Origin of the sequence: Roseateles sp. (genome assembly GCF_044373315.1) — a bacterium.
GTDB lineage: Bacteria > Pseudomonadota > Gammaproteobacteria > Burkholderiales > Burkholderiaceae_C > JACDQM01.
Genome location: NZ_JBILQK010000028.1, coordinates 1 through 43,853 on the forward strand (window position 1 = coordinate 1; position 43,853 = coordinate 43,853).

Annotated in this window: 40 protein-coding genes and 1 pseudogene; 29 read left to right on the forward strand and 12 right to left on the reverse strand. The window is 66.3% G+C overall.

Annotation, left to right across the window (positions count from 1 at the left end; genetic code table 11):
• Nucleotides 1-197: 197 nt before the first annotated feature.
• From ACIQ67_RS08720 to ACIQ67_RS08740, 5 genes are all read left to right on the forward strand, one after another.
• Entirely contained in the window at nucleotides 198-341 is a 144-nt protein-coding gene (locus tag ACIQ67_RS08720; RefSeq protein WP_397533977.1) for a hypothetical protein, read from the forward strand.
• A 506-nt stretch (nucleotides 342-847) separates the two neighbouring features.
• On the forward strand, nucleotides 848-1,138 hold the full coding sequence (gene groES, locus ACIQ67_RS08725; RefSeq protein WP_102768033.1) for a co-chaperone GroES: 291 nt from the start codon (nucleotides 848-850) through the stop codon (nucleotides 1,136-1,138).
• A 55-nt stretch (nucleotides 1,139-1,193) separates the two neighbouring features.
• Nucleotides 1,194-2,840, forward strand: a complete 1,647-nt coding sequence (gene groL, locus ACIQ67_RS08730; protein ID WP_397533978.1) for a chaperonin GroEL — start codon at nucleotides 1,194-1,196, stop codon at nucleotides 2,838-2,840.
• Nucleotides 2,841-2,960: 120 nt separating this feature from the next.
• Nucleotides 2,961-4,970: a DUF1631 family protein gene (locus tag ACIQ67_RS08735; protein ID WP_397533979.1), complete on the forward strand. Its 2,010-nt coding sequence runs from the start codon at nucleotides 2,961-2,963 to the stop codon at nucleotides 4,968-4,970.
• Nucleotides 4,957-7,227, forward strand: a complete 2,271-nt coding sequence (locus ACIQ67_RS08740; RefSeq protein WP_397533980.1) for a patatin-like phospholipase family protein — start codon at nucleotides 4,957-4,959, stop codon at nucleotides 7,225-7,227. The genes ACIQ67_RS08735 and ACIQ67_RS08740 overlap by 14 nt, the downstream gene beginning before the upstream one ends.
• Here ACIQ67_RS08740 and ACIQ67_RS08745 read toward each other — a convergent pair.
• Both ACIQ67_RS08745 and yihA read right to left on the reverse strand, forming a co-directional pair.
• Complete coding sequence (locus ACIQ67_RS08745; RefSeq protein ID WP_397533981.1) at nucleotides 7,211-8,101, reverse strand: alpha/beta fold hydrolase; 891 nt, start codon at nucleotides 8,099-8,101, stop codon at nucleotides 7,211-7,213. The genes ACIQ67_RS08740 and ACIQ67_RS08745 overlap by 17 nt on opposite strands.
• 57 nt (nucleotides 8,102-8,158) lie before the next feature.
• The gene (gene yihA / locus ACIQ67_RS08750) at nucleotides 8,159-8,866 is read right to left on the reverse strand and encodes a ribosome biogenesis GTP-binding protein YihA/YsxC (RefSeq protein WP_397533982.1); all 708 of its coding nucleotides are present in this window, start codon (nucleotides 8,864-8,866) and stop codon (nucleotides 8,159-8,161) included.
• A 126-nt stretch (nucleotides 8,867-8,992) separates the two neighbouring features.
• On the opposite strand from yihA, the gene ACIQ67_RS08755 reads away from it, so the two are divergent.
• The 13 genes and pseudogenes from ACIQ67_RS08755 to ACIQ67_RS08815 all read left to right on the forward strand — a co-directional run bounded on the left by ACIQ67_RS08755 (nucleotide 8,993) and on the right by ACIQ67_RS08815 (nucleotide 21,654).
• Entirely contained in the window at nucleotides 8,993-9,610 is a 618-nt protein-coding gene (locus ACIQ67_RS08755; protein WP_397533983.1) for a c-type cytochrome, read from the forward strand.
• 131 nt (nucleotides 9,611-9,741) lie between these two features.
• The gene (locus tag ACIQ67_RS08760) at nucleotides 9,742-11,883 is read left to right on the forward strand and encodes a cytochrome c biogenesis protein ResB (protein ID WP_397533984.1); all 2,142 of its coding nucleotides are present in this window, start codon (nucleotides 9,742-9,744) and stop codon (nucleotides 11,881-11,883) included.
• Entirely contained in the window at nucleotides 11,880-13,253 is a 1,374-nt protein-coding gene (gene ccsB / locus ACIQ67_RS08765; RefSeq protein WP_397533985.1) for a c-type cytochrome biogenesis protein CcsB, read from the forward strand. The genes ACIQ67_RS08760 and ccsB overlap by 4 nt, the downstream gene beginning before the upstream one ends.
• A gap of 11 nt (nucleotides 13,254-13,264) precedes the next feature.
• Nucleotides 13,265-14,050 carry a substrate-binding periplasmic protein gene (locus ACIQ67_RS08770; protein WP_397533986.1) on the forward strand — a complete coding sequence of 262 codons (786 nt, stop codon included), beginning with the start codon at nucleotides 13,265-13,267 and terminating at the stop codon, nucleotides 14,048-14,050.
• A 98-nt stretch (nucleotides 14,051-14,148) separates the two neighbouring features.
• Nucleotides 14,149-15,129: a protein-methionine-sulfoxide reductase catalytic subunit MsrP gene (msrP, locus tag ACIQ67_RS08775; protein ID WP_397533987.1), complete on the forward strand. Its 981-nt coding sequence runs from the start codon at nucleotides 14,149-14,151 to the stop codon at nucleotides 15,127-15,129.
• Nucleotides 15,130-15,131: 2 nt separating this feature from the next.
• Complete coding sequence (locus ACIQ67_RS08780) at nucleotides 15,132-15,752, forward strand: sulfite oxidase heme-binding subunit YedZ (RefSeq protein ID WP_397533988.1); 621 nt, start codon at nucleotides 15,132-15,134, stop codon at nucleotides 15,750-15,752.
• A 26-nt stretch (nucleotides 15,753-15,778) separates the two neighbouring features.
• The gene (locus tag ACIQ67_RS08785) at nucleotides 15,779-16,603 is read left to right on the forward strand and encodes a hypothetical protein (RefSeq protein ID WP_397533989.1); all 825 of its coding nucleotides are present in this window, start codon (nucleotides 15,779-15,781) and stop codon (nucleotides 16,601-16,603) included.
• Nucleotides 16,603-17,340, forward strand: a pseudogene (locus tag ACIQ67_RS08790) (NAD(P)/FAD-dependent oxidoreductase); the annotation flags it as partial. The gene ACIQ67_RS08785 and the pseudogene ACIQ67_RS08790, both read left to right, overlap by 1 nt.
• A 231-nt stretch (nucleotides 17,341-17,571) precedes the next feature.
• A complete protein-coding gene (locus ACIQ67_RS08795; protein WP_397534014.1) occupies nucleotides 17,572-17,940 on the forward strand; it encodes a dihydroneopterin aldolase in 369 nt (122 codons plus the stop codon).
• Nucleotides 17,941-17,958: 18 nt separating this feature from the next.
• Complete coding sequence (ttcA, locus tag ACIQ67_RS08800) at nucleotides 17,959-18,924, forward strand: tRNA 2-thiocytidine(32) synthetase TtcA (RefSeq protein WP_397533990.1); 966 nt, start codon at nucleotides 17,959-17,961, stop codon at nucleotides 18,922-18,924.
• Nucleotides 18,925-18,987: 63 nt separating this feature from the next.
• The gene (locus ACIQ67_RS08805; protein ID WP_397533991.1) at nucleotides 18,988-19,590 is read left to right on the forward strand and encodes a DUF4136 domain-containing protein; all 603 of its coding nucleotides are present in this window, start codon (nucleotides 18,988-18,990) and stop codon (nucleotides 19,588-19,590) included.
• Nucleotides 19,591-19,666: 76 nt separating this feature from the next.
• Nucleotides 19,667-21,055 carry a bifunctional UDP-N-acetylglucosamine diphosphorylase/glucosamine-1-phosphate N-acetyltransferase GlmU gene (glmU, locus tag ACIQ67_RS08810; protein ID WP_397533992.1) on the forward strand — a complete coding sequence of 463 codons (1,389 nt, stop codon included), beginning with the start codon at nucleotides 19,667-19,669 and terminating at the stop codon, nucleotides 21,053-21,055.
• A gap of 143 nt (nucleotides 21,056-21,198) precedes the next feature.
• Nucleotides 21,199-21,654: a hypothetical protein gene (locus ACIQ67_RS08815; protein ID WP_397533993.1), complete on the forward strand. Its 456-nt coding sequence runs from the start codon at nucleotides 21,199-21,201 to the stop codon at nucleotides 21,652-21,654.
• A 2-nt stretch (nucleotides 21,655-21,656) separates the two neighbouring features.
• Here ACIQ67_RS08815 and ACIQ67_RS08820 read toward each other — a convergent pair whose 3' ends face one another.
• Nucleotides 21,657-22,505 carry a phytanoyl-CoA dioxygenase family protein gene (locus ACIQ67_RS08820; protein ID WP_397533994.1) on the reverse strand — a complete coding sequence of 283 codons (849 nt, stop codon included), beginning with the start codon at nucleotides 22,503-22,505 and terminating at the stop codon, nucleotides 21,657-21,659.
• Between the two features lie 87 nt (nucleotides 22,506-22,592).
• Here ACIQ67_RS08820 and ACIQ67_RS08825 point away from each other — a divergent pair, with 87 nt between their 5' ends.
• The gene (locus ACIQ67_RS08825) at nucleotides 22,593-23,123 is read left to right on the forward strand and encodes an SRPBCC family protein (protein WP_397533995.1); all 531 of its coding nucleotides are present in this window, start codon (nucleotides 22,593-22,595) and stop codon (nucleotides 23,121-23,123) included.
• Nucleotides 23,124-23,243: 120 nt separating this feature from the next.
• On the opposite strand, the gene ACIQ67_RS08830 is transcribed toward ACIQ67_RS08825, so the two are convergent.
• Both ACIQ67_RS08830 and ACIQ67_RS08835 read right to left on the reverse strand, forming a co-directional pair.
• Nucleotides 23,244-24,152, reverse strand: coding sequence for an amidohydrolase family protein (locus tag ACIQ67_RS08830; protein ID WP_397533996.1), 909 nt, complete (start codon nucleotides 24,150-24,152; stop codon nucleotides 23,244-23,246).
• Nucleotides 24,130-24,933: a transposase gene (locus ACIQ67_RS08835; RefSeq protein WP_397533997.1), complete on the reverse strand. Its 804-nt coding sequence runs from the start codon at nucleotides 24,931-24,933 to the stop codon at nucleotides 24,130-24,132. Before ACIQ67_RS08835 ends, ACIQ67_RS08830 begins: the two co-directional genes overlap by 23 nt.
• A 153-nt stretch (nucleotides 24,934-25,086) precedes the next feature.
• On the opposite strand from ACIQ67_RS08835, the gene ACIQ67_RS08840 reads away from it, so the two are divergent.
• The 4 genes from ACIQ67_RS08840 (at nucleotide 25,087) to ACIQ67_RS08855 (ending at nucleotide 27,455) form a co-directional block, all read left to right on the forward strand.
• Nucleotides 25,087-26,010 (forward strand): DUF808 domain-containing protein, encoded by a 924-nt coding sequence (locus tag ACIQ67_RS08840; protein WP_397533998.1) that lies wholly within the window; start codon nucleotides 25,087-25,089, stop codon nucleotides 26,008-26,010.
• A 137-nt stretch (nucleotides 26,011-26,147) separates the two neighbouring features.
• Nucleotides 26,148-26,390, forward strand: coding sequence for a hypothetical protein (locus tag ACIQ67_RS08845; RefSeq protein WP_397533999.1), 243 nt, complete (start codon nucleotides 26,148-26,150; stop codon nucleotides 26,388-26,390).
• A 25-nt stretch (nucleotides 26,391-26,415) separates the two neighbouring features.
• Complete coding sequence (locus tag ACIQ67_RS08850; RefSeq protein ID WP_397534000.1) at nucleotides 26,416-27,033, forward strand: UPF0149 family protein; 618 nt, start codon at nucleotides 26,416-26,418, stop codon at nucleotides 27,031-27,033.
• Between the two features lie 110 nt (nucleotides 27,034-27,143).
• The gene (locus ACIQ67_RS08855; protein ID WP_397534001.1) at nucleotides 27,144-27,455 is read left to right on the forward strand and encodes a hypothetical protein; all 312 of its coding nucleotides are present in this window, start codon (nucleotides 27,144-27,146) and stop codon (nucleotides 27,453-27,455) included.
• A gap of 55 nt (nucleotides 27,456-27,510) precedes the next feature.
• Here ACIQ67_RS08855 and ACIQ67_RS08860 read toward each other — a convergent pair whose 3' ends face one another.
• The gene (locus ACIQ67_RS08860; protein ID WP_397534002.1) at nucleotides 27,511-27,732 is read right to left on the reverse strand and encodes a hypothetical protein; all 222 of its coding nucleotides are present in this window, start codon (nucleotides 27,730-27,732) and stop codon (nucleotides 27,511-27,513) included.
• 4 nt (nucleotides 27,733-27,736) lie between these two features.
• Nucleotides 27,737-33,385 (reverse strand): excinuclease ABC subunit UvrA, encoded by a 5,649-nt coding sequence (uvrA, locus tag ACIQ67_RS08865; protein WP_397534003.1) that lies wholly within the window; start codon nucleotides 33,383-33,385, stop codon nucleotides 27,737-27,739.
• Between the two features lie 365 nt (nucleotides 33,386-33,750).
• Here uvrA and ACIQ67_RS08870 point away from each other — a divergent pair, with 365 nt between their 5' ends.
• From ACIQ67_RS08870 to ACIQ67_RS08890, 5 genes are all read left to right on the forward strand, one after another.
• A complete protein-coding gene (locus ACIQ67_RS08870; protein ID WP_397534004.1) occupies nucleotides 33,751-34,257 on the forward strand; it encodes a response regulator in 507 nt (168 codons plus the stop codon).
• A 94-nt stretch (nucleotides 34,258-34,351) separates the two neighbouring features.
• Nucleotides 34,352-35,659, forward strand: a complete 1,308-nt coding sequence (locus ACIQ67_RS08875; protein ID WP_397534005.1) for a malonyl-CoA decarboxylase — start codon at nucleotides 34,352-34,354, stop codon at nucleotides 35,657-35,659.
• A gap of 52 nt (nucleotides 35,660-35,711) precedes the next feature.
• Entirely contained in the window at nucleotides 35,712-36,698 is a 987-nt protein-coding gene (locus ACIQ67_RS08880; protein ID WP_397534006.1) for a Bug family tripartite tricarboxylate transporter substrate binding protein, read from the forward strand.
• Nucleotides 36,699-36,712: 14 nt separating this feature from the next.
• Complete coding sequence (locus ACIQ67_RS08885; RefSeq protein WP_397534007.1) at nucleotides 36,713-38,251, forward strand: malonyl-CoA synthase; 1,539 nt, start codon at nucleotides 36,713-36,715, stop codon at nucleotides 38,249-38,251.
• On the forward strand, nucleotides 38,248-38,472 hold the full coding sequence (locus ACIQ67_RS08890; RefSeq protein WP_397534008.1) for a cysteine-rich CWC family protein: 225 nt from the start codon (nucleotides 38,248-38,250) through the stop codon (nucleotides 38,470-38,472). Before ACIQ67_RS08885 ends, ACIQ67_RS08890 begins: the two co-directional genes overlap by 4 nt.
• On the opposite strand, the gene ACIQ67_RS08895 is transcribed toward ACIQ67_RS08890, so the two are convergent.
• The 5 genes from ACIQ67_RS08895 to ACIQ67_RS08915 all read right to left on the reverse strand — a co-directional run bounded on the left by ACIQ67_RS08895 (nucleotide 38,408) and on the right by ACIQ67_RS08915 (nucleotide 43,007).
• On the reverse strand, nucleotides 38,408-39,163 hold the full coding sequence (locus ACIQ67_RS08895; RefSeq protein ID WP_397534009.1) for an ABC transporter ATP-binding protein: 756 nt from the start codon (nucleotides 39,161-39,163) through the stop codon (nucleotides 38,408-38,410). The genes ACIQ67_RS08890 and ACIQ67_RS08895 overlap by 65 nt on opposite strands.
• Entirely contained in the window at nucleotides 39,160-40,401 is a 1,242-nt protein-coding gene (locus ACIQ67_RS08900; RefSeq protein ID WP_397534010.1) for an ABC transporter permease, read from the reverse strand. The genes ACIQ67_RS08895 and ACIQ67_RS08900 overlap by 4 nt, the downstream gene beginning before the upstream one ends.
• Before the next feature lie 15 nt (nucleotides 40,402-40,416).
• Nucleotides 40,417-41,730, reverse strand: coding sequence for an efflux RND transporter periplasmic adaptor subunit (locus ACIQ67_RS08905; RefSeq protein ID WP_397534011.1), 1,314 nt, complete (start codon nucleotides 41,728-41,730; stop codon nucleotides 40,417-40,419).
• 27 nt (nucleotides 41,731-41,757) lie between these two features.
• Nucleotides 41,758-42,456 carry a TetR/AcrR family transcriptional regulator gene (locus ACIQ67_RS08910; RefSeq protein ID WP_397534012.1) on the reverse strand — a complete coding sequence of 233 codons (699 nt, stop codon included), beginning with the start codon at nucleotides 42,454-42,456 and terminating at the stop codon, nucleotides 41,758-41,760.
• Nucleotides 42,457-42,521: 65 nt separating this feature from the next.
• Nucleotides 42,522-43,007, reverse strand: a complete 486-nt coding sequence (locus ACIQ67_RS08915) for a hypothetical protein (RefSeq protein WP_397534013.1) — start codon at nucleotides 43,005-43,007, stop codon at nucleotides 42,522-42,524.
• Nucleotides 43,008-43,270: 263 nt separating this feature from the next.
• Between ACIQ67_RS08915 and ACIQ67_RS08920 the strand changes: the two genes are divergently transcribed.
• Nucleotides 43,271-43,756, forward strand: coding sequence for a GNAT family N-acetyltransferase (locus ACIQ67_RS08920; RefSeq protein ID WP_397534015.1), 486 nt, complete (start codon nucleotides 43,271-43,273; stop codon nucleotides 43,754-43,756).
• The last annotated feature ends 97 nt before the right edge of the window (nucleotides 43,757-43,853 follow it).

Here is a 43,853-nt window from a genome sequence, read left to right on the forward strand (position 1 = left end):
CGCGTCGCCGCGTGCGCTTGCTCGATTGCCCCAGTCCAAGACTCGTCTGCTTCATGGTCTCAATCATCTCAGCCGCTCAGGTCGTCCGGTAGCTGATTTCCCCGGGGTTTATGCAGACCATCCCTAAGTCCGCTTTCAGCCTGGTACTGAGGTTCGGTGAACTTCGGCTCTGGGCACGAACCTGCCTTACACAACGATTGAGCGAGCCTGATCCGATGGCTCGTGATGCGGCTTTAGCAACGCGTGAAAGCAGTCGTTTGTGCCGGCACGGCGCAAGTGCCGCAATTGAACGACCGGTGCTGGAGGTGAAGCTGCCGATCAAGGTCAGCGGTGCTCAATGACCGGTATTCGTGTCTGCAGCCGCTCAGGCGCTGACCAGCGAGTGACTCCCATCAGCCTAAAGTGGCGGGGGCCTCCTCGCCGCTTCGTCTCACAACCGATCGCAGCCATACGTAGTCACGCAGTAGAAGTAGCGCAGCCCCCCCCCTTCGGCCGCATCGTCACACAAGGTGACGAGAAGCTCGTGCTCTAGAGGGGGCATCCGGGGACTCCCCGCACATCCAAGTGCCCGTGTCTTCGTTCTGCAATGCGTCTCAATCATCCCCGCTAGGCCTGGGGAGTTCAAAACTAAATGAAAAAAATTCAAAACTGAGTGAGAACCGACAACGAGCAAGGCCTGCCCCTTGAAAGCCAGACAGACACCCATATAATCGTTCTACTAGCACTCACCGGAATAGAGTGCTAATGACTCTCCGGGCTCCCAGCCCGTTGGGTATTCGCATCTGAACGGAGGTCCGGTTCACCGGGCATCCTGGCTTCAAGCACCGAGAAATCTCAAGGAGAAGTGATGAAACTGCGTCCTCTGCACGATCGCGTGATCGTTAAGCGCCTGGAACAAGAAACCAAGACCGCTTCGGGCATCGTCATCCCTGACGCCGCCGCCGAGAAGCCGGATCAGGGCGAAGTGCTGGCCGTCGGCGCTGGCAAGCGCAACGACAAGGGCGACCTGATCGCACTGAACGTCAAGGTCGGTGACCGCGTGCTGTTCGGCAAGTATTCGGGCCAGACCGTCAAGGTTGATGGCGACGAGCTGCTCGTCATGCGCGAAGAAGATCTGTTTGCCGTTGTCGAGAAGTAAATCTTCCGCAACCCGCAACACATCTGACCTCACTTAAGAATTCGGAGAAATACACATGGCAGCAAAAGACGTGATCTTTGGCGGCGAGGCACGTGCCCGCATGGTTGAAGGCGTGAACATCCTGGCCAACGCGGTCAAGGTGACCCTGGGCCCCAAGGGCCGCAATGTGGTGCTCGAGCGCTCTTTCGGCGCCCCCACCGTGACCAAGGACGGCGTGTCCGTGGCCAAGGAAATCGAGCTGAAGGACAAGCTGCAGAACATGGGCGCTCAGATGGTCAAGGAAGTTGCTTCCAAGACTTCTGACAACGCCGGCGACGGCACCACCACCGCCACCGTGCTGGCCCAGGCCATCGTGCGCGAAGGCATGAAGTACGTGGCCGCCGGCATGAACCCGATGGACCTGAAGCGCGGCATCGACAAGGCGGTCACCGCACTGGTCGCCGAGTTGAAGAAGGCATCCAAGGCCACGACCACCTCGAAGGAAATCGCTCAAGTCGGCACGATCTCGGCCAACAGCGACTCCGACGTCGGCGGCATCATCGCCGAGGCGATGGACAAGGTCGGCAAGGAAGGCGTGATCACCGTCGAAGACGGCAAGAGCCTGAACAACGAGCTGGATGTCGTCGAAGGCATGCAGTTCGACCGCGGCTACCTGTCGCCCTACTTCATCAACAACCCCGAGAAGCAGTCGGCCATCCTGGACAACCCCTTTGTCCTGCTGTTCGACAAGAAGATCTCGAACATCCGCGACCTGTTGCCCACGCTGGAACAAGTGGCCAAGGCCGGCCGGCCGCTGCTGATCATCGCTGAGGAAGTCGAAGGCGAAGCCCTGGCAACCCTGGTGGTCAACACCATCCGCGGCATCCTGAAGGTCGTGGCCGTCAAGGCTCCGGGCTTCGGCGACCGTCGCAAGGCCATGCTGGAAGACATCGCCATCCTGACCGGCGGCAAGGTCATCGCCGAGGAAGTCGGCCTGACGCTGGAGAAGGTCACGCTGGCTGACCTGGGCCAGGCCAAGCGCGTCGAAGTGGGCAAGGAAAACACCACCATCATCGATGGCAACGGTGCCGCTGCCGACATCGAAGCCCGCGTCAAGCAAGTGCGCATCCAGATCGAGGAAGCCACCAGCGACTACGACCGCGAGAAGCTGCAAGAGCGCGTGGCCAAGCTGGCCGGCGGTGTTGCCGTGATCAAGGTTGGCGCCGCCACCGAAGTCGAAATGAAGGAAAAGAAGGCCCGCGTCGAAGACGCGCTGCACGCCACGCGCGCAGCCGTTGAAGAAGGCATCGTGGCCGGTGGTGGCGTGGCCCTGCTGCGCGCCAAGCAAGCTGCTGGCGTCATCAAGGGTGACAACGCTGACCAGGACGCCGGCATCAAGCTGGTGCTGAAGGCCATCGAAGCCCCGCTGCGCGAGATCGTCTACAACGCTGGTGGCGAAGCCTCCGTCGTCGTGAACGCCGTGCTGGCCGGCAAGGGCAACTACGGCTTCAATGCCGCCAACGACACCTATGGCGACATGATCGAAATGGGTATCCTGGACCCGACCAAGGTGACCCGCACCGCGCTGCAGAACGCTGCTTCGGTCTCCTCGCTGATGCTGACGACCGAGTGCATGGTCGCTGAATCGCCGAAGGAAGAAGCAGCCGGCGGCGGCATGCCTGGCGGCATGGGCGGCATGGGCGGCATGGGCATGGACATGTAAGTCCAGTCCGAGCAGTATTTTGCTCAATGAAGGGGTCGCCGCGAGGCGGCCCCTTTTTTCATGGGGCCGGCATTCCATAATCCCCCGCATTCTTTCGCCGGGGCTCCGCCCCAACTGAACATGGCCTCCGCCCCTTCGCTGCAATCTCTTGTCGACGACGCCCTGATCCTGCTGCCCACGCTGGCGCGACGCATCGTCGACGACACGCTGGGCGAACTGCGGCGTCGCCCGCAGCATTACCCCCTGTTCGAAACCTGGCAGCGCCAGAGTGGACGCCTGACCGAGGCACTGGAAGCCACACTCAGCCCGATGCTGCAAGCCGCTGGTCAGGGTCGCGACCCCTTGCACCTGGGAAGCTCCCAGGGCATGACCTCACTCAGCCTGGTCGACGAAACGCAGGCCTTGCGTGACGTGGCCATCGCCCACGCGGCCCAGGCCATCGAGGATCAGAGCCGCGCCGAGCTACATCAGCTGGGCAACTTCTTCGCCGCGCTGCGCGGTATCGCGAGGCCGCGCAAGAACGAGAACCCCTTGCGTGCCGAGTTGTTCGCCCACGGCTTCTACAAAGTGCTGGAGACCATCCCGCTCGACGCGCAGTCTGCCTACGCCCTCGTCCAGGTCGCCGCTGCACCGCTGGCCCAGAGCGTCAACATGCTCTATGCCAACCTGTGCGAGCAGCTGCGCCAGGCGGAGCTGAGCCACCTCGTTTCCAGCCATGCCGCGCGCCACGCCGACAACCTGCAGCAGATGCGGCGCGCCAAGTCGAGCACGGAAGTTGGCCTGTTCAAGTTCACCGAGCCCGCCACGCTGGACGGCTTGTCGCGCCGGGTGGATGCTGTCAACTCGAGGCCGCAGCCCCTCAACACCGAGCCGGCACCCCTGCTCGGGCCGGCCAGCCTGGCGCCAGGCAAGGACCTGCTGAGCCGCTTGTACGACCAGATCCTGGCCGACCCGCATCTGCCTGCGCCAGTGAAAGCCCGTCTGGCCAGACTGCAGGTGGCGGTGTCGCGGCTGGCCATGGTGGACCTCAGCCTGCTGCGCCGCCAGGACCATCCGACCTGGCTGCTGCTGAACCGCGTTGCTGCCCATGGCATGGGCTTCGACAGGGCTGACGATGCCCAGCTGCAGGTGTTCCTGGGCTTCCTCGATGAACAGATCGAGCAGTTGGTCTCTCAGCCGCAGTTGAGCGCCGCCCTGTTCCAGAAAGCACAGCTCTCGGTACGCGACTTCATCGCCCAGGCAGCCAGCCAGCGCAATGCGCCCAACACCGAGGCGCTGGCCGTGCTCGAACGGCAGCAGATGCGCGAGCAATGGCAGCGGCTGATCAAGGAGCAGATCACCGACCAGTTGGCCGAAGCCACAGGCACGGCCGAGGTCAGCCCGGTGCTGCGTGCCTTCCTGCGCAGCGTCTGGGTGGACGTGATCGTCGAAGCCATGGTGCAGAACGGCCGCGAGTCAGCTGCCGCGCAATCCCATATCGAACTGGTCGACGCCTTGCTCACCAGCCTGCACCCCCCCGCCAACAGCGCAGAACGAGAACGGCTGCGTCGCATGCTGCCGGGCCTGGTGCAGCAGCTCGAACGCGGCATGGAGGCTGTCGGTCTGGCGTCGGACAAACGTAGATTGCTGCTCGACGACCTAATGCAGGTGCACGGACGCTTGCTGCTGGGGCCTGCGACCCCGAAGCCGGCCCCCGAGCAGTTGGCCGCCGCAGCACGCGAACTCAGTCCTGCGGAGCTGACGCGGCGCATGCTCGCGGAACGCGAGTCCCAGCTGCCCAGCGCCTTCTTCCAGACGCGGATCGACCGCGGTGTGCTGCCCACGGTGCCACTGCCGCTGCCGACCGAGACGCGACGCGACGCGATCGACAGCTGGATGGAGCAGCTGCAACTTGGCACCTGGCATCACATGTTCGTGCAAAGCGAATGGATCACCGCGCAGATCACCTGGATCAGCGAGAACGAACAGATGTTCCATTTCGTCGGCCAGGACAGCGCCCAGCAGCACACGCTCACCCGCGGCGCCATCGAGCAGCTGCTGGCCAACGGACTGATCGCCCACATCGACGAGCAAAGCCTGGTGCAGCGCGCGATCGAACAACTGATGCACACCCTCGATGAAGGGCCCTGATCGCCCCTGGCACGCCCTGCTGGGCCTGCTGTGGCTTGCAGCGCTGACGCCTGCAGTGCTGGCCAACCCGCGTGCCGACAAGGCCAGCGAAACGCCGCAAGCGCGCCCCAAGCTCGGCTTGGTGCTGTCGGGTGGCGGCGCGCGCGGCCTGGCCCATATCGGTGTACTCAAGGTGCTGGAGCGGGAGCGCATCCCGGTCGACATGATTGCCGGTACCTCCATGGGCGCCATCATCGGCGGCCTGCACGCGAGCGGCCTTTCTGCGACCGAGCTGGAGCGGGAGCTGGCGGACCTGTCCTGGTCCCAGGTGTTCAACAGGCGGGTTGATCGGCAGCTGTTGTCGCAGCGCCGCAAGGAAGAGGATTTCGAGTTCTCGCCAGCCGTCGAGCTGGGCATGCGCAACGGTCAGATCCTGGCGCCGCAGAGCACCCTGTCCAGCCGCGGCCTGGAGCTGCTGCTGCGCCGCTTCACCCTGCCAGTGAGCCAGATCGAACGCTTCGATGCCCTGCCCACCCCCTTTCGCGCCGTGTCCACCGACATGGAAAGCGGTGGCCAGGTCGTCATCGACCAAGGTGATCTCGCGCTGGCCATGCGTTCCAGCATGAGCGTGCCCGGTGTCTTCGCGCCGATCGAACGGCAGGGTCGCATCCTCGGCGATGGTGGCCTGGTCAACAACCTGCCGGTCGACGTGGCACGCAGCCTGGGCGCCGAAGTGCTGGTGGCCGTCAACGTCGGCACGCCGCTGGCCGGACGCGACAGCCTGTCCTCCCTGGTCGGACTGACGGCGCAGATGATCAACATCCTGACCGAGCAGAACGTTCAGCGCAGCCTGGCCAGCCTGTGGGAACAGGACGTGCTGATCTCACCCGAACTGGGCCGGCTCTCGTCGGCTGACTTCGACCGCAGCAGCGAGTTCATTGCAGCCGGCGAGCGCGCCGCCGAAGCCTTGCTGCCGCGGCTGCGTGCTTTCGCCGTTCCCGCCGAGGACTACGCGCGCTGGCAACTGGCACGCCGCAATCCCAACCGGCAGGCGCCGCGCCTGGCCGCGGTCGTGATCGAGGGCAGCGAACAGACACACCCTGAACGTCTCACGGCCCAGCTGGCCTCAAGATCAGGCGAGCCTTTCAGCCCCGAACGGGCCGAGCGCGACATGCGGCTGCTGGCCTCGTCCGGCGACTATGTGCGCGTCGACTACCACGTGGAACAGCGCAGCAGCGGCGACACGCTGGTATTCACGACGGAGGACAAGCCCTGGGGGCCCAACTACTTCCGCATCGGGCTGGACCTGAGCACCGACTTTTCCGGCGACAGTGCCTTCAACCTGCGTGTCAGCCACAACCGCCACTGGCTGACCCCAAGCGGCACCGAGTGGCGCAACCAGCTGACCATTGGCCAGACGCCGCGCCTGTACAGCGAGATCTACCAGCCGCTGACCCTGAAGATCGGCCAGTCGGCGGACTGGTTCCTGTCCGCCTGGGGTGAGCTGGACCGGCGCCGGATCAACCTCTACGACCAGGCCGGCGAGGGCCGCAACATTGCGCGCTTCGGACGTTCCGGCAGCACCATCGGCCTCGACCTGGGCCAGCCCTGGGGCAACTTCGGCGAGTTGCGCCTGGGCCTGGTGCATCAGGGCTGGCGCGTCACACCTGAGCTGCTCTCGGCCGAACTGCCCCAGGGCATCGCCAGCCAGACCTGGCGTGAGACCGGCCTGCGATTGAAGGCCGTGATTGACCAGCTCGACTACGCCAACTTCCCGCAAAGCGGCTACCGCCTTGTGTTCGACGCGCTGGGCGGCCACCAGTCCGGACCCGCCACCCGCCGAGCGGACTTCAATCGGATGGAGTTGCAAGCCACTGGCGTCAAGAGTTGGGGCGCACACACACTGAGCTTAAATATGCGGGCGCTGCATGCCAAGCAGCCCGAGACCTCGGCCCAGGGCCCGTACACGCTGGGCGGCTTCCAGCAGCTTTCGGGCTACCAAGCGGGCCAGCTCAATGGCAACACGCTGCTGTTCGGCCGCGCTACCTATTACATGCGACTGCGCGACGCGCCGCTGCTGACACGCAGCTTCGTGCTGGGCGCCTCGCTGGAAGCCGGCAATGCCTGGAATCGCCGCCAGGCCGCTTCGCTGTCCGACCTGCGCGGGGCCAGCAGCGTCTTCGTCGGCGCCGATACCGGCCTAGGACCGCTGTACCTTGGCCTGGGCCATGCGCCGCGCGGCGGCACCGCGCTCTATCTGTTCATAGGCCGGCCCTGACGAAGCCCTCGATGAGGCTGGCCACACGCGACGGCTGCTGATGCACGATCCAGTGCCCGGCGTCGGACACGCGCGCCAATCGAAGCTGCGGCACAAAACGCTCCAGACCGTCCAGCAGCACAGGCAGCAAGGCATGGTCTTGCTCGCCCCAGATCACCAGCGTAGGCAGCGTCACGGTGACGAATTCCGGCGCGAAGCTCAGCGCCGCAGCGGCCGGATCGGCAGAGGTGGCAGGCCGCATCGGCGATGCCCGGTAGTAGTTCAGCGGGCCTGTCAGGCCATGCGCCCACTGCGCGCGGTAGCGCTGGCGCAATGCCTCATCCAGCCACGGTGCACTGCCGTCAGGCCCGTTGAAGAAGGGCCACAGGCGCGCATAGTCGTTCGCGGCCAGCAGCGCCTCGGCGTCGGGGCGGCAGAAGAAGTTCATGTACTCGCTGGCCGCCTGCTGCGCCGCGTCGTGCTGCAAGGCGTGCAAGAAAGTGCCGGGGTGTGGCGAGTTGATGATGACCAGGCGCTGCATCAGCTCGGGCCGCTGTACCGCCAGGTTCCAGGCCACCGCGCCGCCCCAGTCGTGTGCGATCAGCGCGTCCAGCGGCCCGGTGCCGGTCTGCTCGATCAGCGCCACCAGATCGGCCACCAGATGCTTGGCGCGGTAGGCCGAAACCTCGGCCGGCGCGCTACTCTCGCCGTAGCCGCGCAAATCAGGTGCGATGCAGCGCCAGCGCCGGCCCAGGGTCTGCAGCAGCTCATCCCAGATGAAGGCGCCTTCCGGAAAGCCATGCAGCAGCAGCAAGCGCGGCGCATCGGCCGGGCCGCTGGCGCGGCAGGACAGGCTGATGCCATGCGGCAGCGCCAGCTTGAGTGTCTCGATCATCATCAGCCCTCCAGCATGCGGGGGCCGAGTATGGCGGCGCAGGGCTGCGCCACCCTGTCACGCCGGCGACGGCTCGGGGGGCGGAATTTCCCCCATCTGCGGCGCCGGCGGTGCGCTGTGCACCCAGTCGTGCAGGATGTGTGCGACGTCGGCCACGCCCTGCTTCTTCAGGGCTGAGAACAGCGTGACGGAAATGTCCGCCTCTTCGGTTGCCAACTCGCCCAGGAACTCCTGGCAGGTCGCCAGCGCCGCATTGGCTTCCTTGCGGTTGAGCTTGTCTGCCTTGGTCAGCAACACCAGCAGGCGCACCGAGCCATTGGCCACGCGAGCAGCGACGAAATCGAGCAACTGCTTGTCAAGATCGGTCAGGCCCAGACGCGAATCGACCATCAGCACCACGCCCGAGAGGCTGCGGCGCAGCTCCAGATAGTCGGCCATCACCTTCTGCCAACGCAGCTTGGCCGAGCGCGCCACCGCCGCATAGCCGTAGCCTGGCAGATCGGCGAACAAGGCGTCGGCCGCGTCCTTCGGGCCCAGCTCGAACAGGTTGATGTGCTGGGTGCGGCCTGGCGTCTTCGACGCGAAGGCCAGACGCTTCTGCTGGGCCAGCGTGTTGATGGCCGTGGACTTGCCGGCGTTGGACCGGCCGACGAAGGCGATCTCGGGCAATTCGGTCACAGGCAGGTGCACCAACTGGCTGGCGGTGGTCAGGAAACGTGCGGTGTGGGTCCATGCCAACACCGTCTTGTCCGAGGGTGCCTCCATGGGTGCAGGCGTCTCGGACGCCTGGATTGGCGACGTATTCGGAGTGGAGTTGGTCATGAAGCTACCGGGCTGGAGGAATTGCCATTGTAAAATCCCCGAGTTGCGCTTACCGAACCCATAAATCCCATGAAGACTGCCGCATTCCTGTTGACGGGCCTTTTGTTCGCTGCCACAGCCGGCGCCGCTGGAACCCAGGCCCCGGCCAAGGCCGATCTGGTCAAGGGCCAGGCGATCGCCACGCAAATGTGTGTGGCCTGCCACACCGCCGATGGCTCGCGCGGCAGCCCCGCCAACCCGATCCTGGCCGGCCAGCATGCTGACTACCTGTTCAAGCAACTGACCGAATTCAAGGAAGGCAAGCGCAAGAACGCCGTGATGAGCGGCATGGTCGCAGCGCTGACGCCGGAAGACATGAAGAACGTCGCCGCCTTCTACGCGTCCAAGACCGCCAAGCCTGGCTTTGCCAAGGACAAGACCCTGGTTGCTCTCGGCGAGAAGATCTACCGCGGCGGCATTTCCGACCGAGCCATCCCGGCCTGCGCAGCTTGCCACAGCCCGAACGGTGCCGGCATGCCAGCCCAGTATCCCCGTCTCGCCGGCCAGCACAGCGACTACACCGAACTGCAGCTGAATACCTTCCGCAGCGGCGCACGTGCCAACAACGCGTCCATGGTGGCCATTGCCGCCAAGATGAATGATCGCGAGATCAAGGCCGTTTCCGACTACATCGCCGGCCTGCGCTGATCATGGGCGGCCGGGCCATGACCCGGATACCACCGCCTTGACTCTGAAGACAAGCTGAATGGCCGGTGCTCTGCTCCGGCCATTTTTCCATGCCGCACCCCATTGACGGCCCGAAGCCACAATCCGCCACCATGTCCGAGTCCGTCCTGACGCAAGATGCGCCATCGCCATCGCCTACCAGCCCGGCGCCGGAGGCGCCGCGCCGCACCAGTGCCTGGCGTGAGCTGTACGAGTTGCTTGCGTCGATGCGCTTCGCGATCTCGCTGCTGACCGTGATTTGCATCGCCTCCGTCATCGGCACGGTGGTCAAGCAACGCGAACCGCTAAACAACTATGTGAACCAATTCGGCCCCTTCTGGGCTGAAGTGCTGGGCAAGCTGGACATCTTCACTGTCTACAGCGCCTGGTGGTTCCTGCTGATCCTGGCCTTCCTGGTGCTGTCCACCAGCCTCTGCATCGCCCGCAATACGCCCAAGATCATTGCTGACCTGAAGAGCTACAAGGAGCATGTGCGCGAGAGCTCGCTGCAGGCCTTCCCGCACAAGGCCCTGGGACACCTGAACCTGCCGCCCGAACAGGCGATGAGCCAGATCTCGGCACTGCTGGACAACGAAGGCTGGAAGGCGCGTGCCCAGGTGCGCGAGCGCGGCACCATGATTGCGGCACGTAAGGGCGCGGCCAACAAGATCGGCTATCTGGCCGCGCACTCATCCATCGTGCTGATCTGCCTGGGCGGCCTGTTTGACGGCGACCTGATCGTGCGGGCGCTGATGTGGGCTCAGGACAAGAGCATCTACCAGGGCGGCGGCCTCGTCAGCGAGGTGAAGGCCGACCATCGCCTCGGCCCGGACAACCCCAGCTTCCGCGGCAACCTGATGGTGCCCGAGGGTGGTCGTGCCGCCACCGCCATCCTGTCCATGCCGGACGGCGTGGTGCTGCAGGACCTGCCCTTCGACGTCGAGCTGAAGAAGTTCATCGTCGAGTACTACGACACCGGCATGCCCAAGCTGTTCGCCAGCGAGATCTCGATCCGCGATCATGAAACCGGTGCAGTGAGCCAGGCCCTGGTGAAGGTCAACGAGCCGGCTTTCCATCGTGGCGTGGCGATCTACCAGAGCAGCTTTGACGATGGCGGGTCACAGCTGAAGCTGACTGCATTGCCGCTCAAGGCGCGCGCGCCGGCCTTCGACATCGAAGGCATCGTCGGCGGCTCGACCTCGCTGAGCAATGGCGACGAGAAGCTGACCCTCGAGTTCAGCGGCCTGCGCATCATCAACGTCGAGAACATGAGCAAGACGGAGACCGGCACCGACGTGCGCAAGGTGGATCTGGTCGCCTCTCTCGACAAGCACCTGGGCAGCGGTGGCAAGCCCCCCGCCGACAAGAAGCTGCAGAACGTCGGCCCCTCGGTGAGCTACAAGCTGCGCGATGCCAGCGGCCAGGCCCGCGAGTACAACAACTACATGGTGCCGGTGGAGCTGGACGGCCAGCGCGTGTTCCTGGCCGGCGTGCGCGACACCCCGACCGAGTCCTACCGCTACCTGCGCATCCCGGTGGACGAGCAGGGCGAGATTCAGGGCTGGGTGCATCTGCGCCAGGCGCTGGGCGATGCCAGCATGCGAGAGCGCGCCGCCGAGCGCTATGCCGCCCTGGCAGCCCCGGAAGACAAACCCGAGATGCGCCCCCAGCTGAAGGCCACGGCCCTGCGTGCCTTGGGCCTGTTTGCTGGCGCCGAAGGCGTCAAGCCCGGCTCGACCGGCGAGATCGGCGGCTTGCCAGCACTCTCACAGTTCATCGACAGCGAAGTGCCCGAGGCCGAACGTGCCCGCGTCTCCGAGGTGCTGCTGCGCATCCTCAATGGCGGCCTGTTTGAGCTCTACAAGATGACCCGCCAGCAAGCCGGCCAGCCTGCGCCGGAGCCCAGCGCCTCGACCCAGGCCTTCATGACACAGGCCGTGCTGGCACTTTCCGACAGCATGTTCTATCCGGCACCGGTGCTGCTGCAGCTGGCGGACTTCAAGCAGATCCAGGCCAGCGTGTTCCAGGTCGCCCGGGCGCCGGGACAGAAGATGGTCTATTTGGGCGCGGTACTGCTGATCATCGGGGTGTTCGCGATGCTCTACATCAAGGAGCGGCGCTTGTGGATCTGGCTGGAGCCAGTCCAGAATGGCACGCGCCTGCGCATGGCACTGTCCAGCACCCGCAACTCGCTGGACACCGATAGCGAATTCGAGAGCCTGAAGAAGGCTGTACTGAAGGACGACAAGACATGAACGCTGCCACCAACACTGTGACGCCAAGCATCAGCCTGGGCCGGCGTGGCCTTCTGGCCACACGCACGGCAGGCGATTGGCTGTTCGCCCTGCTGCTCGTGGTGGGAGCAGGCTATGCGTTCTCGCGCTACAGCGCGTCGATGGACGTCTACGAAAAAGGCATCCTGGCCTGCTCCGTGCCCTCGCTGATCGCGCTTGGCTGGTTCTGGCGACCGCTGCGACTGCTGTCGGTGCTGGTCGGCGCCGCCAGCCTGCTGGCGATCCAGTTGTATCTGCGCCAGACCGATGGCTTCGGCGCTGACCTGGCCGCCGCTGACAATGTTTTCCTGCTCAAGTACGCCCTGTCCAGCCAGAGCGCCATCCTGTGGATGAGCCTGCTGTTCTTCATGAGCACGCTGTTCTACTGGGGCGGTTTCTTCAGCAAGCGCGAAGTCGGCAACGACAGCGTGGCCGAGCACATCGGCACGCGGCTGGCCTGGGGCGCTGTTTTCATGGCCCTGGTCGGCACCATGGTGCGCTGGTACGAGAGCCACCAGATCGCGCCTGATATCGGCCACATCCCGGTCAGCAACCTGTACGAAGTGTTCGTGATGTTCGCCTGGATGACCACGCTGATGTACCTTTACTACGAGCAGCGCTTCAAGACGCGTGCCCTGGGTGCGTGGGTGATGCTGGTGGTCAGCGCCTCGGTGGCCTTCCTGCTCTGGTACACGGTGGCGCGCGGCGCCCACGAGATCCAGCCGCTGGTGCCGGCGCTGCAGAGCTGGTGGATGAAGATCCACGTGCCGGCCAACTTCGTCGGCTACGGCACCTTTGCGATGGCCGCCATGGTGGCCCTGGCCTATCTGCTGAAGACTGCCACGCCGCGTGCGCTGGTCATCGGCCTGATCGGCGTACCTGGCGTGCTGGTGGCCATCTTGCTGGCCTTCCGTTTCGGCATGACGACAACGCCCGAGATCGCATCCGGCCTGGAAGGCTGGGCGCGCAAGATGGGCGGCGTCTTCATCTTCCTGAGCGTCTGTGTGGCACTGCGCGGCAAGCTGACGGCACGCCTGCCCTCGCTGGCCGTGCTGGATGACCTGATGTACAAGGCCATCGCGCTGGGCTTTGCCTTCTTCACGATTGCCACCATCCTGGGCGCCTTCTGGGCCGCCGAGGCCTGGGGCGGCTACTGGAGCTGGGACCCCAAGGAGACCTGGGCCCTGATCGTCTGGCTCAACTACGCCGCCTGGCTGCACATGCGCCTGATGAAGGGCTTGCGTGGCGTGGTGGCTTCATGGTGGGCCTTGGTGGGCCTGCTGGTGACCACCTTCGCTTTCCTAGGCGTGAACATGTTCCTGTCGGGGCTCCATTCCTACGGAACGCTGTAAACGAGCCGACCGTGCGCCGTGCGCTGAGCGTCTTCATCCTGCTGCTGGCGGCGGCCGGCCTGCTGCCCGCCCACGCAAGCAGCTTGCGCATTGCCACCGGCGAACTCCCACCCTACGCCACAGCCTCGCGCCCGGACCAGGGCGTGGCCCTGCAGATCGTGCGCCGGGCTTTTGAACTCGCTGGGCATGAGGTCACTTACCACTTCCTGCCGTGGTCACGCGCGCAGCAGGAGACTCTGGCCGGGCGCTGGGATGCCACCGCCTACTGGGGTGCATCCGATCAACGGCGACGCGACTTCCTGCTCAGCGACAACGTCCTGACCGAGCAATGGGTGATCGTGCATCGCCGCGAACTGGCGGTGGACTGGCGCCAGCTTGCTGACCTGAAGCCCTGGCGCATCGGTGTGATCCGCGACTACACCTACACCCCCGAGTTCTGGGCGCTGGTGAAGGCCGGGACGCTGCAGACCGACAACACGCCCGACGATCTTCTCGGCCTGCGCAAGCTGTTGGCGGGTCGCATCGACTTGATCCCGATGGAGCGCAATGTGGCCTGCGACCTGCTGGCGCGCAACTTCAGCAACGCCGAGGCCGCGCGCCTGGCAGCCCATCCGCGCTTGCTGACCGACAGTTTCACGACCCATCTGATGCTGCCGCCCCAGCTGCCGGCCAGCCGCACCCTGCTGGAGGCCTTCAATCGCGGCCTCGCCAGCCTCAAGGCGTCCGGCGAACATGCGCGCATTCTTGCCTCGGTACGTTGCCCGCGCGACTGGAACAACGGCGTCAAGCATCCCTGATCGTCAGGCCTCAGCGGCGTGTCCAGCGGAATCGGCGCAGATGACGTAAGGTTCAGCCGCCTCATGCGACTGAAGCTCTTTCATTTCCGGAGAACCCGATGACCAAGCCCTCGCTGCGCCCGGCAGACCCACTGCTGCCTTCGGAGATCGCCCCGCGCCATCTGGTGCAGCAGCGTCGCGACTGGTTGCGGCTGATGGCCGGTACCGCCGCCGGCACGGCACTGGCCGGCTGGGCCGGGCGCGAGGCGATGGCGCAGAACCAGAATGCCAAGCTTGCCGCCATCAAGAGCACCACCCCTGGCGGCATGACGATGGAAAAGCTCACCAGCTACCAGGACGCCACTACCTACAACAACTTCTACGAGTTCGGCACCGACAAGAGCGACCCGGCGCGCGCTGCCGGCGCGCTGAAGACCCGCCCCTGGAGCGTCGTGGTCGAAGGCGAGATCAACAAGCCCGGCGTGTTCGACCTCGACGCGCTGCTCAAGCTAGCGCCGATGGAAGAACGAATCTACCGCCTGCGTTGCGTCGAAGGCTGGTCGATGGTGATCCCCTGGGTCGGCTGGTCGCTGGCCGAGCTGATCAAGAAGGTGGAGCCCAACAGCCGCGCCAAGTACGTCGAGTTCGTCACCCTGGCCGACCGCGCGCAGATGCCGGGGCTGCGCTCGGGCGTGCTGGATTGGCCCTATGTCGAAGGCCTGCGCATGGACGAGGCAATGCACCCGCTGACGCTGCTGGCTTTCGGCATGTACGGTGAGGTGATGCCGAAGCAGAACGGCGCACCGCTGCGCCTGGTAGTGCCCTGGAAGTACGGCTTCAAATCGGCCAAGTCCCTGGTCAAGATCCGCTTTGTCGAGCGCGAGCCGGTCAGCAGCTGGACCCGTGCCGCGCCGCAGGAGTACGGCTTCTTCTCCAACGTGAACCCCAAGGTCGACCACCCGCGCTGGAGTCAGGCGACTGAGCGCCGCATCGGCGAGGACGGCCTGTTCGCGAAGAAGCGCCCGACGCTGATGTTCAACGGCTACGAGGCCCAGGTGGGCCAGCTCTACGCCGGCATGGATCTGAAGAAACTCTACTGAGCATGCGACGCGTCATCTCGGGCTGGCTGCTGCATCCGGCGGCCAAGCCGCTGCTGTTCCTGCTCTGCCTGGCACCGCTGGCCAGCCTGGTCTGGGGGGCGGTCACCCAGACGCTGGGTGCCAACCCGGCAGAGGCCCTGATCCGCGGTCTGGGCGACTGGACGCTGCGCCTGCTGTGGCTGACGCTCGCCATCACGCCGCTGCGCCAGCTCGCCGGGCTTCCGGCCTTGCTGCGCTTTCGGCGCATGCTCGGTGTGTTCGCGTTTGCCTACGCCAGCCTGCATCTGCTGGCCTATGGCTGGCTGGACATGGGGCTGGACCCCGGCGACATCCTGCACGACATCGCCAAGCGCCCCTTCATCCTGATGGGCTTCTGCGCCTGGCTGCTGATGCTGCCGCTGGCCGCCACCAGCTTCAATCGCGCGATCAAGGCGCTGGGCGGCAAACGCTGGCAGGCGCTTCATCGGCTGGTGTATCTGCTGGCGCTGGTGGCGCTGGCGCACTTCATCTGGATGCGCGCTGGCAAGCAGCTGTTCGTCGAGCCGGCAATCTATGGCGCCATTCTGGCCGTGCTGCTGAGCTGGCGGCTGTGGCAGCGCAGGCGTCAGCGCGGACAGGGATAATCGCAGCTTCGTTCCCAACGCCCCCCATGGACAGCAAGCCCGAAGCCTCTTCGCCGCGCAGCAGCGGCCTGCACGACATCATCGTGACCCTGCCGGTCGCGGCGATCGTAGGGCTGAGCCTGTTCGTGCTGCTGTCGATGGCCGCAGCCATCGGACTGCTGCTCAAAGGCCCGGAAAGCCTCCAAGGTCCGGCCGGCCAGATGCTGGTGGTGCTGCTGCCGATGCTGTTCGCCGTCGCGGCCGCCATCGGCATCCGCCGCACCTCGACACGGCAGATCGATGAACTGGTGGCGCGCTTCCTGGAGCGCACCGTGCAGGACCGCCTGCAACTAGCCTGCCGCGACCATGCCCGCAGCGGCTACCCATTCAGCAAGGCCGACCTGGTGCGCAGCGCCGGCGGGCGCTCCTATGTGAGCTACAAGCTGGACTGGGCCAACGGCTGCGCGGAAGCCGCGCGCGTCGATGTGAAGATGAACGTCTTCAACATCGAACTGGTCGCCGAGTTGCTCATCAACGCCCGCGCACTGGGCCGGCCGCAGGAAGCCGGCGCCGAGTTCGTCGACCGCAGCAATCTACACCGCATCCAGGAGCACCCGCTGCTCAGGCGCTTCCACGGCAGCCTGCAGGGTGCGATCGAGGAAGGCTATGCCATCCGCATCGGCATCCATCCGGAAGGCGAAGAGCGGCTGCGCCTGCAGTTCTCGCTGCGCCAGAAGATGCAGGAGCATTTTCTGGCCTCGCCGTACTTGAAGCGCTACTTCGCCGAAGACCTGGCAATTGCCGTCGGCGTGATCTACAACGAGCTGCGCGACAGCGGGCTGCAAGCCCATTCGCGACTGGAAAGCGCCTGATGACGTCGCCAGCCTTGCATGACGTGCTGATCATCGGCGGCGGCCCGGCCGGCTGCAGTACGGCCTCGTGGCTGAGCCAGCTGGGCCTGCGCACGGCGATCATCGAGCGGGCCCCGCAGCTGTGCCACAGCCTGCGGGACTTCGGCTTCGAGCAGGACTGGCTGCTGGGTGCGCCGGGGCAGAGTCTGGCGTCAATGGGTGAGCACTTCGCACGCCATACCGAGCAGTTGGCAGGCGTGCAGCGGCTGTTGGGTCGCAGCGCCTGCCACATCGACTGGTCGGCATCCGGCTGGCAGCTGCAGCTGGACGATGGCCAGCGCCTGGGCGCCCGCGCCCTCCTGCTGGCCACCGGGCTGACGCCGCTGCGGCCAGAGCCGTTCTTCCCTGGCGGACCCAGCGGCTCGCCGGTGATGGATGCGCTGAGCCTGACCCAGCGCCGTGCCGAACTGGCACCCGGCCGCGTGCTGCTGCTGGGCGGCGGCGACAACGCGATGGAGAACGCGCTCTATCTGCATGCTCGCGGCCACCAGGTGACGCTGTGGTCGCGCAGCGACTGGCGTGCGCAGCAGGCGCTGCAGGAGCGACTGAGCGCCGAGGGCGCGACCATCGTGCAAAGGCCGCGCTGCCCAATGCCGACAGCGCTGCGCGTCGACGGCGCGCAAATCGTCGTCAGCTCAAAGGAATTCGGCGAGGAGCGCTACGACCATGTCGCTGCTCTCCTCGGCTACGTGCCCGAACCTTCCGCCTGGCTGCTGGTGGGTGATGCGCTGCAGCGGGCCGGCATCACTGCTCCCTCGCATCCCTGGCGCGACGAGCCGCGCTTCGCGCCGCTGGGCCTGTTCGTCGCCGGCGACGCCAGCAGCCGCCAGCATCCCTGCGTACAGACCGCTCTCGGCGACGGCGTGGTGGCCGCCAAGCAGATCGAATCCTTCCTGCGGCCGGCCAAGGAAGGCCAGCCCACGCCGGCCCTGCGCCGGAACAACCGACAGATTATCCACATCAGCGGCCTGCGCTTCGGCGCCAACCTGGGCGTGCTGGACTTCGAACGCGAAGGCCCGCAGCCCATCCAGGTGGATGCCGAGGTGAATCTGGGCGCGCAGACCATCGTCTCGCGCGACGCCGACATCGGCCATGTGCTGGACTACCGCCGCGTGCGCCAGATCATCATCGACGAGTGCACCGCCGAACACACCGATCTGCTCGAAGCCCTGCTGGGCAAGCTCTGCACGCGGCTGATGAAGCTCAGCGGCGTGGTGGGCGTACGCATCAAGGTGACCAAGCTTGAAATCTTTCCCGACTGCCAAGTCGCCATCAGCGCCGAATGCGGCCAGTGGTGAACCCGAGGTGATTACGCCATGACGACGACCGAAGAAATCCTGTCCACCGAAACCGCCGAGCAAGCCGCTGAACAGGCCGCCGAGCTCAAGGCCGCAGAGAAGAAAGCCGCGCACGAGATCAACAAGCTCTCCAAGCGCTTGCATCGCCAGGTCGGCCAGGCCATCAGCGACTTCAACATGATCGAGGACGGCGACAAGGTGATGGTCTGCCTGTCGGGCGGCAAGGACAGCTACTCGATGCTGGACATCCTGATCAACCTGAAGCAACGCGCACCGATCAAGTTCGATATCGTCGCGGTCAACCTCGATCAGAAGCAGCCCGGCTTCCCCGAAGAAGTGCTGCCGGCCTACCTGAAGAGCGTCGGTGTGGACTTCCACATCGAGAACCAGGACACCTATTCGATCGTCAAGAAGCTGGTGCCCGAGGGCAAGACCACCTGTTCGCTATGCTCGCGCCTGCGCCGCGGCATCCTCTACCGCGTGGCTGGTGAGTTGGGCGCCACCAAGATCGCGCTGGGCCACCACCGCGACGACATCGTCGTCACGCTGCTGCTGAACATGTTCTTCGGCAGCCGGATGAAGGGCATGCCGCCCAAGCTGGTCAGTGACGACGGCAAGAACGTCGTTATCCGCCCGCTGGCCTATGTGGCGGAAGAGGATCTGGTGCGCTGGTCCGCGCACCGCGAATTCCCCATCATTCCCTGCAACCTGTGCGGCAGCCAGGAGAACCTGCAGCGCGTGCAGGTCAAGGCAATGATCCGCGAGTGGGACAAGAAGTACCCGGGCCGCGTCGAGAACATGTTCACCGCGATGAGCAATATCGTGCCCTCGCACATGATGGACCGCGATCTGTTCCCCTTCACCACCATCAAGGCCAGCGGCCAGCCCGAGCCGGATGGCGACATCGCCTTTGACGAAGCCGAGGACTGCGGCAGCACGCCCTCAAGCGCCAAGTCCGTCATCCGCCTCCACCGCGACGACTGAGCCCCCTGCTTTGCAAAGGCCAGGCGAGCTGGGTACAGAATAGGGTCTCCAAGGAGGCCCAAAATGAAACGACGTCTTGCCCTTCTCAGCCTGACTGCCGTGGCGCTGGCCAGCCTGAGCGCCTGCAGCGGCATCTACACCATCAGCGCCGAAGTGCGCAGCTTCGGCAACTGGCCGGCAGGCCGCGCGCCCGGCAGCTACGCCTTCGAGCGCCTGCCCTCGCAGCAGCAGAAACAGGACCAGGGTCGCCAGGAGCAGATCGAGGCCCAGGCACGCATCGCGCTCGAGAAAGCCGGTTTCAAGCCCGCGGCCGATGCCAAGACGGCGGACATCATCGTGTCGGTCGGCGTGCGCATCAGCGCGCAGGACCGCGCGCCCTGGGACGACCCGCTCTGGTGGCGCTGGCACGGCAACCTCTACCACTGGCGCTACGGCCGGCTGAATCCGCCCTTCGGCTTCGAGAACGAGCGTCGCTACGACCGCGAGGTGGCCTTGCTGCTGCGCGACCGCGCCAGCAGCGAGCCGCTGTACGAGGCCCGCGCCAGTAACGATGGCATGACACAAGGCGATGCCGACCTGATCGGTGCGATGCTCGAGGCCGCGATGAGCGACTTCCCGAGCACGCGGCCTGAGCCGCATCGCGTCAGCGTTCAGCGCAGCCGTTGAGCGAGCGCGTGGCAGGCGGGCCACGCCACGCGCTGATAATCGCGGCTTCTCAACCGACGTCGCGACAACAAACGCTATGGCGCTGAACATCGTCATCATGGCCGCGGGCAAGGGCACCCGCATGAAGTCGGCCTTGCCCAAGGTCTTGCACAAGCTGGCCGGCCGCTCGCTCTTGCGTCATGTGCTGGACATGACGCAGGGCCTGCAAGCTCGGCGCAGCGTGGTCATCACCGGCCATGGGGCCGAGGTGGTGGAAGCAGCAGTCGCCGGCCCCGGCGTGCAGTTCGTGCGCCAGATGCCCCAACTGGGCACCGGCCACGCCATCCAGCAGGCCGTGCCGGCCCTGCCCGAGGACGAGGGCACGACGCTGATCCTGAACGGCGATGTGCCCCTGATCAAGCAGGCCACCGCACAACGCCTGGTCGACGCCTGCGGCGGCCAAGCCCTGGTGCTGCTGACCATCCACCTGAGTGACCCGACCGGCTACGGCCGCATCGTGCGCCAAGGTGGCAGCGCCGACGGCAACGTGCTGGCCATCGTCGAGCACAAGGACGCGAGCCCCGAACAGCGCGCCATCCGCGAAGGCTATACCGGCATGATGGCCGCGCCCACCGGCGCGCTCAAGCGCTGGGTCAGCCAGCTGAACAATCAAAACGCCCAGGGCGAGTACTACCTGACCGACATCGTCGCCATGGCCGTGGCTGAAGGGCTGCCGGTGCTGGGCATTGCCGCCCCCAACGAAACCGAGGTGCTGGGCGTCAACAGCCCGGTGCAACTGGCAGATCTGGAGCGCCGCTTTCAACTGGAGCAGGCGGAAACACTGCTGGAAGCCGGCGTGCGACTGGCCGACCCCCGCCGCTTCGATCTGCGCGGCTCCTTGAGCTGCGGCCAGGACGTGGAGATTGACGTCAACTGCGTGTTCGAGGGCGAAGTCAGCTTGGGCGACAACGTCCGGATCGGTGCCAACTGCGTGATCCGCAACGCACGCATCGCCGCCGGCGCGCGCATCCACGAGTTCACCCATATCGATGGCGAATCACTCGGCGTCAGTGTCGGCGAAGGCGCGCTGATCGGCCCGTTCGCACGCCTGCGCCCGGGCGCCCAGCTGGGCGCCGAAGTTCACATCGGCAATTTCGTCGAAGTGAAGAACTCGACGCTGGCCAAGGGCGCCAAGGCCAACCATCTGGCCTATCTGGGCGACGCCACGGTGGGCGAGCGCGTCAACTATGGCGCCGGCTCCATCACCGCCAACTACGACGGCGCCAACAAGCACCGCACCGTGATCGGTGCCGATGTGCATGTGGGCTCCAACTGCGTGCTGGTGGCGCCGGTCGAGATCGGTGCCGGCGCGACGATTGGCGGCGGCTCGACCATCACCAAAACCGTCGCGGCCGCAGAACTGGCTGTGGCGCGCGGCAAACAGATCGCCATCAGCGGCTGGACCCGGCCGGCCAAGAAACGCTGAGCACTCGGCAGGCCGGGGCAGATCGGGAATAATTCACAGCGCGGGCCGAATCGGCGCGGCAGGCTCCCTGAACAGGGGACTGCGCCGGCCGGTGACGATCTCTAGCATGCGCCTGAGGTTTCGATTGTTGTTGAAGGCATCAGATGGCGACCAAGACACCCGAGTTGTTTCAAGGGCCCGAAGCGGTGACGCCTGAGAGCGCCTGGCCGGCTGCTGAGCCCGTGGCGTCGGCCCCCACCGAGGCAGAGCGTGCCGCTGCGTTGGAGCAGCTGGCGCTGTATCACGCCCGCTGCGAGGACGCCGCCAGCGCCTGCTGGTACCTGTGCCGCAGCCTGGGCGCCGCGCGCCAGCTGACGCCTGACGAACCGGGCCTGGAACTGCTGTTCGAATTGCTTGGCGCCTTGGCGGACTTGCCGGCCGAAGTGGCCGCAGCCCCCACGCCGCCCGCCCAGGGCGAGGCCGATGGCCTGGGTGTTTTCGAGCTCTGCCAGCAACTCGAAGCCGCGCGCGAACTCAGCCAGCAGGCCTGGGCCGAGCGTGAGGACGAAGGCACGGTCGACATCCAGACGCCAGCACCTGTGGCGGTGCTGCTGCACTGATTTCAGAAACCCGGTATCGCCTGATCCGCGCCGTACTGCAACCAGTTGCGCGCCGAATAGCGGCTGCTCGCATCCGTCACGTGCAGGGTATAAGCGTGCCGTGACTTGGCCGAGCGGTTGGCCGCGCTGTAATGCGGCAGCAGGCCGTGGAACAGCACTAAAGCCCCCGCCTCCACCTCCAGCGGCACCGCCAGCTCGGTCGTACTAGGCCAGGGCGTGTCGTCCAACGTCTCCATCCAGGCCCGCCGGCCTTCCCGCACAAAGCGCTCGCGCAGCACGCCGCGCGCGCCGCGGTGTCCACCCGGCTCAGCCCACAGGCAGCCGTTGTCGCGCGTTGCGTCTTCCAGCGCAAACCAGAAGGTCGTCACCGTGATCGGGTCGGTCTCGAAGAAGCTGGCGTCCTGGTGCCAGCGCACCTCGCCGCCGATGCCGGGTTGCTTGAAGATGTACATCGACTGCCAGACCTGCGGATGCTCCAGGCCCAAGTCACGCGCCAGCGCCGCCAGCTCAGGGCCGCTGGAGAAAGCACCGAACGCCGGATCCTGCGCATGCATGGCATGGCCGATCTTGTTGATCGACAGGGCCTTGGCCTGGCGCAGCGCCCCACTCTCATCGAAGGCATCCTCCTCGAAGAAGCAGCGCATCTTGTCGCCGGAATCGAGGAAGTAGTCGTCGACCTTGCGGTCCTGCTCCTGGGTGGAGAAGATCGAGCGCTGCTCGCCGGGGTCGAAGGCTTCGACCATCGCTTCGGCACGCGCCCGCAGCGTGGCGATGGCATCGGGCTTCTTGAAGCCTGGCAGCACCAGGAAACCTTGCTCGGCATAGGCCAGCTTCTGTGACTCGCTCAGCATCTTTCGGGGGCTCTGGGGTGGGTTTGGTGCATTGTGTCATCGCCCCTGGACAGGCATGCTGGACGCTCATGACATCGGAGCGTTTCCATGAAGATTCTCAAGATCGCGACTGGTGCCGTGGTGGCGCTTGCGCTGCTGCTGGCGCTCGGCGGCTTGCTGCTATCGCCGAAGTTCAGCGTCACGCGAACGGTGCAGATCCAGGCCCCCGCCGAGAAGGTCTACGCGCTGGTGGCGAATCCCCGCCAATGGAAGCAATGGAGTGTGTGGAATCAGCGCGATCCCGCCATGCACATCGAGTACAGCGGGCCGGAGTCCGGCGTTGGGGCAGCCTGGGCCTGGAAAAGCGCCAGCGAAGGTGACGGCAAGATGAGCTTCACCGCCGCCGAGCCTGCGCGGCTGCTGGCCTACGACCTGTACTTCCCCGATTTCGGCACCACCTCGAAGGGCGAGTTGCGCATGAAGCCCAGCGGCCAAGGGACCGAAGTGGTCTGGAGCATGGATGGAGACATGGGCGCCAACCCGCTCTTCCGCTGGCTGGCGCTGTTCAGCGACCGCATGGTCGGCCCGGACTTCGAGGCCGGGCTGGCCAGGCTCAAAACCCTGGCCGAAAAGGGCTGAGCGCCTGGTCAGCTGCCTGTTTTTAAGGCACGCCAGCAATTCCTCAATGATGACGGGCACTTGGCGCCCCTGTCGAACGCTTGCACACCTGCTTATCCACAGCCGCTGGGGACAGCGGCCTCACTCGACCCCGAAAAGCGCGGCGCCATTGCCCCAGGCGATGCGCCGCGCCTGCTCAGGCGGCAGATCACCCAGCCAGGCGCGTGCTTCCTGCATCAGGCCTTCGTAGTACTGCCAGCGCTGATTGACCCAGGTGTCCGAGCCGATCATGAAGCGCGTGCTGTGCTGCATCAGCAGCGCACGCCAGTCAGCGCTCAGGCGACCACTGCCGTCGGTCAGGCCCGGCCGGTAGGACAACTCGCCCATCAACGCGGGATAACGCTGCAGCAGCGAGCGCACCCGCTCCGCCGGCGTGCCGCCAATGCCGGTGTGTGCCCAGACCAGGCGCGCCTGCGGCGCATGCGCCATCAGCTTGTCGATCGCTACATCGTCGACATGGGCCAGCACCACCAGGCCTCGCTCAGCCGCCAGCTGCATCAGCTGGCGCGCCACCGGGCCGTCAGCATTGGCGCTGTCATAGAGATGGAATTCGCCAATGCCGCGATAAGGACCGGCTGGTGTGCCGCGCTTGAGTTCATCCAGCACCATCTGGTAGATGCTCGGATCGGCAAACCAGCTGTTGTAGTCGGCCCGGTTGCGGTACAGACGAATGAAGGGCACGACGCGCACGCCGGCCGCCACCGTGGCCTCGCGCGCCGCGGCCAAGGTCTGCGTGCCGTCGTTGGGCCGGCTGTTGGCGACGATGGCGCGCACGCCGCTGCGCTGCATGCGGCCCAGCACATCGGCCAAGGGGTGCGGTTGCTGGGCTTCCTCGTTGTAGTGAAGGTGCGCGTCGAACAAGGGGCCAACATAGGCCTGCTGCTGTGCCCGCAGCGGCGGTGCCGCGAACGCCAGCAGCAGAAGCCAGAGCGCCAGGCCAGAACGGCGCTGGCGCCAAGACAGGCACTCAGGCAGGCGCGCGATGCTCATGGCTGGCGATCATACGGCTCACACGCGAGACCGACAGGCCCAGCTCCCTGGCCAGCGCCGTCATCGTGACACCGCCTTGCGTGTGGGCCAGATACAGCGCCTCGCCACGAGAGCGGTCGTCGCGCCGCCAGCTCGCCAGGCTCGTTCCAGCGGGGCGCAGCCGCGGCGCAGGCGCGCCGCCCTGGGCCAACATGCGGGCCGCAAAGGCTTCGTCACCCAGAAAGATCTGATGGCGCAGATGTGCCCAGATGTCCAGATTCGGTTCAGCCGCCAGGAGCCGTGCATAGCGATCAGCGGCCCGGCGGCGGTCGGCCGCGCTGCGCAACTCTCTGCGTAGCAGATGGCTGAGCAACCCGTCCACATCGAGCCAAGGCGGCGCCTCGGACACACCGGTGTGCGCTCCCTGGCTGTGCCATGGCCAGTCCGCTCCGCGACGCACCAGCCTCAAGCGCTGCGCACTGAGGTCCACATAGCGACAAGCATCCAGCAGCAAGGCCTCGCGGTCGACCAGGCTGGCTTTGAAGCGCCCCTGAAAGACCGCACCCAGACGGCCATGGCGCCGGTTGAAGACCTGGGTGTAGACGCCGTTGAGATGGCGCATCAGGCGCGAGAGGTTCGTCTGGCGCGTAAACAGCAGCAACTGGTAGTGATCATTCGCCAGGCAGAACGCCAGCACCTGGGCATCGAAACGATGCAGCACCCGCCCCAGCAACTCAAGCATCAGTGCCCGATCAGCATCGTCGACAAAGACACTTCCGCCCGGCGCCGAGTGCGTCGTCACGTGGTACACAGCGCCTGGGAACTCAATGCGTGGAGGTCGGGCCATGCAAAAAAATAGGCGATCCCGGCACCCATGGCAAGGACTGACCCCTCGCGCCGCGTCCTGCGCATGGGGTACAAACCGGGCTCCTGAGACTCTGGACAAATCCTGCATATGGCCTCAAGCCTGCTTGCCCTGCTCGATGACATCAGCACGGTGTTGGACGATGTCGCGGTACTGAGCAAGATCGCCGCAAAGAAGACCAGCGGCGTGCTGGGCGACGACCTGGCCCTCAACGCCCAGCAGGTCAGCGGTGTCAGTGCCGAGCGGGAATTGCCCGTCGTCTGGGCCGTGGCCAAAGGTTCACTGCTGAACAAGGCCATCCTGGTTCCGGCCGCCTTGTTGATCAGCGCTGTCGCGCCCTGGGCCATCACGCCGCTGCTGATGCTGGGTGGCGCCTTCCTGTGCTTTGAAGGTTTCGAGAAGCTGGCGCACAAATTCCTACACCGCGCCGAAGAGATTGACGCCAAGCGTCAGGCGCTGATACAGGCGCTTGCGGATCCTGCCGTCGATCTGGTGGCGTTCGAACGCGACAAGATCCGTGGTGCCGTACGCACCGACTTCATCCTGTCAGCCGAGATCATCGCCATCACACTGGGCACCGTGGCCGACAGCAGCTTCACGACGCGCCTGCTGGTGCTGTCCGCCATCGCCCTGGTAATGACGGTGGGCGTGTACGGCTTCGTCGCCGGCATCGTCAAGCTCGACGACCTGGGTCTGCACCTCAGCCGCCAGCGCAACGCCATGCAGCAGCGCATCGGCCGCGCGGTGCTGGCCGCTGCGCCCTGGCTGATGAAGGCGCTGTCGGTGCTCGGCACCGCGGCGATGTTCCTGGTGGGCGGAGGCATCCTGACGCACGGTCTTCCGATGCTCCACGAGCTCATCCTCCAGTTGAGCGACGGCATCGCCACTGGCCTGCTGAAGGACCTGTTCGCGCTGCTGGCCGACGCCGTCACCGGCATCGTGGCCGGCGCCGTCTGCCTGCTCAGTGTCAAAGGGATCAGCAGGCTCTGGCGCCTTGCAAGGCCGCCAGCCTGATCAAGCCGACGGGCTTGCGCTGGTTCGAAGGCAGGCGCCGGCCGGAGCTTCTGGCCCAAGCTCCTGCCTTGATTCTTGATCCAGCCGCCCTGCCACCGGCGCCTGCCTGCTACGCTCGCTTCTTTGCACGTCAGACCATGAAGACCCACCAGATCGAGATCCAGAAGTTCAAGGCCGCCGCCAACTCGCCGCATGGCGAGGTGATGTTCAAGGTCGATGTGCTCGCCAGCGCCCGAGCGGCGTCGCCCGACGATGTGTCGCCTAGCTCCTTGCTCATCATGAGCGAGGCCAATGCCCGCGTGCTGATGGCCCTGCTGAAGAAGCAGCTGGCCGAGTTCGACGCCAAGAAACCCAAGAGCCGCCACGGCCGCCCCGGCTGAGCCCGCGGCACACAGAAGCACAACAATGGAATATCCCAGCTACAACCCCGGCTCAGACAACCTGCCCCTCACCGACGAAGAGCTGGAGACTCTGGATCGCCAGCTGAGCGCCCTGCCAGGCGAAGCCGTGATGAATATCGAGGCGCTGGACGGCTACCTGACCGGCCTGCTGCTGAGCCCTCGGCCCCTGGCCGAGCTGCCCGGCCGAGACTGGCTACCCCCGGTGTGGGGCGGCGACGGCGATGACGGTGCGCCCTTCGCCAGCGGCAAGCAGCGCAAGAAGCTGGTCCTGCTGGTGCTGCGGCACCTGCACAGCATTGCCTGCCTGCTGCGCGACCGGCCCGATGGCTGGCAGCCGATCTTCAGCATTGCTGAACAAGCCGACGGCGAAGAGCTGACCGATGCGGAAGACTGGTGCATCGGCTTCATGCTGGCTGCCGACCTCGACAACGACGGCTGGGCGTCGCGTTTCGAGGATCCGCTGCTGGCTGAAGTGCTGAAGCCCATCGTGAGCCTGGGCGGTGACGAAAGCCTGCTGGACGCCGAGACTCAGGAACAGCTCGGCGACGTTGTCGCCCGTGACGGGCTGAGCCGCAGCGTGCCGGATGCGGTGCTGGCGCTGTGGAGCTACCGGCCTCACTGATCGCGCACTCAGGGCCAGCCCCTAGCACAGAAGCAGGACGAGCCCATCCGTTCCAGTTACTATTGGCTTGCATTTGAGGCGTCTGAGCCCCTCAATGCACCCGGTTCGCCATGGTTGCCAAAATCCTCGCCAGCTTCGGTCTGCTGATCTGCCTTGCACTGGCCCTGCACATGTGCCTGGGCCAGCGCCAGCAATTGAAGCTTGAGCAACTGGCGAGCAGAGTCATGGCCTGGTTTGTCTCAGTCACAAGCCGCCCCTTCGATCGCCGGGAACGTCGGCTGGCTGCCCATCAGGCGGCCATGGACGCCATCAAACGGGCCCAGCGCTCCAGCCATACGGAGCCTGCCCCGCTGGATGGTAGCTGGGAAGGCAACGTCTACCGCCCCAAGCGCTTCGAGCAGCCGCCACAGAAGCCGCACTGAGCCCGCGGCCCGTCCGGGCCCGCTTTTTTCAAATCGCCAGCGCGGCGTCGATGGCCTACAGCGCCGCCAAGGCGCCCATGGCCAGCCCTAGATCGTCAGCCAAAGGCACCTTCGACTCGCGCAGATTGATGCGCAGCAGGCGTCCGCCGCACTCGCTGACCAAGCCCTGGCCGAAGTGCCGCACCGACGGCAAGGCCGTGCTCGCGCCGGCACCGATCACCAGCAGGTCGGCCCGCTCGATCAGTTCGAGCGCATGCTGCAGCTGAGCCTCGTCCATGGGGTCAGGCCTTGCCTCGGGCCAGCACAGGCGCCAGCGCCCGGCCGGTGTGGCTGCCGCTGGCCACCACCGCCTCGGGCGTGCCTTCGATCACCACAGCACCGCCGGCCGTGCCGCCTTCTGGGCCCAGGTCGATGACCCAGTCGGCCTCGGCTATCACGTCCAGGTCGTGCTCGATCACTACCACCGAATGGCCGCCGGCCACCAGCCGATGCAGCACGCGAATGAGCTTCTCGACGTCGGCCATGTGCAGGCCCACCGTGGGTTCGTCCAGCACATAGAGCGTGTGCGGCGCCTTCTGGCCGCGGCGCGTGACGTCGTCGCGCACCTTGACCAGCTCCGACACCAGCTTGATGCGCTGCGCCTCGCCGCCCGACAGCGTCGGGCTGGGCTGGCCCAGCGTCAGATAGCCCAGACCCACGTCCTTGAGCAGCTGCAACGGGTGCGCAATCGAGGGCATGGAGGCGAAGAACTCCACCGCCTCGTCCACCTCCATCGCCAGGACATCACCGATGCTTTTGCCCCGCCAGGTCACGCCAAGGGTCTCGGGGTTGAAGCGCTGGCCATGGCACTGGTCGCAGAGGACCTTCACGTCCGGCAGGAAGCTCATCGCGATGGTCTTCATGCCCTGCCCTTCGCAGCCCGGGCAGCGGCCCTCGCCGGTGTTGAAGGAGAAGCGCCCGGAGGCATAGCCGCGGGCCTTGGCCTCCAAGGTCTCAGCGAATAGCTTGCGGATGGCATCCCAGAAGCCGATATAGGTGGCCGGGCAGCTGCGCGGCGTCTTGCCGATCGGCGTTTGGTCCACCTCCAGCACGCGGTCCACCTGCTCATGGCCGATGACGCCCTCACAGCCGGTCCACTTCGACGGGTTCTTGCGCAGCGGCACCGCCACCGCCATATTGGCCAGCAGCACATCGCGCGCCAGCGTGCTCTTGCCCGAGCCCGAGACGCCGGTGATCGCCACCAGTCGATGCAGCGGCACATCCACCGTCACCTGCCGCAGGTTGTGCAGCGATGCGTTCAGAACCATCAGCTTGGGTGCACCAGAATCGATCTCGCGGCGCGCCTGCAGCGGATGCAGCAGCGGATTGGAAAGAAAGCGTCCGGTCAAGGACTCGTCACCGGCCGCCATGATCTGCGCCACCGTGCCCTGCGCCACCACCGTACCGCCGCGCTTGCCGGCGCCGGGGCCGATGTCGATGATGTGGTCGGCGCGTCGTATCGTGTCCTCGTCGTGCTCCACCACAACCAGCGTATTGCCCTTGTCGCCCAGCGTGGACAGGGCCTTCAAGAGGATCTGGTTGTCGCGCGGATGCAGGCCGATGGTCGGCTCGTCCAGCACATAGCAGACACCCTGCAGATTGCTGCCCAGCTGCGCCGCCAGCCGGATGCGCTGCGCTTCACCGCCCGACAGCGTGGGCGCGGCGCGGTCCAGGGTCAGGTAGCCCAGGCCCACCTCTTCGAGAAACTCCAGCCGGCCGCGAATCTCGCTGACCACGTCGCGCGCGATGTCGGCATCGCGTCCGAGCAGCTTGAGCCCATCGATCCAGGCCCGCGCTTCGCCCACGCTCCATGAAGCGACCGTGGCAATGCCCTCGGTCTCGAAGGTCACCGAGCGCGCTGCAGGGTTCAGGCGCGCACCGTGGCAGTCCGGGCAGGGCTGATCGGTCAGCCCCTCGATCTCGGCCTCTTCCGAGGGGAAGCTCTGCTCGCGGCCGCGGTTGTCCTTGTCCTGCAGGGTTTCGTCCAGAGCCTTGCGCTGCTCGCGCGTCAGGGCAAGACCTGTCCCCACGCAGCTGGTGCACCAACCGTGCTTGCTGTTGTAGCTGAACAGGCGCGGGTCCAGTTCGGCATAGCTGGTGCCGCAGGCCGGGCAGGCGCGCTTGGTGGAGAACACCTTGACGCCGCCGAGGCCCGCCGTGCCGCGGCCCTCGGCAATCGCGGCGTGCAGGCTGTCCAGCGGGCTCAGCAGATGGAGCACGCCCTTGCCATGATCCAGGGCCTTTGCCAACAGCTCGCGCAGCTCGGCCTCCTTGTCTAGCGCGATCACGAGGTCACCGACCGGCAGTTCCAGCGTGTGCTCCTTGAAGCGGTCCAGGCGCGGCCAGGGTGCGGTGGGCAGGAACTCGCCATCCACGCGCAGATGGCTGAAGCCGCGCGCCTTGGCCCATTTGGCCAGGTCGGTGTAGAGGCCCTTGCGGTTGACCACCAACGGCGCCAGCAGTCCCACATGCTGGCCCTTGAAATCGCGCATCAGCTGGGCGGCGATGGATTCGACGCTCTGCGGCCGCACCGGCATGCCGTCGTGCACGCAGTGCTGCACGCCCAGCTTCACATAGAGCAGGCGCAGAAAGTGCCAGACCTCGGTGGTGGTAGCCACCGTACTCTTGCGCCCGCCGCGCGAAAGCCGCTGCTCGATCGCCACCGTGGGCGGGATGCCGCGCACCGCGTCCACCTCGGGCCGGCCCGCCGGCTGCACGATGGAGCGCGCATAGGCATTCAGCGATTCCAGGTAGCGGCGCTGGCCCTCGTTGAACAGGATGTCGAAAGCCAGCGTGCTCTTGCCCGAGCCGGACACGCCGGTGATGACGTTGAACTTGCCGCGCGGGATGTCTACGTCCACCGACTTCAGGTTGTGCTCGCGGGCATTGATGATCTGAATCGCCTCAGCCGCGGCACGGCGTGCACGCACGATGCTCTGCAGCGGCCTGCCCTCTTCCACCACCATCGCCGGACGGTCCATGTGCGCGGCGTACTCGCGCAGCGCCAGCGCTGTGTGCGAAGTCGGATGCTCCTTGACCTCTTCGGGCGTGCCCTGGCAGACCAGCTCGCCGCCGTCCTCGCCGCCCTCGGGGCCGAGGTCGATCAGCCAGTCGGCCGCGCGGATCACGTCCAGGTTGTGCTCGATCAGGATCAGCGAATGCCCGGCCGACAGCAGCTTGCGCAGCGCGCGCATCAGCTTGGCGATATCGTCAAAATGCAGGCCGGTGGTCGGTTCGTCGAACAGGAACAGCGTGCCCTTCTTGGCCACCGCCTGGCGGCTCTTGCTGGCCGCCGTCGCAGCCTCGGCCAGGAAGCCGGCCAGCTTCAGGCGCTGCGCCTCGCCGCCCGACAGCGTGGGCACCGGCTGGCCCAGCTTCAGGTATTCCAGACCCACATCGATGATGGGCTGCAGCTTTGCGATGATGTCGCGCTCGTCCCTGAACAGCTGCACCGCCTCGCTGACGGTCAGCTCCAGCACATCGGCTACAGAAAGTTCCCGCTCGCCGCGCTGCAGTTTGACGTCCAGCATCTCGGCGCGGAAGCGCTTGCCGTCGCAGTCCGGGCAGCGCAGGTAGACGTCGGAGAGGAACTGCATCTCCACATGCTCAAAACCCGAGCCACCGCAGGTGGGGCAGCGGCCGTCGCCGGCGTTGAAGCTGAACATGCCGGCCGTATAGCTGCGCTCGCGCGCCAGCGGCGCATCGGCGAAGCGCTTGCGGATCTCATCGAAGGCACCGACATAGGAGGCCGGATTGGAGCGCGCCGTCTTGCCGATCGGCGACTGGTCGACGAAGACCGCATCGGCCAGATGGTCGGAACCCAGCAGACGGTCGTGCGCGCCGGGCGTCTCGGTGGCCTGGCCGAAGTGGCGGGCCAGCGCCGGATAGAGCACGTCCTGCATCAGCGTGCTCTTGCCCGAGCCCGACACGCCGGTGACCACCACCATGCGCTGCAGCGGGAACTCCACGCTGACATTGCGCAGATTGTGTTCGCGCGCGCCCTCCAGGATCAGCCTCGGCGTGCCCGGCTCTACCGGCCGCTTCAGGCCCATGCCCACATGCTTGCGCGCGCCCAGGTAGGCGCCGGTCAGCGTGTCGGCGCCGCGCACTTGCTCAGGCGTGCCATCGAAGACGATCTGCCCGCCCTTCTCGCCCGGGCCCGGGCCCATGTCGATCAGGCGGTCCGCCGCCAGCATCACCGCTGGGTCATGCTCGACCACCACCAGGGTGTTGCCGGCATCGCGCAGGCGCTTCATCGCCTCGACGATGCGGTTCATATCGCGCGGGTGCAGGCCGATCGAGGGTTCGTCCAGCACGAACAGCGTGTTGACCAGCGAGGTGCCCAAGGCCGTGGTCAGGTTGATGCGCTGCACCTCGCCGCCGCTGAGGGTGCGGCTCTGGCGGTCCAGCGTCAGGTAGCCAATGCCGACGTCGCAGAGGTATTTGAGGCGGTTGCGGATCTCGTCCAGCAGCAGTTTAAGCGCCTCGTCCAGCAGGGTGCTGGGCAGGCTCAGCTCGTCGAGGAAACGGCGCAGCCGGTGCAGCGGCAGCTGCATCAGGTCGTGCAAGGAGAGGCCCGGCAGAGCCTCCAGCTGCGCGCGGCTCCAGCCCACACCCTTGGGCAGAAAGCGTTGCTCGGGCGGCAGCACCGCATCGGCCAGCGCCTTCGATCCCATGCGCCACAGCAGCGCCTCGGTCTTGAGCCGCGCACCGGCGCAGGCCGGGCATTCGGTATAACTGCGGTACTTGGACAAGAGCACGCGGATGTGCATCTTGTAGGCCTTGCTCTCCAGGTATTCGAAGAAGCGCTTGACTCCGTACCACTGCTTGTTCCAGTTGCCGTTCCAGTTCGGCGAGCCATTGATCACCCAGTCGCGCTGCGCCGGGCTGAGCTGGCTCCAGGCGGTATCGCGCGGAATGCCGGCCTCGCCGGCGTACTTCAGCAGATCGTCCTGGCTTTCCTGCCAGGCCGGCGTCTGCATGGGCTTGATAGCGCCGTTGCGCAGCGTCTTCTTCTCGTCCGGGATCACCAGCCCCAGATCGACGCCAATCACGCGGCCGAAGCCGCGGCAGCTCTCGCAGGCACCCATCGCCGAGTTGAAGGAGAACAGCGGCGGCTGCGGATCGGCATAGCGCAGATCGCTGTCCGGGCAGTGCAGGCCGGTGGAGTAGCGCCACAGCAGCGGCTCGCCTTCTTCCTGCAGGACATAGACATTCAGCCGGCCGCCGCCGCGCTTCAGGCTCAGTTCAATGGCCTCCATTGCGCGCTGCTTGTCGGCACCCTGGATGCGGAAGCGGTCGGCCACCACATCCAGCAGCTTCTTGTCACCGACTTCCCGTTCCGCCTGCACCTTGGTGAAACCGCTGGCCGAAAGCCATTGCTCCAGTTGCTCGGCCGTGGTGTTGGCCGGCAGCTCGACCGGAAAGGTCAGCACCAGGCGGGGATCAGTGCTTGCCGTGCGGCTGAGCAGCTCGGCATAGATGGTCTGCGCTGTGTCATGCCGCACCGGCAAGGCTGTCTCACGATCGAACAGTTCCGCCGCGCGGGCGAACAGCAGCTTAAGGTGATCGTTCAGCTCGGTCATGGTGCCGACCGTCGAGCGCGAGGTGCGCACCGGATTGGTCTGGTCGATGGCGATGGCCGGCGGCACGCCGTCCACCTTGTCCACCGCTGGCCGGTCCATGCGGTCGAGGAACTGGCGCGCATAGGCCGAAAAGGTCTCGACATAGCGGCGCTGGCCCTCGGCATAGAGCGTGTCGAACACCAGACTGGACTTGCCCGAGCCGCTGGGGCCGGTGACGACGGTCAGCTCACCGGTGCGGATGTCCAGGTCCAGGTTCTTGAGGTTGTGCTGGCGGGCGCCGCGGATGCGGATCAGACCTTCGGACATGGGGGAGACACCTTCTCTGGCAGGGAGCACGGATTCTAGAGACGCGCCGTGTCAAGGACTGTCAGCAGCGAAGCTGCCCGCTGTCAATGCCCGCCCAATAGGGGACTCCCGAGCATTGCGTTGAAGAACGTGACAGGCAACAATTGACCCCACGGTCGGCATCCACTCTGGAAGGCTCTGTTTCAACGCAGTGTTCTTGCGCCGATTGCCTGAGAGACAGGAAGGCTTGCATGCCACCAAGTCTGCAGGGATGGACTAAGCGCAGAACGCAAGACTGCGGCTCAGCACAGGTCGACAGCAGCCCTGCATGCACAGGCGCGCGACGCGGGAATCAGTACACGGTTTGGTGAAGTCAAGGCATTCATATGAGCTCTGCAAGTCTCAATATCCGGCAGCCCGTGTTCTGGGTGCAAGCCGGCGACGCCAGTTCGCATCCGGCTGACGCCGATGCGAGCGGTGGCTCCGAGCCGAATGCCTCGGCCCGCAAGCCCGTCGTGTTGCTGGTGGAAGACAACCACATCAACCAAGTCGTCGCCTTGGAGTTCCTGGCCTTGATGGGCGTGGACAGCCGGTTGGCCAAGAACGGACTCGAAGCCCTGGCTGCCTGCCAGGAAGCCGCCCCCGATCTGGTCTTGATGGACATCCAGATGCCTGGCATGGATGGGCTGGAATGCGCGCGCCGCTTGCGCCAACTGCAGAGCGAGGGCGCGCTGCCGCCCTTCCCCATCCTCGCATTGACCGCCCATGCGCTGGAGAGCGATATCGTCGCCAGCTCGGATGCCGGCATGGACGAGCACCTGACCAAGCCGCTCGACTTTGCGGCACTGCGCAGCCGACTCGACAGCTGGCTCAATCTGCCCCGCATCAACTGAGACCGTCAGCGCTTCGCCGATCGCACATCCGCGGGACTACCCGCATGTCAAACAGTCGGCTTGGGCTGGAACATAGCGGGAGGCCTTCCCCCCTATGTTTGACGAACTCCGCCAAGCCTCCGAACAACGCCTGTTGCAGCGCCACGTGCGCCGCGTGCTGCAGGCCGCCCGGCGCTTGCTTTCCGAGCGCGGCGAAGCCAATAGCCTGCACCTGGCAGGCGAGCTGATCGAGCTGATCGACTCACTGCCGGCGGGAGGCCTGCAGCTGCTGTTCGAGCACCTGGCACTGGATTTCAACCCCGATCCCCAGGTCGTACTGACGGCGGCGCAGGCCTACGCCGCCACGCCCGAGGCAGCCCAGTTGCAGCAACTGTTGCGCGCCAGCGAACCACCGCGGCAGGAGCTGTTCCGCCGCCTCAACCGCGCCCCTGGCGCCACCGGCGTGCTGGTGCGCCTGCGGCGCAGTCTGCTGACTGGCCTGGCCCAGCATCCACAGTGGCACAGCGTCGAGGCCGACCTGCTGCACCTGTTCAGCTCCTGGTTCAACCCGGGCTTCTTGCAGATGCGCCAGGTCGACTGGACTTCGCCAGCCCAGCTGCTGGAGAAGATCATCCGCCACGAGGCGGTGCACGCCATCGACGGCTGGGACGATCTGCGCCGCCGCTTGCAACCAGATCGCCGGCTGTTCGCCTTCTTCCATCCGCAACTGCCAGAGGAGCCGCTGATCTTTGTCGAAGTGGCGCTGGCGGACCAGATGCCCGCCGCCATCGCGCCCCTGATCGACAAGCAGGCGCCGGTCGCCTCGGCTGATCGCTCCAAGGTGGCGGCGTTCTACTCGATCAGCAATTGCGAACCCGGACTGAAGGGCGTGTCGCTGGGCAACTTCCTGATCAAGCGCGTGGCCGAGCAGCTGCAGCGCGAGCTGCCGCGGCTCAAGACTTTCTGCACGCTGTCACCGATTCCTGGTTTCGCCGCCTGGCTGCAGTCCGGCCCGGTGCTGGACGAGAGCCTGGGGCTGAAGAAGCCGGCGCTGGAGCGCGCCCGTCAGGCCATGCAGACCCTGCTGGAGGCCGGCAATGGGAACCTCAGCCGACTCAGCCAGCCCGCGGGCGCTGCCCTGCTGGAAGACGAGGCCCGCGAGGCCCTGCAGCGCCTGTGCGCCGCCTACCTGATAGCCCAGACGCCGCGGCCCGGCGGCGATCCGGTGGCGCGCTTCCATCTCGACAACGGAGCCCGGCTTGAGCGGCTCAATCTCGACGGCAATCCCAGCCACAAGGGCTTGCGCCAGAGCTGCGGCCTGATGGTCAACTACCTCTACGATCTCGACCGCATCGAGTCGCATCATGAGGCTTTCATGGCCGGCGAGGTCGCCTGCTCGCGCGCCGTCTCTGCTCTGCTTTGACCGTTCTCGATACAACAGGCCGGACACCGGCCCTCACAGGAGACAAACCCAGATGAACCGCAATTTCCTGCTGTCACGCCGCTCGGCCCTGGCGGCTGCAGCCGCCGCGCTGGCTTTGCCCATGCTGGCCCAGGCACAGGCCTGGCCGGCCAAGCCCGTCACCTTCATCGTGCCCTTCCCGGCCGGCGGCGGCACTGACGCCTTTGCGCGCCCACTCACCGCCGCCCTGACCAAGGCCACTGGCAAGCAGTTCATCATAGACAACAAGGGCGGTGCCGGTGGCACGGTGGGCGCCAGCATCGCCGCCAAGGCCGCGCCGGACGGCTACACCTTCTTCATGGGCGCGGTGCACCACGCGATTGCGCCGTCGATGTATCCCAAGCTGGACTACAAGCTGGAGAGCGACTTCATCCCCGTCGCGCTGGTGTCCAGCGTGCCCCAGGTCATCGTGGTGAACCCGACTCGCGTGCAGGCCACCGACCTGAAGGGCCTGCTCGAATTCATCCGCAAGAATCCCGGCAAGCTGAACTACGGCTCGGCCGGCAACGGCACCTCGCACCATCTGGCGGGCGAGTTGTTCAAGCTGCAAACGCAGACCTTCATCACCCACATCCCCTACCGCGGTGCCGGCCCAGCCCTGCAGGACCTGATCGCTGGCCAAGTAGATCTGATGTTCGACGGCCTGGGCAGCTCGGCCACCCACATCAAGGGCGGCCGCATCAAGGCCATTGCGGTGGCTGCCAACAAGCGCGCGCCGGGCTTCGCTGATGTGCCGACCAGCGTTGAAGGCGGCGTGCCCAGCTATCAGGTCGCCACCTGGTATGGGCTGTGGGCGCCCAAGGGCACCCCCCGGGAGACCATCTCCGCGATGCAGGCCGAGTTGCGCAAAGCGTTCGCGCAGGACGACATCAAGGCCAGCTGGACCAGCCTGGGCACCGAAGTGCCGAACATGTACGGCGATGCCTTCGGCCAGTTCGTCTCCAGCGAAATCAAGCGCTGGGCCGATGTGGTGAAGAGCTCCGGAGCCAAACTCGACTGACAGATACCGATCCCATGACGAGCACCAACGCCAATCTGTTCGCCGCGCTGCGCGCGGCCTTTCCCGCCGACCTAGACGCCACGGCCATCGAATGTGCCGATGGCGAGCGCCTGCGCTACAGCTGGCGCGACATCGAGCGCGCCACCGCAATGCTGGCCAATCTGCTGGTCTCGCTGGACTTGCCTGCAGGCAGCCGGGTCGCCGTGCAGACCGAGAAAAGCGTCGAGGCGCTGATGCTCTACCTGGCCGTGCTGCGCGCCGGCTATGTCTATCTGCCGCTGAACACCGCCTACCAGGCGGCCGAGATCGAGTACTTCATCGGCAATGCCGAGCCTGCGGTGATGGTGTGCCCGAGCAAGAGCTTCGGCTGGATCAGCAAGATCGCCTTCACCGCCGGCACGCAGTATGTGTTCACGCTCAACGAGGACCGCAGCGGCACGCTGCTGGACCGCGCCGCGCACATGAGCGACCAGCATGAAGTGGCGCACAAGACGGCCGACGAGATGGCAGCCATCCTCTACACCAGCGGCACCACCGGGCGCAGCAAGGGCGCGATGCTGTCGCACGGCAATATGCTGAGCAATGCGCAGACGCTGAAGGACTACTGGGGCTGGAAGCCAGGCGACGTGCTGATCCACGCGCTGCCGATCTTCCATGTGCACGGCTTGTTCGTAGCCTCGCATGGCGCACTGCTGAACGGCAGCCAGATGATCTGGTTCAGCAAGTTCGACCCCAAAGCGGTGATCGCGCGCCTGCCCGACGCCACGCTGTTCATGGGCGTGCCCACACTCTATGTGCGCCTGCTGGCTGAGCCGGCGCTGGACCAAAACGCCTGCCGCAACATGCGGCTGTTCATCAGCGGCTCAGCGCCGCTGCTGATCGAGACCTTCCGCGACTGGCAGATGCGCACCGGCCACACCATTCTTGAGCGCTACGGCATGAGCGAGACGGTGATGCTGACCTCCAACCCGTACCGGCCCGCCGACGGTGAACGCCGCGGCGGCACGGTCGGACATGCGCTGCCCGGCGTGGGCGTGCGCGTGCAGGATGACAAAGGCGCGCCCTGCCCCACCGGCGAGATCGGCAATATCGAGGTCAAGGGGCCGAACGTGTTCGCCGGCTACTGGCGCATGCCGGAGAAGACCAAAGAAGAGTTCACCGCGGATGGCTGGTTCAAGACCGGCGACGTTGGCCGCGTGGACGAGGTCGGCTACTTCACCATCGTCGGCCGCAGCAAGGACCTGATCATTTCCGGCGGCTACAACGTCTACCCGGCCGAGATCGAGGGCACGCTGAACGACATGCCCGGCATCGCCGAATCGGCGGTGGTCGGCGTGCCGCATGCCGATTTCGGCGAGGCAGTGGTGGCGGTGCTGGTGGCCAAGCCGGGCGCCGCGCTGGACGGCGAGGCCATCGTCGCTCAGCTCAAGCGCCAGATCGCCAACTTCAAGGTGCCCAAGAAGGTCTTCGTGGTGGCCGAACTGCCGCGCAACACCATGGGCAAGGTACAGAAGAACCTGCTGCGCGAACAGCACAAGGCCCTGTTCGCATGAGCGACGAAGCACGCACTGACGTGAACAGCCGCTGCCCGCGCTGCGGCGGTGGCTTTCACTGCGGTGCAGCCGGAGCGCGCTGCGACTGCTTCGATCTGAAGCTGAGCGATGCCCAGCGCCAGCAACTCAGCCGCGACTACAGCGGCTGCCTGTGCCTCAACTGCCTGCGCGAGCTTCAGCAGCAGACACTGGCGCCGCGGGCACCGGTCCATCGCGGCTGATCCGCCCGTCCACCAGCTCGACCACGCGGTCGCAGCGCGCCGCCAGGCGCGGGTCATGCGTGACGATCAGGAACGAGGTGCCCAGCTCCGCGTGCATGCGGCGCATCAGCGCGAACACCTCGTCGGACGAGGCGGTGTCCAGATTGCCAGTCGGCTCATCGGCCAGCACCAGCGGCGGGCGCATCACCAGCGCGCGGGCGATGGCCACGCGCTGCTGCATGCCGCCCGACAGCTCGCCCGGCTTCTTGTCCAGCGCCGCGCCCAGGCCCATGCTGTCCAGCACCGCGCGCGCATGTTCGCGCTGCGCCGCGCTGACACGGCCGTCGCGCATCAGCGCCGGCAGCGTGACGTTCTCCAGCGCAGTGAAGGCCGGCAGCAGATGGTGGAACTGGAACACAAAGCCCAGCGCGCCGCGGCGCTTGAGCGTCAGGCCTGCATCGTCCAGGCCGCCGACCTCCTCGCCCTGGAGCTTGAAGCTGCCGCTGCTCATGCGCTCCAGCAAGCCGATGATGTTGAGCAGCGTGCTCTTGCCCGAGCCCGAGGGGCCGATCAGCGCGACGAACTCGCCCGCATTGATGCGCAGGGACAGGCCATGCAGCACCTCGGCTTCATTGGGCAGGCCCAGGTTGTAGCTCTTGCGCAGCTCGCTGATCTCGATCAGCGGCGCGCCCGCGGTGGTGTGCGCGCTCATGCGCGAATCGCCTGGGCTGGGTCCAGCGCTGCGGCACGGCGCGCCGGCGCCACCGCGGCCAGCACGCCGCACAGCGTAGCCACAGTGGCAATCTGCAGCGCCAGCATCGGCTGCAGGCTGATCGAAAACAGAGGCAGCCCATCAGAGCCGCGCACAAACGTGGTGAAAGCCCAGATCAGGCCGCTGGCCAGCAGCACGCCCAGCATCGAGCCCAAGGCCCCGACCAGCGCCCCCTGCAACAGAAAGACCCGCAAGACCTGACCCTGCGTGGCGCCCATCGCGCGCAGGATGCCGATCTCGCGCTTCTTCTGCACCACCGACACCACCAGCACGCTGGCAATGCCCAGCACCACCACAATCATCACCACGCTGCGGATCAAGGTCGTGCTGACCGACTGCGCGTTCAGCGCCGAGACCAGCTGCGCGTTCGCCTCCTGCCAGCTTTCCACCTTGTAGGGCCAGCGCTGCGCCAGCTGCTGGGCCAGTCCCTTGGCGGTCCAGACATCGTGCAACGTGATGTCAAGGCTGGTGGCGCCGCCCGGCAAGCCCACCAGGCTTTGCGCGCTGCGCAGCGGCAGGAAGACGGTGCGGCGGTTCAGGTCGCGCACGCCCAGGTCCACCAGCGCTGTGACGCGCAGCGATTCGCTGACCGTGTTGCCAGCGCTGCCCAGCACCACGCTGAGTCGGTCGCCCACGCTCAGGCCCAGGTCGTTGGCCAGCTCGCGGCCGATCATGGCCTCGCCAGGCCCGAGCCGGGCCTGGCCCGCCACCACCTTGCTGCGCAGCTGAACGATGCGGTCATAACGATCCAGCTCCACGCCCATCAAAGCCACCGCGCGCGAGCCGTCACCGCGCAGACCCAGGCCGGCGGCCGACACCATCGGCGAGACTGCTGCCACGCCCGGCATGGCCTCCAGCACCGGCAGCAGCTGCTGCCAGTTGGCGATCGAACGCGGCCGCTGGCTACGCGGCTGGGTCTGCGCCAGAGCCTGAACACCCGGTGCATCAGCAGCACGGGCGCTGACCACGGCATCGTCCAGCGGCTTGACCGTGATGTGCGCCTGCGCGCCCAGGGTCTTGTTCAGCGTGTTGCTCTGCAAGCCCGAGATCAGCGCCGAGATATAGGCCACCACGGCCACGCCGGCCGCAACGCCAACGATGATCAGCAGCGTCTGAAAGCGTCCTTCGCGCAAGAAGCGAACCGCGACGCGGCCTTCAAATCCGAACCAGGCGGCCATGTGTGCGTCCTGACCTCAGCGGCCCATTGCGTTGCTGACCACTGAGCCGCCAGCGTCGCGGCTGTCCTTGCTCATGCTGCTTGCAGCCGCCGGCAGCAGGGTGCTGGCCGGCCGGGTGCGCACCCGCTGCCCAGGCTGCGCTGCCGTGCCCAGCATCAGCTGATCGCCCGCCTGCAGACCCTGCAGCACCTCGGCCGCCTCCAGCGTGCGCAGGCCCAGCTTCACGCGCCGGGCTTCAACCCGACCGTCGGCATTGATCAGCCAGACCGTCGCGTCGCCATCCGCCCCTTCGCCACGCAAGGCCTGCAGCGGCAGCACCAGCGCCTGTTCGCGGCGACCGGTTTCCACCTCAACCGACAGCGTCATGTCTTCACGCAGAAAGGCCGGCACCGGCGGCGCCAGCGCCAACCGCAGCTCGACCGAGCCGCGCTGCGCGTCCACCAGCGGCGCAATACGCTGAACCGTGGCGGCAAAGCGCTGCTTCGGATAAGCATCGGCCAGCACCTGCGCCGTCTGCCCGACGCGCAGCTGGGCCAGATAGCGCTCGTCCAGCTGGGCCAACAACTCGGTCGGGCCATCCAGCGCCAGGCTCAGCAATGCCCGACCCGGCTGCACGATTTGCCCCGGCTCGGCGCTGCGCGCCAGCACGCGGCCGGCGGCCGGCGCGGTCAGCGTGGCCTGCGCCAGCTTGGCCGCGGCGGCGGCCGTGGCCGCACGGGCCTGGGCCAGTTGCGCCTCGGCCTGCGCGATATCGCTGCCGCCTTGGTCTTGATTGCCCTGAAGCTGAGCCTGCGCACTGGCATTCTGCGCACGAGCCACCGCCACAGCGCGGCGCGCTTCATCCAGCCGGGCCTCGCTGACAAAGCCCTGCGCCACCAGCGACTGCTGGCGCTTCAGATCCGCCTCGGCGGCCAGCAGCACCGATTGCGCCTGCGCCACTCCCGCCTGCAAGCCGCTGCGGCCGCTGCTGCGCAGCCCGGCCAGACGGGCACTGGCGGCACGCTCGCTGGCCTGCGCCTGGCTGAGCGAGGCCGCCAATTCATCGGACTCCAGCCGGACGAGTGCCTGGCCGGCCGCCACGCTGTCGCCCTCGCGCACCAGCACCTGCTGCACACGGCCGGTCAGCGTGCTGCCCACCTCCACGCGGCTGCGCGCCGCCACGCGGGCCGACAGCTGCAGGCTGCTCAGCATCGGCGCAGCCTGCAGCGGCAGCACCTCCACCTGCGGGCGCCGCTGCGACCACAGCAAAAGCGCCACAGCCAGCACGGCAAAGCCGGCCAGCCACAACAGCCGGCGCCGGGAAAACAAAGAAGCCAGGGACAGATTCATGCGGCCGAGTATCGCCGCAGGGTCGGATCAGGTAGCCCGCAGCTTCACAAACTGCGCCGCCACCATCTCGGCCATCACGCGCGCCACGGCTTCGGGGTCCTGCTCTGGGTCATCCACCAACAACTCCTGCGCCGCATACAAGGCATCGATGGCCAGCCGTATCGTCAGGCGGGCCTGCGCCACGTCGACGGCGGGATGGCTGTCCTGGAAGGCCGAAAGCACCAGATTCGTCACCGCCTCATGCGAAGCCATGCGCACATGCTGCAAGGACGGCACGGCGCGCAATGCACGCATCACCCAGACGCCGCCGGCCGTGTCCTCGGTGACATGCAGCGTGCCCAGAAAGACCTGCGCCACGCTGGCCGCGAACTCGGCCTCGGGCAGTTGCATCGTCTGCACGGTGGCCCAGGGCGTCAGGAACTCGTTTTGCCGCCACATCATGCGCCGTCCCAACTCATGCAGGATCGCGTACTTGTTGGGGAAGTACTGGTACAGCGCCGGCGGCGTGATGCCGGCGCGGCGGCAGATCAGGTTGGTCGAGAGGCGCTCGATGCCCACCTCGGCCAGCAATTCGGCGCAGGTGCTGAGGATGCGCTCGAAGGTCTCGACCGCACGCAGCTGCGTGGGCGCCCGCTTCGTGCCGAGGTCGGGCGCTTCCGCCCTGCTGCTACGGCTGTCGTCGGTGCTCTTGCGGGCTACTGGCCGTGGTTTGATGGCGAGGGTCATGGAGGGGCAGTCTAGCGTCGACTTGTGACACGCCTGTTCTGATGCCACGGCGCAAGGCGCCGCGTTCAGAGCAGAAGCAGGGAGGTGCGCTTGACGCGCTGCAAGGCCATCTGCAATGTTCTGGCGTCGGCACTGGCGCGGTGCCGCCCCAGCGCGGCCTCGCTACGCACCTGATCCAGCACCGGATGCCAGCGCACAGCCTCGTCTTCGCTGAGGAGGGCCCGCAGATCCGCCAGGCGGAAGCTGGGCACAAGGCCAGCTGCATCGTAGAGGCGTGACAGCCAGGGATAGTCATGCGCCCAGGCATCGCAATACACCACCTGGCCCGCCAGCCGCTGGTTCAGCTGCTCAGCCACCCAGGCAGACGCGCGTCCATGGCGCCGCAGCAGTTCGCGGGTGATGCCATGCAGGGCCTCGGCCGAAGCATCCCAGTGCTGCCAGTCCGCTTCGGGTTGGATCAGTGTGCAGAAGCACTCGCCGCTGGCCTGGACGAAACCCACCTCGATGGGGTAGCTACCGCGGCCGAAGCCGGAGGCTTCAAGATCGATCACGGCGACCGACGACTCCAGCCCTGCCCCCGAGCTAGGCTCAAACTGTTGCTGCGGCGACGGCGGCGGCGAGGGCGGCTGCGTCAGCATCATGGTCGGCGGGACCGGCCTGTGGATGGGGCCGGAGGGCGGATGGGATGGCTGCAGTGTATGCCTGCGGATGCGCCACCGTGCCCCCTGAAACATGTTCCTTGCCGGCCGCAATGCACGCCAGCCCTGAGCGCCGCAGCGGCGATGATCAGCGCTTCTTCACACAGCCGCCCGAGATGAGCAGCCCCCTGAGTTACCGCCCGGCCTGCCCCGCGGATGCCGAAGCCTGCGTGGCCCTGCGCGGCCGCACGCGGCAAAACGCCGTCTCGCGCGAGCGCCTGGCCGAGCTGGGGATCACGCCCGAGAGCTGGGCCGAAGACACCCGCAGCGGCCGCCTGCCCGGCCATGTCTGCCTGAATGGCGAGCAGCTGGTCGGCTACTGCTTCGGCGACACCGCCAGCGGCGAGATCGTGGTGCTGGCCCTGCTGCCCGACCACGAAGGCCAGGGCATCGGCCGTCACTTGCTGGGCTTGATGGTGCAGACGCTGCGGGCGGCCGGCCACCAGCGCCTGTTCCTCGGCTGCGCGCGCGCTCCGGCCACGCGCTCGCACGGCTTCTACCGCCACCTGGGCTGGCGGCCCACCGGCGAGTTCGACGCGCTGGGCGATGAGGTGCTGGAGCTGACGCTGCAAGTCAGCGCCACCACCAGCAGCAAGGCCTAGATCTTGCCTGCCGCCTTCAGCCGATCAATCGTGGCCTTCTCGGCTGCGAAAGTGCGTTCGGCATAGGCGCTGTAGTCGGCTGCGCTCATATAGATCG

What these genes read in the sequence shown, in the direction of transcription:
- uvrA (WP_397534003.1), bottom strand. Translation starts at nt 33,385, where the DNA reads ATGTCCGAAGGTCTGATCCGCATCCGCGGCGCCCGCCAGCACAACCTC.
- ACIQ67_RS08805 (WP_397533991.1), top strand. Translation starts at nt 18,988, where the DNA reads ATGAAACGACGTCTTGCCCTTCTCAGCCTGACTGCCGTGGCGCTGGCC.
- ACIQ67_RS08755 (WP_397533983.1), top strand. Translation starts at nt 8,993, where the DNA reads ATGAAGACTGCCGCATTCCTGTTGACGGGCCTTTTGTTCGCTGCCACA.
- ACIQ67_RS08760 (WP_397533984.1), top strand. Translation starts at nt 9,742, where the DNA reads ATGTCCGAGTCCGTCCTGACGCAAGATGCGCCATCGCCATCGCCTACC.
- ACIQ67_RS08745 (WP_397533981.1), bottom strand. Translation starts at nt 8,101, where the DNA reads ATGATCGAGACACTCAAGCTGGCGCTGCCGCATGGCATCAGCCTGTCC.
- ACIQ67_RS08905 (WP_397534011.1), bottom strand. Translation starts at nt 41,730, where the DNA reads ATGAATCTGTCCCTGGCTTCTTTGTTTTCCCGGCGCCGGCTGTTGTGG.
- ACIQ67_RS08890 (WP_397534008.1), top strand. Translation starts at nt 38,248, where the DNA reads ATGAGCGACGAAGCACGCACTGACGTGAACAGCCGCTGCCCGCGCTGC.
- ACIQ67_RS08785 (WP_397533989.1), top strand. Translation starts at nt 15,779, where the DNA reads ATGGACAGCAAGCCCGAAGCCTCTTCGCCGCGCAGCAGCGGCCTGCAC.
- groL (WP_397533978.1), top strand. Translation starts at nt 1,194, where the DNA reads ATGGCAGCAAAAGACGTGATCTTTGGCGGCGAGGCACGTGCCCGCATG.
- ACIQ67_RS08820 (WP_397533994.1), bottom strand. Translation starts at nt 22,505, where the DNA reads ATGCTGAGCGAGTCACAGAAGCTGGCCTATGCCGAGCAAGGTTTCCTG.
- ccsB (WP_397533985.1), top strand. Translation starts at nt 11,880, where the DNA reads ATGAACGCTGCCACCAACACTGTGACGCCAAGCATCAGCCTGGGCCGG.
- glmU (WP_397533992.1), top strand. Translation starts at nt 19,667, where the DNA reads ATGGCGCTGAACATCGTCATCATGGCCGCGGGCAAGGGCACCCGCATG.
- ACIQ67_RS08840 (WP_397533998.1), top strand. Translation starts at nt 25,087, where the DNA reads ATGGCCTCAAGCCTGCTTGCCCTGCTCGATGACATCAGCACGGTGTTG.
- ACIQ67_RS08735 (WP_397533979.1), top strand. Translation starts at nt 2,961, where the DNA reads ATGGCCTCCGCCCCTTCGCTGCAATCTCTTGTCGACGACGCCCTGATC.
- ttcA (WP_397533990.1), top strand. Translation starts at nt 17,959, where the DNA reads ATGACGACGACCGAAGAAATCCTGTCCACCGAAACCGCCGAGCAAGCC.
- ACIQ67_RS08910 (WP_397534012.1), bottom strand. Translation starts at nt 42,456, where the DNA reads ATGACCCTCGCCATCAAACCACGGCCAGTAGCCCGCAAGAGCACCGAC.
- ACIQ67_RS08845 (WP_397533999.1), top strand. Translation starts at nt 26,148, where the DNA reads ATGAAGACCCACCAGATCGAGATCCAGAAGTTCAAGGCCGCCGCCAAC.
- groES (WP_102768033.1), top strand. Translation starts at nt 848, where the DNA reads ATGAAACTGCGTCCTCTGCACGATCGCGTGATCGTTAAGCGCCTGGAA.
- ACIQ67_RS08900 (WP_397534010.1), bottom strand. Translation starts at nt 40,401, where the DNA reads ATGGCCGCCTGGTTCGGATTTGAAGGCCGCGTCGCGGTTCGCTTCTTG.
- ACIQ67_RS08855 (WP_397534001.1), top strand. Translation starts at nt 27,144, where the DNA reads ATGGTTGCCAAAATCCTCGCCAGCTTCGGTCTGCTGATCTGCCTTGCA.
- yihA (WP_397533982.1), bottom strand. Translation starts at nt 8,866, where the DNA reads ATGGAGGCACCCTCGGACAAGACGGTGTTGGCATGGACCCACACCGCA.
- ACIQ67_RS08830 (WP_397533996.1), bottom strand. Translation starts at nt 24,152, where the DNA reads ATGAGCATCGCGCGCCTGCCTGAGTGCCTGTCTTGGCGCCAGCGCCGT.
- ACIQ67_RS08870 (WP_397534004.1), top strand. Translation starts at nt 33,751, where the DNA reads ATGAGCTCTGCAAGTCTCAATATCCGGCAGCCCGTGTTCTGGGTGCAA.
- ACIQ67_RS08885 (WP_397534007.1), top strand. Translation starts at nt 36,713, where the DNA reads ATGACGAGCACCAACGCCAATCTGTTCGCCGCGCTGCGCGCGGCCTTT.
- msrP (WP_397533987.1), top strand. Translation starts at nt 14,149, where the DNA reads ATGACCAAGCCCTCGCTGCGCCCGGCAGACCCACTGCTGCCTTCGGAG.
- ACIQ67_RS08780 (WP_397533988.1), top strand. Translation starts at nt 15,132, where the DNA reads ATGCGACGCGTCATCTCGGGCTGGCTGCTGCATCCGGCGGCCAAGCCG.
- ACIQ67_RS08895 (WP_397534009.1), bottom strand. Translation starts at nt 39,163, where the DNA reads ATGAGCGCGCACACCACCGCGGGCGCGCCGCTGATCGAGATCAGCGAG.
- ACIQ67_RS08815 (WP_397533993.1), top strand. Translation starts at nt 21,199, where the DNA reads ATGGCGACCAAGACACCCGAGTTGTTTCAAGGGCCCGAAGCGGTGACG.
- ACIQ67_RS08860 (WP_397534002.1), bottom strand. Translation starts at nt 27,732, where the DNA reads ATGGACGAGGCTCAGCTGCAGCATGCGCTCGAACTGATCGAGCGGGCC.
- ACIQ67_RS08880 (WP_397534006.1), top strand. Translation starts at nt 35,712, where the DNA reads ATGAACCGCAATTTCCTGCTGTCACGCCGCTCGGCCCTGGCGGCTGCA.
- ACIQ67_RS08920 (WP_397534015.1), top strand. Translation starts at nt 43,271, where the DNA reads ATGAGCAGCCCCCTGAGTTACCGCCCGGCCTGCCCCGCGGATGCCGAA.
- ACIQ67_RS08740 (WP_397533980.1), top strand. Translation starts at nt 4,957, where the DNA reads ATGAAGGGCCCTGATCGCCCCTGGCACGCCCTGCTGGGCCTGCTGTGG.
- ACIQ67_RS08875 (WP_397534005.1), top strand. Translation starts at nt 34,352, where the DNA reads ATGTTTGACGAACTCCGCCAAGCCTCCGAACAACGCCTGTTGCAGCGC.
- ACIQ67_RS08850 (WP_397534000.1), top strand. Translation starts at nt 26,416, where the DNA reads ATGGAATATCCCAGCTACAACCCCGGCTCAGACAACCTGCCCCTCACC.
- ACIQ67_RS08825 (WP_397533995.1), top strand. Translation starts at nt 22,593, where the DNA reads ATGAAGATTCTCAAGATCGCGACTGGTGCCGTGGTGGCGCTTGCGCTG.